The 55883-nt window shown below is 59.4% G+C and carries 56 protein-coding genes and 1 pseudogene (1 of these 57 running past the window's edge); 45 read left to right on the top strand and 12 right to left on the bottom strand.

Going from position 1 to position 55883, the window contains the following annotated elements; translation table 11 throughout:
- Window positions 1-28: 28 nt before the first annotated feature.
- From RND78_RS24215 to RND78_RS24230, 4 genes are all read left to right on the top strand, one after another.
- Complete coding sequence (locus RND78_RS24215; protein ID WP_312732592.1) at window positions 29-2272, top strand: SNF2-related protein; 2244 nt, start codon at window positions 29-31, stop codon at window positions 2270-2272.
- A gap of 296 nt (window positions 2273-2568) precedes the next feature.
- Complete coding sequence (locus RND78_RS24220; RefSeq protein WP_027601766.1) at window positions 2569-2802, top strand: Phd-YefM; 234 nt, start codon at window positions 2569-2571, stop codon at window positions 2800-2802.
- Window positions 2803-2812: 10 nt separating this feature from the next.
- Window positions 2813-3097, top strand: coding sequence for a type II toxin-antitoxin system RelE family toxin (locus RND78_RS24225; RefSeq protein ID WP_027601765.1), 285 nt, complete (start codon window positions 2813-2815; stop codon window positions 3095-3097).
- 256 nt (window positions 3098-3353) lie between these two features.
- Window positions 3354-4226, top strand: coding sequence for a hypothetical protein (locus tag RND78_RS24230; RefSeq protein WP_312732544.1), 873 nt, complete (start codon window positions 3354-3356; stop codon window positions 4224-4226).
- A 346-nt stretch (window positions 4227-4572) separates the two neighbouring features.
- Here RND78_RS24230 and RND78_RS24235 read toward each other — a convergent pair whose 3' ends face one another.
- The 6 genes from RND78_RS24235 to RND78_RS24260 form a co-directional block, all read right to left on the bottom strand.
- Complete coding sequence (locus RND78_RS24235; RefSeq protein WP_312732545.1) at window positions 4573-5370, bottom strand: hypothetical protein; 798 nt, start codon at window positions 5368-5370, stop codon at window positions 4573-4575.
- Window positions 5363-6652 carry an AAA family ATPase gene (locus tag RND78_RS24240; RefSeq protein ID WP_312732546.1) on the bottom strand — a complete coding sequence of 430 codons (1290 nt, stop codon included), beginning with the start codon at window positions 6650-6652 and terminating at the stop codon, window positions 5363-5365. The genes RND78_RS24235 and RND78_RS24240 overlap by 8 nt, the downstream gene beginning before the upstream one ends.
- A 595-nt stretch (window positions 6653-7247) precedes the next feature.
- The gene (locus RND78_RS24245) at window positions 7248-7541 is read right to left on the bottom strand and encodes a DCL family protein (protein WP_312732547.1); all 294 of its coding nucleotides are present in this window, start codon (window positions 7539-7541) and stop codon (window positions 7248-7250) included.
- Window positions 7542-7550: 9 nt separating this feature from the next.
- Window positions 7551-10169, bottom strand: a complete 2619-nt coding sequence (locus RND78_RS24250) for a DEAD/DEAH box helicase (protein WP_312732548.1) — start codon at window positions 10167-10169, stop codon at window positions 7551-7553.
- Window positions 10169-11116: a DUF1837 domain-containing protein gene (locus RND78_RS24255; RefSeq protein ID WP_312732549.1), complete on the bottom strand. Its 948-nt coding sequence runs from the start codon at window positions 11114-11116 to the stop codon at window positions 10169-10171. Before RND78_RS24255 ends, RND78_RS24250 begins: the two co-directional genes overlap by 1 nt.
- A 206-nt stretch (window positions 11117-11322) precedes the next feature.
- Window positions 11323-11616: a hypothetical protein gene (locus RND78_RS24260; RefSeq protein ID WP_312732550.1), complete on the bottom strand. Its 294-nt coding sequence runs from the start codon at window positions 11614-11616 to the stop codon at window positions 11323-11325.
- Window positions 11617-11903: 287 nt separating this feature from the next.
- Here RND78_RS24260 and RND78_RS24265 point away from each other — a divergent pair, with 287 nt between their 5' ends.
- From RND78_RS24265 to RND78_RS24290, 6 genes are all read left to right on the top strand, one after another.
- Window positions 11904-12545, top strand: a complete 642-nt coding sequence (locus RND78_RS24265; RefSeq protein WP_312732551.1) for a recombinase family protein — start codon at window positions 11904-11906, stop codon at window positions 12543-12545.
- Window positions 12546-12554: 9 nt separating this feature from the next.
- Window positions 12555-13319, top strand: coding sequence for a hypothetical protein (locus tag RND78_RS24270; RefSeq protein ID WP_312732552.1), 765 nt, complete (start codon window positions 12555-12557; stop codon window positions 13317-13319).
- Window positions 13320-13741: 422 nt separating this feature from the next.
- Complete coding sequence (locus tag RND78_RS24275; RefSeq protein ID WP_077172100.1) at window positions 13742-14185, top strand: hypothetical protein; 444 nt, start codon at window positions 13742-13744, stop codon at window positions 14183-14185.
- Window positions 14178-14810 (top strand): translesion DNA synthesis-associated protein ImuA, encoded by a 633-nt coding sequence (gene imuA, locus RND78_RS24280; protein WP_312732553.1) that lies wholly within the window; start codon window positions 14178-14180, stop codon window positions 14808-14810. Before RND78_RS24275 ends, imuA begins: the two co-directional genes overlap by 8 nt.
- A 12-nt stretch (window positions 14811-14822) precedes the next feature.
- A complete protein-coding gene (locus tag RND78_RS24285; RefSeq protein ID WP_312732554.1) occupies window positions 14823-16238 on the top strand; it encodes a DNA polymerase Y family protein in 1416 nt (471 codons plus the stop codon).
- Complete coding sequence (locus tag RND78_RS24290) at window positions 16235-19309, top strand: error-prone DNA polymerase (RefSeq protein ID WP_312732555.1); 3075 nt, start codon at window positions 16235-16237, stop codon at window positions 19307-19309. The genes RND78_RS24285 and RND78_RS24290 overlap by 4 nt, the downstream gene beginning before the upstream one ends.
- 29 nt (window positions 19310-19338) lie before the next feature.
- On the opposite strand, the gene gcvA is transcribed toward RND78_RS24290, so the two are convergent.
- Window positions 19339-20259 (bottom strand): transcriptional regulator GcvA, encoded by a 921-nt coding sequence (gcvA, locus tag RND78_RS24295; protein ID WP_312732556.1) that lies wholly within the window; start codon window positions 20257-20259, stop codon window positions 19339-19341.
- 174 nt (window positions 20260-20433) lie between these two features.
- Between gcvA and RND78_RS24300 the strand changes: the two genes are divergently transcribed.
- From RND78_RS24300 to RND78_RS24370, 15 genes are all read left to right on the top strand, one after another.
- A complete protein-coding gene (locus RND78_RS24300; RefSeq protein ID WP_312732557.1) occupies window positions 20434-21207 on the top strand; it encodes an SDR family oxidoreductase in 774 nt (257 codons plus the stop codon).
- 57 nt (window positions 21208-21264) lie between these two features.
- Complete coding sequence (locus RND78_RS24305; protein ID WP_312732593.1) at window positions 21265-21606, top strand: carboxymuconolactone decarboxylase family protein; 342 nt, start codon at window positions 21265-21267, stop codon at window positions 21604-21606.
- A 63-nt stretch (window positions 21607-21669) separates the two neighbouring features.
- Entirely contained in the window at window positions 21670-22344 is a 675-nt protein-coding gene (locus RND78_RS24310; RefSeq protein WP_312732558.1) for a cupin domain-containing protein, read from the top strand.
- Between the two features lie 5 nt (window positions 22345-22349).
- Window positions 22350-23444, top strand: coding sequence for an FAD-dependent oxidoreductase (locus RND78_RS24315; protein ID WP_312732594.1), 1095 nt, complete (start codon window positions 22350-22352; stop codon window positions 23442-23444).
- A 75-nt stretch (window positions 23445-23519) separates the two neighbouring features.
- Window positions 23520-24716, top strand: coding sequence for an MFS transporter (locus tag RND78_RS24320; RefSeq protein ID WP_312732559.1), 1197 nt, complete (start codon window positions 23520-23522; stop codon window positions 24714-24716).
- A gap of 520 nt (window positions 24717-25236) precedes the next feature.
- Entirely contained in the window at window positions 25237-25941 is a 705-nt protein-coding gene (locus RND78_RS24325; protein WP_312732560.1) for a methyl-accepting chemotaxis protein, read from the top strand.
- A 12-nt stretch (window positions 25942-25953) separates the two neighbouring features.
- Window positions 25954-26706 (top strand): TIGR03759 family integrating conjugative element protein, encoded by a 753-nt coding sequence (locus tag RND78_RS24330; protein ID WP_312732561.1) that lies wholly within the window; start codon window positions 25954-25956, stop codon window positions 26704-26706.
- Window positions 26691-27269, top strand: coding sequence for a transglycosylase SLT domain-containing protein (locus RND78_RS24335; protein ID WP_409457114.1), 579 nt, complete (start codon window positions 26691-26693; stop codon window positions 27267-27269). Before RND78_RS24330 ends, RND78_RS24335 begins: the two co-directional genes overlap by 16 nt.
- Window positions 27266-27760, top strand: a complete 495-nt coding sequence (locus tag RND78_RS24340; RefSeq protein ID WP_312732562.1) for an integrating conjugative element protein — start codon at window positions 27266-27268, stop codon at window positions 27758-27760. The genes RND78_RS24335 and RND78_RS24340 overlap by 4 nt, the downstream gene beginning before the upstream one ends.
- A 72-nt stretch (window positions 27761-27832) precedes the next feature.
- The gene (locus tag RND78_RS24345) at window positions 27833-28141 is read left to right on the top strand and encodes a hypothetical protein (RefSeq protein WP_312732563.1); all 309 of its coding nucleotides are present in this window, start codon (window positions 27833-27835) and stop codon (window positions 28139-28141) included.
- Window positions 28142-28143: 2 nt separating this feature from the next.
- Window positions 28144-30309 carry a type IV conjugative transfer system coupling protein TraD gene (gene traD, locus RND78_RS24350; protein ID WP_312732564.1) on the top strand — a complete coding sequence of 722 codons (2166 nt, stop codon included), beginning with the start codon at window positions 28144-28146 and terminating at the stop codon, window positions 30307-30309.
- Window positions 30306-30788 (top strand): hypothetical protein, encoded by a 483-nt coding sequence (locus tag RND78_RS24355; protein WP_312732565.1) that lies wholly within the window; start codon window positions 30306-30308, stop codon window positions 30786-30788. The genes traD and RND78_RS24355 overlap by 4 nt, the downstream gene beginning before the upstream one ends.
- Entirely contained in the window at window positions 30788-31534 is a 747-nt protein-coding gene (locus RND78_RS24360; protein ID WP_312732566.1) for a TIGR03747 family integrating conjugative element membrane protein, read from the top strand. The genes RND78_RS24355 and RND78_RS24360 overlap by 1 nt, the downstream gene beginning before the upstream one ends.
- 107 nt (window positions 31535-31641) lie before the next feature.
- A complete protein-coding gene (locus RND78_RS24365) occupies window positions 31642-33105 on the top strand; it encodes a UvrD-helicase domain-containing protein (protein ID WP_312732567.1) in 1464 nt (487 codons plus the stop codon).
- Between the two features lie 159 nt (window positions 33106-33264).
- Window positions 33265-33528 (top strand): hypothetical protein, encoded by a 264-nt coding sequence (locus RND78_RS24370; RefSeq protein WP_312732568.1) that lies wholly within the window; start codon window positions 33265-33267, stop codon window positions 33526-33528.
- 366 nt (window positions 33529-33894) lie between these two features.
- Here the strand turns inward: RND78_RS24370 and RND78_RS24375 are convergent, their stop codons facing one another.
- From RND78_RS24375 to RND78_RS24380, 3 genes are all read right to left on the bottom strand, one after another.
- Entirely contained in the window at window positions 33895-34146 is a 252-nt protein-coding gene (locus RND78_RS24375) for a hypothetical protein (protein ID WP_312732569.1), read from the bottom strand.
- Between the two features lie 459 nt (window positions 34147-34605).
- On the bottom strand, window positions 34606-34968 hold the full coding sequence (locus RND78_RS28475) for a response regulator (RefSeq protein ID WP_409457115.1): 363 nt from the start codon (window positions 34966-34968) through the stop codon (window positions 34606-34608).
- 131 nt (window positions 34969-35099) lie between these two features.
- Window positions 35100-35399 carry a hypothetical protein gene (locus RND78_RS24380; RefSeq protein ID WP_312732570.1) on the bottom strand — a complete coding sequence of 100 codons (300 nt, stop codon included), beginning with the start codon at window positions 35397-35399 and terminating at the stop codon, window positions 35100-35102.
- Between the two features lie 150 nt (window positions 35400-35549).
- On the opposite strand from RND78_RS24380, the gene RND78_RS24385 reads away from it, so the two are divergent.
- From RND78_RS24385 to RND78_RS24450, 14 genes are all read left to right on the top strand, one after another.
- Entirely contained in the window at window positions 35550-35870 is a 321-nt protein-coding gene (locus RND78_RS24385; RefSeq protein ID WP_312732571.1) for a hypothetical protein, read from the top strand.
- A 115-nt stretch (window positions 35871-35985) separates the two neighbouring features.
- Entirely contained in the window at window positions 35986-36339 is a 354-nt protein-coding gene (locus RND78_RS24390; RefSeq protein WP_409457116.1) for an RAQPRD family integrative conjugative element protein, read from the top strand.
- Complete coding sequence (locus RND78_RS24395) at window positions 36336-36575, top strand: TIGR03758 family integrating conjugative element protein (protein WP_312732572.1); 240 nt, start codon at window positions 36336-36338, stop codon at window positions 36573-36575. The genes RND78_RS24390 and RND78_RS24395 overlap by 4 nt, the downstream gene beginning before the upstream one ends.
- An 18-nt stretch (window positions 36576-36593) precedes the next feature.
- A complete protein-coding gene (locus RND78_RS24400) occupies window positions 36594-36959 on the top strand; it encodes a TIGR03745 family integrating conjugative element membrane protein (protein WP_312732573.1) in 366 nt (121 codons plus the stop codon).
- Between the two features lie 15 nt (window positions 36960-36974).
- Window positions 36975-37355, top strand: coding sequence for a TIGR03750 family conjugal transfer protein (locus RND78_RS24405; protein WP_312732574.1), 381 nt, complete (start codon window positions 36975-36977; stop codon window positions 37353-37355).
- Window positions 37352-38008 (top strand): PFL_4703 family integrating conjugative element protein, encoded by a 657-nt coding sequence (locus tag RND78_RS24410; RefSeq protein ID WP_312732575.1) that lies wholly within the window; start codon window positions 37352-37354, stop codon window positions 38006-38008. The genes RND78_RS24405 and RND78_RS24410 overlap by 4 nt, the downstream gene beginning before the upstream one ends.
- Window positions 38005-38910, top strand: coding sequence for a TIGR03749 family integrating conjugative element protein (locus RND78_RS24415; protein WP_312732576.1), 906 nt, complete (start codon window positions 38005-38007; stop codon window positions 38908-38910). The genes RND78_RS24410 and RND78_RS24415 overlap by 4 nt, the downstream gene beginning before the upstream one ends.
- On the top strand, window positions 38894-40408 hold the full coding sequence (locus tag RND78_RS24420) for a TIGR03752 family integrating conjugative element protein (protein WP_312732577.1): 1515 nt from the start codon (window positions 38894-38896) through the stop codon (window positions 40406-40408). Before RND78_RS24415 ends, RND78_RS24420 begins: the two co-directional genes overlap by 17 nt.
- Window positions 40386-40832 carry a TIGR03751 family conjugal transfer lipoprotein gene (locus RND78_RS24425; RefSeq protein ID WP_312732578.1) on the top strand — a complete coding sequence of 149 codons (447 nt, stop codon included), beginning with the start codon at window positions 40386-40388 and terminating at the stop codon, window positions 40830-40832. The genes RND78_RS24420 and RND78_RS24425 overlap by 23 nt, the downstream gene beginning before the upstream one ends.
- On the top strand, window positions 40832-43882 hold the full coding sequence (locus tag RND78_RS24430) for a conjugative transfer ATPase (protein WP_409457117.1): 3051 nt from the start codon (window positions 40832-40834) through the stop codon (window positions 43880-43882). Before RND78_RS24425 ends, RND78_RS24430 begins: the two co-directional genes overlap by 1 nt.
- The gene (locus RND78_RS24435) at window positions 43879-44190 is read left to right on the top strand and encodes a hypothetical protein (protein ID WP_312732580.1); all 312 of its coding nucleotides are present in this window, start codon (window positions 43879-43881) and stop codon (window positions 44188-44190) included. The genes RND78_RS24430 and RND78_RS24435 overlap by 4 nt, the downstream gene beginning before the upstream one ends.
- Before the next feature lie 32 nt (window positions 44191-44222).
- Window positions 44223-44876: a thioredoxin domain-containing protein gene (locus RND78_RS24440; protein WP_312732581.1), complete on the top strand. Its 654-nt coding sequence runs from the start codon at window positions 44223-44225 to the stop codon at window positions 44874-44876.
- Window positions 44857-45036 carry a hypothetical protein gene (locus RND78_RS24445; protein WP_312732582.1) on the top strand — a complete coding sequence of 60 codons (180 nt, stop codon included), beginning with the start codon at window positions 44857-44859 and terminating at the stop codon, window positions 45034-45036. The genes RND78_RS24440 and RND78_RS24445 overlap by 20 nt, the downstream gene beginning before the upstream one ends.
- Window positions 45037-45061: 25 nt before the next feature.
- Entirely contained in the window at window positions 45062-45415 is a 354-nt protein-coding gene (locus tag RND78_RS24450; protein WP_312732583.1) for a hypothetical protein, read from the top strand.
- Window positions 45416-45629: 214 nt separating this feature from the next.
- On the opposite strand, the gene RND78_RS24455 is transcribed toward RND78_RS24450, so the two are convergent.
- Both RND78_RS24455 and RND78_RS24460 read right to left on the bottom strand, forming a co-directional pair.
- Complete coding sequence (locus tag RND78_RS24455) at window positions 45630-49160, bottom strand: response regulator (RefSeq protein ID WP_409457118.1); 3531 nt, start codon at window positions 49158-49160, stop codon at window positions 45630-45632.
- Window positions 49161-49637: 477 nt separating this feature from the next.
- Window positions 49638-50012: a response regulator gene (locus RND78_RS24460; protein WP_312732584.1), complete on the bottom strand. Its 375-nt coding sequence runs from the start codon at window positions 50010-50012 to the stop codon at window positions 49638-49640.
- 415 nt (window positions 50013-50427) lie between these two features.
- Between RND78_RS24460 and RND78_RS24465 the strand changes: the two genes are divergently transcribed.
- The 6 genes and pseudogenes from RND78_RS24465 to RND78_RS24485 all read left to right on the top strand — a co-directional run.
- The gene (locus RND78_RS24465; protein ID WP_312732585.1) at window positions 50428-50796 is read left to right on the top strand and encodes a response regulator; all 369 of its coding nucleotides are present in this window, start codon (window positions 50428-50430) and stop codon (window positions 50794-50796) included.
- Between the two features lie 393 nt (window positions 50797-51189).
- Window positions 51190-51972: pseudogene (locus tag RND78_RS28480) on the top strand (MCP four helix bundle domain-containing protein); the annotation flags it as partial.
- 27 nt (window positions 51973-51999) lie between these two features.
- A complete protein-coding gene (locus RND78_RS28485; protein ID WP_409457119.1) occupies window positions 52000-52830 on the top strand; it encodes a methyl-accepting chemotaxis protein in 831 nt (276 codons plus the stop codon).
- 1382 nt (window positions 52831-54212) lie between these two features.
- Entirely contained in the window at window positions 54213-54554 is a 342-nt protein-coding gene (locus tag RND78_RS24475) for a TIGR03757 family integrating conjugative element protein (protein ID WP_312732587.1), read from the top strand.
- Window positions 54551-55498 (top strand): TIGR03756 family integrating conjugative element protein, encoded by a 948-nt coding sequence (locus RND78_RS24480; protein ID WP_312732588.1) that lies wholly within the window; start codon window positions 54551-54553, stop codon window positions 55496-55498. Before RND78_RS24475 ends, RND78_RS24480 begins: the two co-directional genes overlap by 4 nt.
- A gap of 17 nt (window positions 55499-55515) precedes the next feature.
- A protein-coding gene (locus RND78_RS24485; RefSeq protein ID WP_208692737.1) for an integrating conjugative element protein crosses the window boundary here: on the top strand, window positions 55516-55883 show its 5' end (the start). Its footprint extends 1006 nt past the window's final position; the window shows 368 of its 1374 coding nt (coding positions 1-368); it begins with the start codon at window positions 55516-55518; its stop codon lies off the right edge, out of view.

Genomic DNA, 55883 nt, shown 5'->3' on the forward strand with positions numbered 1-55883 from the left:
CCGTGCCCGCGTCTTCAAGGAGATTCACATGACCGACCTCAACGCTGGCCAACCGGCCCTGCTCACCACCGTCAGCCTGACCGACTTCATCGCCGAGTTCGGCGAGGGTCTGCTCGACTCCCTCAACCGTTCCAACCCACCGGTCTATGCCGGCGCCGCTCACCCCGGGCGCCAGGCCGTGATGGCGGGGCTCAAACGCACACCCTTCCCGGCGCAAGCCGATGTCGTCCAGGCGATCGCCGCGCTGCTGCTCGACCGCGGCGAACAGGCCGGCATCATCAACGCCGAGATGGGGACCGGGAAAACCATGATGGCCATTGCCGTGGCAGCTGTACTCCACGCCGTAGGCTATCGCCGCACCCTGGTCGTCTCGCCGCCCCATCTGGTCTACAAGTGGCGACGCGAGATCCTCGAAACCGTCCCGGGCGCGCGCGTCTGGGTGCTCAACGGGCCGGACACCCTGGTGAAGCTGCTCAAGCTCCGCCAGGCCCTGGGAGAGCCGTACGATGGTCGTCAGGAGTTCTTCATCCTGGGCCGCGTACGGATGCGGATGGGCTTCCACTGGCGGCTGGCGTGCGGTACGCGCCGCGCCGCCGGCGGAAGACGACTGGCCTGCTGTACGGACTGTGGTCGCGTGCTCGAGGACGAGGAAGGCAACTACCTCACCCTGGAGGACTTCCAGCGCGAGGAGCGGCGCCGGCAGTGCCCGAAGTGCAAGGCGCCCCTCTGGACGCTGATGCGCCCGGGCAAGACCGCGAGTGGTGACAGACGCAGCGTGATCCTCAAGTCGATGTGCCGCATACCCACCATCGGTCCCATCCGGGCCGAAAAGTTGGTGGCGGACTTCGGCGAAGAGTTTCTCGCCACGATGCTGGCTGACAACGTCCATGAGTTCATCAACCTGATGGACGCCAAGGGCAACTTCGTCTTCAGTGACCGCCAGGCCAAACGCATGGAACGGGCGATGGCCAACCTGGAATTCGGCTTCGGCGAGGGCGGCTACCAACCGACCGAGTTCATCAAGCGCTACTTACCGGAGGGCTACTTCGACCTGCTGGTGGTGGACGAGGGACACGAGTACAAAAACAGCGGTTCGGCCCAGGGCCAGGCTATGGGAGTGCTGGCAGCGAAGGCTCGCAAAACGCTTTTACTGACGGGCACGCTCATGGGCGGCTACGCCGACGACCTGTTCTACCTCCTGTTCCGGATCCTCTCCCGGCGCATGATCGAGGACGGCTACCGACCGAACGCGCGTGGCAGCATGGCCCCTGCGGCCATGTCGTTCATGCGCGACCACGGCGTGCTCAAGGACATCTACACCGAGCGCGACAGCCAATCGCACAAAACGGCCCGGGGCAAGAAGCTTTCGGTACGGACGGTGAAGGCCCCAGGCTTCGGCCCCAAAGGTATCCACCGCTTCGTGCTGCCCTTTACCGTGTTTCTCAAGCTCAAGGACATCGGCGGCAATGTGCTGCCGACGTACCAGGAGGAGTTCGTCGACATCCCGATGGAGGCGCACCAGGACGCGGCCTATCGGCAGCTGGCCAGCAAACTCACCGCGGAGCTCCGCCAGGCCCTGGCACGGCGAGACACCACGCTACTTGGGGTGGTGCTCAATGTGCTGCTGGCCTGGCCGGACTGCTGTTTCCGGCCGGAGGTGGTGAAACACCCTCGGACCCGGGACACCTTGGCCAGGGTCGACGCGATCTTCGACGAAGACCAGGCCAGCCCCAAGGAGGAGGCGCTGATCGAGCTGTGCCGTCAGGAGAAGGCGCTGGGCCGCAAGGTGCTGGCCTACACCGTCTACAGCGGCACCCGGGACACGACCAGTCGGCTCAAGCGCTTGCTCGAGCAGGCCGGTCTGAAGGTGGCGGTACTGCGTGCTTCGGTGGATACGGCCCGACGCGAGGATTGGATCCTCGACCAAGTCGACCGTGGCGTCGACGTGCTGGTCACCAACCCGGAGCTGGTGAAGACCGGTCTGGATCTGCTGGACTTCCCGACCATCGTCTTCCTACAGACGGGCTACAACGTCTACACCCTGCAGCAGGCAGCGCGCCGGTCGTGGCGGATCGGTCAGAAGCAGGCGGTACGGGTGCTGTTCTTCGGCTATGCCGGCAGCTCCCAGATCACCTGCCTGCAGCTGATGGCCAAGAAGATCGCGGTGGCTCAGAGCACGTCGGGAGACGTTCCAGAGTCTGGGCTCGATGCGTTGAACCAGGATGGTGATTCGGTCGAGATGGCGTTGGCTAGGCAACTGGTCAGTGGATGACAACAGCCCCTCTTCGGAGGGGTTCCTTCTCCCGATACCCTAGAGAAGCAGCTATCAGCGTCCTGCTAAACACGAAAGACCCACGAGCAATCCGCATATTTATTTACGCATAGTTTTGTGTATCATGAGCTTGCGCGTGCCATACCTATGACTAAGCTAACTACTTTGATCGCACCGACACGACAATCGAATTGACTCAGACGATCACACCTACCTACCGCTATCGAATGACTTTGAGGCCACAGCGCATGAGTGCACTCCTAGACCGGGCTGAACAGGCGGTGTCTGCTACAGCAATGGTTCGAGGCTTTAGCGCGAAATTGAAAGAGGTCACCAGTGGTGAGGTCACTCACCTAGTGATTTTCAAGGACAACGAGCCGGCTGCAGTGTTGGTAGGCGTAGAGGCCTACCAAGCTCTGCAGGACGAACTCGAAGACCTGCGTGCTGAGCGCCTCGCCATTGAACGCCTTTCCACCTTGGACAAACAAAACACAGTGAGCCTTGAGGACATGGAGGCTCGCTTCGAATAGGCGAAGGTTGATGAAATGGAGCGTTCGGTTTCACCCTGATGTCGAGCATGATCTCGTCCAGCTAGGCAAAGCTGAGGCGAAAAGGGTACTCAAAGTGATCCGGGAACGGATCGCTGAAGGCGAACCTGAAAAAATTGGCAAGCCTCTCCGCGGCGCCCTCGCAGGGCATCGCAGGATCAGGACGGGCGATGTACGCATCATTTACAAGATCGAAGGCACGGAAATCATACTGATCCTATGCGTAGGGGCCAGACGTGATGACGAGGTTTACGAGGCTGCCAATAGAAGAGCCTGACGAGATCCCCCGCTTCGGCGGGGTTTCTTTTGTCTATAGCTCTCCGATCACACGCCGCTTGTAACACAAGCCAGCCGCCAGCTGGCAGAATCTTTGAAAAGCACGGTTATCAATAAGGAGCAACGTCTCGAACGGCAGCTCCCGAGCCCGAGCTGTCCTCATCCACTAGCCTGACTCAGATAATTTCTAGAAAGCCTGCTGTAGGGTTAAATAAGCATTTAAGTACTTGCCCAAACTCATCTTTATCGAGAGAAATATGAAAATTGATGCCCATCATTTCCACCGGCAAAACATGGGGAGACTGCTGTATGTTGGCGAGTATTTAGAGCGAGAAGGATATAATCTGAACGGTACTAGATTTCAACGCTATTTGAGCATAGTAAATAGGTTTATGGAAAACCCGGAGCTGACTGATGACGAGGCCTGGGCTCTAGTTGAACTCAGCGAAATGTATGTCATTGTGAGAATTTCAGAGCGGCATGAATGCATTGGTCGTGCAGAAATATCTATTTGTTTGAAAGGTGCTCATTCATTAGAAAATGAGCGATTGGCAGGTGCCGGAAATAAAGCCAGAAATTATTGCTTTCAACTCTATATCGCTTCGAATCTCCTAGCTTTCGGTATGAAAGCCGAAATTCCGACCCATGCTGCTGAGGCAGACATTAGGTTTATCTACGACAGAAGTAGCATACCCGTGGAGTGCAAAAGACTATTCGTAAACGGAAAAGTTGAGAATATAGTAAAAACTGCCTGTAGCCAGGTGTCGAAACGGGTAATGGAGGAGCAGTTCGGAATTGTAGCGATATCTCTAAGCAGAGAGTTTTGGGCAGTCGAGAAGAGCGCCGTAATGGAATCGGTCAATGACGCGAGATTCTCTGTTGGAAAACTTTATAATCAATGGCGCGAGACTTTTAGTCGTCTTTTGAAAAGATATCCCAAGGTAGCGTTAATTTATATAAACTTCCAAGTTCCGACTGTTGGCCCTGACAATCTTTACACTACCTATGAGCGAAAGTTCTTCAAGGTTCGCGACAATTATAAAGAATTGCCTGAGGCTGGTGTCGCTCAACATTTTATTAATGGAATGATGACTTTAGGCCTGATGGAAGAGCTTAAAATTAACGATTGAGAGAGCAAAGTGCTACCCAATTTAATGCTTGTAAAGTATTTCCTGAGAACTGTCAGCTAACAGCCGCTTGGGTTAATTGTCGTCATTGGCTGATTCGATCTTAGTATTTCCAAAATTGGCAGCAGCTTAGGAATCCGACACTAGAAGCGGCCGCACATTTGTAGCTCATGGACTGATCGCATACTGCTCACAGTCATCGACCCCGTAGCGTCTTCCGCCAAAGGGTCTTACGCTCACAAGCTTTTCGAACGCTCTGTATAGCCAACGCGGCGCGAGAAGTTCATCAAAAAACGGAGAGTTAGCATAGAGTGTAATTTACCCCCACGATCAATTTACGTCGAATGAACTACACTTCATATAGCTCAGGAGAAGTTTGGAAAAAATTCTGGTGAGCGATTCCAAGACGCGCTGTACTCTTTATTTCGTGCCACACACTTGGATGGTGCTTTTCACCAATTTCAGCCTGCTTATTTAAAAGCTCTTCCCGACTACAGCCTTCTGCTTTGATTTTCGCATAGACACTCAGGGCATCTAGATAACCTGCATACGCATTCCTTCGTGCTCGACTCAAATAATCCCTAGAATTCAATCCCAGTATATTAATAGTGTACTCGGCACGCTTAAAGTCGCGACTATCACGGCGTGCCAGCGGAACAAAAAGCCCTGTTTGCAAATCTAGAGAAATATATTCTGTAGGATCTTCTGATATTGGATCAATAAAGAGCGGGCTTCCCACCGGTGGTGGCGATATTGGGTCATTTTTTCCACGGATCACATCAATTTGGTTCTCGCCTGCATCGAAAACCGCAAACTGATCATTTTTATGAGAACCATTGCATGAGCCGCAAGAAAACAAATAATTTTGCCACACAAATGTTTTTTCAGGATAGAATTTTTTTGGCCATACATGCTCAACCTCATCTGCTACAGAGTCTTCGCAATAGTGACAGCGTCTCGCGCCCGGGCAAATAGCTTCCAAAGCGGAACGAACTCCAGCAAATGAATTTCGATTTTTCCCCTCCCAAAAATCTTTAGCAGCAGCCACCTGTTCGGCATAAGTTAGAAGATCGTCAATAGCCTTTTGTTTTCTTTCTAAATATGTACGTGTAGTGCCGAAAACACTGATCTGCGGAAGTTTAAGCATTGCGCTCTACCTCGACAGTCTCAGTCATCGATCCGAATATCGATTGAAGCTCTTCACGCCGTGCTTGCTCTGAACACTCAAGCTCCCGACGCCGAGATTGGACATTCAATGTGGCCAGCTCGTAAAACATTTCTTTCGCTATTTCTGAGCGTTCAATTCCCTGCCCAAAAGCCCCCGAACTCAACGCTTCTAGGATATCCCCAAACAGTAAGCGATCAAGCGCAACCCCAGTGACTCTTCCTTCTTTCTCATTTCCTCCCGGTGAAGGCAGGCGAGTAATTGAACCATTGACAGCGCCTTGGCAAACTAGCGGGCTGTGAGTAGTAACGATAAACTGAATAGCCGGGAAATGATCGGTCATCCAAGGCCCAATAGTACGTTGCCACCGAGGATGCAGATGGACGTCAACTTCATCAATAATTACCACGCCTGGCACTATGATCTTGGTGCCATCACTATTAAATATCTTTCTATTCCCAGAGCAGATGCTAAGTAAGCGAACTAACTCTAGCGTCATACTTAAGATAGACCGAAAACCATCACTAAGGTCAGTAATTTCAATGGTATGCCCGTTAGAATCTTTGAAATTAATGCCTTTCGGAGTTACCTCTTCAAGTTTTGAACCATTTGGAAGAAAGCCATCTTGATTGATAAATTTCTTTATGCTTTCAAGTAAGGCTCCTGACACTGAATTGCTACCCCCCCGGCTTTCGTCATCCAACTTGTTATAGTGGAGATCTCTTAACCAGCCCAATGTTTCGCTTAGTGCGACATCCTCTCCAAACAGAGAAAGATGACTTGCAAGCTTTGGCGAGGAGTAGAACAATTTCTCATGCTCTTTGTTACCGCCCGAGAAACGCCTGTAGGGACCGAAAGATGATGTAAACCAACCTGTACCTCCCCAAACGTGCCTATTAGGGGATGGGGCTTTTTCAATGGAAGTTATTCCTTGATCGTTTATCTTAATAGCGGCGCGTAGCTTACCTACGGTAGTATTTCCCTTTCCTGCCCACTGGTCATACGCATAATCTTGCGTAAGGGCGATGTTAATCTTTGCTTCTTTTTCCCCATGCTGAACCCAATCCACCCATGGCAGCCTCAAACCCATCGCATTCTTTGGCCCCATCAGAGCAATGGCGCAGGCCCTCAAAAATGTCGACTTTCCTGATCCATTATCACCTAATAAAACATGCCAACCGGCAGGGTTTTCATTGTCCGCTAATTCCCATGTGAAATTTTCGAGGGATTTAAGATTTTTTATTTCTACTTTGGTTAGATGCATGCTGGTCCCTAGATTAAAACCCTGACATTTCTAGTTGGCAACTATAGTGCAGTGCAGATCCTTTGTTTGACCTGTTCCCTATATTTCCTATAAGAGAAGCCGCTATTAGCCCCGCTATCTTTGGATGCACCAGCCGTTTTCATCAGATAAGAGGGGTTCACCGCCGGGTATTAAACATAGGTAATAAATGTATCGCAGCGAACTCTTTCATTACCATATCCAATGGCTTTTGGTTGCAACGCAGCATGGATATCAAGGTCATATAACACCTTGTTTGGACCCATTTCGACGCCTGCTGCGTCTATTTTCTGAAATCTCCGGCGAAGAGGATTGAACCGAAAATCACGACAAAATTCTAGCCAATAGCGACTTCTGGCCAAAAGCAGTCTCCCATGTTTTCCATTTATCTGCTCCAGCCGTGTGCTTTTACCTATGGCTCACCGACTACACACCGCTTGTCGCACTAAACGGCTGCTAGCTGGCGAAATCCTCCAGAGAAGTGGTTCCTGGCCGGAGAGCAGCGTCTCGACAACTACAGCTATCGGCCAGAAGCAGTCATCCACTGCGAGCTAGCAATACTTCGTTTTTCGTAGAGCTAACCGCGTATAGAAGCAGTGATGGAAAATTTCTCTGTCGTTCCATCGGAGCGGTTAACCCAGAAGCACTTGGTGCCGAAGTCGGCGCTTCGAACGCTAAAGCCAATAATGCCACAACCAATTTTCTTGGCAGAATCTGGGTGGTTCTCTAGCGCTGCTCGCAAAAAAACTGCGTCGTCAGCGTTAACTCGATCGCCTAAGTCATAGCGTCCGAGCATCGCTTTGAGAAATGCAATGGCGTCCCCTCTCCTTTCAAAGTGCAAAGATCCGAGAGTAATAGGCTTTGCTGGCATAGGTAACCTCTAATTCGTAGGGTTATGTGACTTAGCTACTTCATCGGGTAGTGCAAGACGCTCGCGCACCTCGCGAATGATAATGGCAGGAATATCCATTGCGTGGAGTTGGCTTGCGCGCTCGTAAACCCACGCTATGCATTCCTCCTTGCTTAAATCGTCGCGGGCAATTTTCTCGTATAAAGCAACAGCGCTCATACGGGAGAGACCAAGCTCCATGAGCGAAAGTAGCGTCGCCGACGAAACGCCAAACTCAAGTTGCATTCCGATATCTAAGCCATCATCGATTAGGTCGCTACGGCCAATCTCGCGAAGGTGCAAATGCAGCACATCCATATAGGCGGAGAGGTATTTTGGTGCCCTAAACCGAGCAATTTGCTCCACCAACTCCATCGTGCTGCGGATGAGCTCAGGCAGCTTAAAAGATCTGCCGACCTTTTGGTGCCAATCAATGCTGTCACGGATAATCCTGGCCAGCGAGTATCCTTTTAGCCATTTGACGACGATCAACGCATACAGCTTGATACGAGTGCCTGGGGTGAAAGCAAAAAACAAGTGCTCGTTGACTCTCTCCATAATCGTTATGAACCGATCATAGCTATCGTTGCTCGCGACTTCAGCAGGGAGCAGGTTTTCTACATCACCCGTGTAGGCACGAAAAGCTTCGAGAAGGTGCTGTAGGCCAATCGCACTTACACCTGGATGTCGGGTGGCAAGGTCGACGCTAATTTCGATTTGCTCTGCCAGCCCCCCTAGCGCTTGGTCGAGTTTCGCAATCGATTCAGCGTTATGGCGTTTCGCGAGGCTAGCCGCGGATATGGAGCCGAGCCGCATAAAAGTGGTGAGCAAATAGGCTCCGACCTGCTCGAACTTATCCTTGTCCTCAATACTGGAGAGATCCGATAGCCCGCGCTTAGAGAGATAGTCAGCCATGCCGTCCCCAAGATCGAGAACTGCGTCACTTTCGCGCTTGATGGGATAGCGTGCGCGGCCAGGAATTCCGGCCGGCCAAGCATGCTTATCTTCCGGATCGATGCAGATGATGTTTCCTTGGAATTCATTACCCCATCTTCCTGCACGACCAGCTAAGTTCCAGAAGTCGTGGGGCTCCATCGGGTGGCCTTTCCCTTTACGAGGTCCGCGCACCACAATTGTCCGACAGGACAGATTCACGCCCTCTATCAAAGTGGAAGTGCATACCAGGAAACGTATCTTACCTAACCGAAATAACCGCTCTATCTCCAAACGAAGCAGTGACGGCATGTTGCCATAGTGGAACGCCACCCCGAGTTCCACAAGAGGGGCTAGCCGGAAGTCCTGATGCACGCCTTTTCGCGCGAGCTCAGCGAGCTGTGAAAGCTCCAGATCAATGAATTGAGGTTTAGGCAAAAGCTGACTGATCAAGTCAGCGACTTCTTCCGCTTCTCCAGCTCCGTTTGCGTAGACAAGGGTTCCACCTCTTTCTCCGGCAGCTGCTGCGATGAATGCGAGGCGCTTCTTAAGCCCGGCTGGCGTACTCGCGAGCTGAAGAATCCCTATCGGAAGTTCTGAGCCTTGTTGTCGCAGAGTAAGCGCCCAAAGCTTCGATTTTCGGGGCACTTGGATAGCGACTATTAGATTCTGAAGGACCGTAGAAGAATCGCTATCGACAGCGATCGTCCGCACCCCATCGGGGGCGTCAGAGAGCAACTCTTCCGGATTTTGGGTTGCAGGGCTGATGAAAACGGCTTTCAGCTTTGGGTTGGCGCGAGTGGCACGCTCTATTGCGTCCTGCAAAATCACGCCTCGCTGGTTGTCACCGATCTTGTGCGCCTCGTCCACGATCAGTATATCTACCAAAAGCACATCGCTGAGCAAATTGGCGAGAAGGTGCAACCGCTCTTGCGTAAAGACGAAAATCACTCGTGCGCCGCCCGCTCGCGCAGCTTTATATTTATCGGTGAGGGGAAGGGACGAAACCTCGACTAATTCGACTTTGCCGAGTAGTTCCTTAAGATTGGTCTCAATTTCGGAGACAAGCGCGCGGGTCGGGGCGAGATAAACAACCACCCGGCTCTCACCCGCTATCATTTGGTCAATCAGCCACTGAAGGACAAGAAACGTCTTACCTGAAGCAGTCGGTGCTGATGCCGAGAGCCAGTTATCTCCAGTTGCATCAGTCCAGAAACGATGCTGAAAATCGTTTACTTGAAGCCAAATTCCGCTCGATTGTACCAGGATGGAACGATCTATCTCACGACGCTGAGTCTCAAGACGCAACCCAATACCAAGCCGCGCATTGAGATCAGCCTCCACCATCTCTCGATCGGTGGCTAACGTAATCGCCCGAAAGTTGGAAAGCTTGCCCATCAGAACGGCACCGGCGTCCTTGAATGCCTGATCATCTGTCAAAGAAATTGCGGCGGTTGCTACTCGAAGCGCGGCTTCTTGATCGGCCCTTTTATCGGATCGCGCGAGAATACTGCCGGCGAGCAACAATCTGGGCCAGTCAATGGATTTTGGGGACTGTACTGAGCTATCTGGTGACAGATTGTCGATTTCACTACCTACTGTGAGTCGAGTGATCGTATCAAGATCGCACCGGACGCCCTCTTGGAGAAGCCACGACTGTAGATCGGCAAGGCTCATTACTCCTTGACCCCCATTGCCTTTAGGAATGCAGCGCGGAAACCTTCGGCTGACGGTAGAGGAACACAAAATAACTCGATTTCTATCTGTTCGAGTTTCTCCAATTTCAGCCGTTCGCCAATACGATCCTTCCAACCGTTAAGTGCAGTACGGGACGCCTCGACGATCTCTTCAGCAACTGCCTTCGCCTCGTCTTTCGGATAGAGCGGTGAATCGAATCCTATAAGAGCCAAGCCGCAATATTGAACCCGCTTCGACATGATCGATGACTTGTCAAAATACTTTTTGAGTGCATCAGTTAGTGCCGGATTGCTAAGGTCGGCCTTATCGCTAAGGAGCATCAGATCACGCTCCCGCCCTGCATCCTCATGTTCGGGCTCGATCAAAAAGGGGGAGAGAGAATTGAGACAATCGCGAATCGCAGCGCTCGCATCCGCGTAAACTTTTGATTCACCCCAGTAAAGCTTTAAAGTGCCCTCCGCTGTCACCCCCGCGTACACCCCATCCGCGCCGTGATAGTGCATACGCGTGTCCGTCTTGAGATCCATCTTGCAAAGAATCTGCGGCAGCTTGAGAAAGCGCTCTGCCAGTAGGAACAGCAGCATCTCTCCGCCCTCACCGGTGTTAGCCAAATCGGTAAACGAACGCTTGGCACGCTCGACTAGCTCAGCGACTGCCTCGGTGCTGTTGAATCTGTTGTCTCGCGCTTTTGCGTCGGCGAGCTTCGAGCGTGGGATCGCATAATCAACGACGGCATTCCTCATGAACTCAGCCAGTCGGTGAGTTTGAACACGGCCATTTCCATCCACCGATAGGCAGTGGCAGTGAATCTTGACTAAATGCCCATCAATGGGCACGTCACGCTCAACGAGCGTCAGGTGAACCTCAAGTGCTTCTGGGTTGCCCGTCAGAGCAGATTCAAGATCGGCAGGGGTGATGATCGACAAACGGCCTCCATTCCATCGTCCGCCCATATGCCATCCAGACGGCATAACGAGATTACAATTTAACTGGCTTTACTACTGTAGTGAATAGGGCGAGCCCTTATTGGGGCTCGCAAACGACCAATTTTGGCCGACTGCCGCCCTACACGAAGGTCTGCAATGGGTCGGAAAGCAGTCTCCCATGCTTTTCCTGCGTCATGCAGCTGCCCCTAGGTAGTAGCGCGGATCTCGTCCACCCTGAAATACCGGCCATCTACCTTCAGCGCGGTGATTACTTGGCATATTGCATAGGCGTTGCCATAGGTCACATTGGCGCCTGGCGCATCCACATTAAATGTCAGCTGCCCTTTCGCACCGTATCGGTAATCGTTGACTTGTACTAGGTGAGCTAAATCATCCGATGACTCACCTTGCTCCTGCGCGATGGCTGCAACGGCGGCCCGAATCGTCGCAGGCTGCTCATCGGGTACTTCCCTGGTCTCGTTGTGCTCCCGCTTACCCATGTTGAACGCGCTCCTACCGGATGCGGTTCCAAGACGCGGAAACTCTACAACCACTAAAGTCACAATCTCTATCGGACCACCCATACGACCTGCTCTAGGTTGTTACGCCGATCTTTGGCGCGGTTTGAGCGTAGACCATATTCAACCCTCGGGCATGTGTCCGATTAGGGTGTACCTCACGCGATACACCTTCCGGTATCGCTCCAGGCGTAGCGAAAAGTAGTCCAGCAGACCCAAACGACTACAGGTATATTCCGATACGCCAAACGACTACACCGGAGCCCGCCATGTTCGTTCGCGCCTACCTTCGCGCCTCTACCGACGATCAAGACGCTACCCGCGCCCGGGAGGCCCTGCGCACCTTCGCCGCCGAGCACGGGACGCGGATCGCCGCGACCTACGTCGAGAACGCTTCGGGCACTCTGCTGGACCGCCGCGAACTGCTGCGCCTGCTGGCCGATGCCGAGCCAGGGGACGTGCTACTGGTGGAAGCCGTGGACCGGTTGTCCCGTCTCGACCGCGCGACCTGGGACCAATTGCGCGAGCGGATCGCCCAGGCCGGCCTGCAGGTGGTGTCGCTCGATCTGCCACTGACCCATTCGCTGCTTCGCCCGGCCGCAGCAGGCGGCGATAGCGCCCAAGAGTGGATGACGCGCGCGGTATCCCAGATGTTCCTGGAATTCATGGCGGCATTTGCCAGAAAAGACTACGAAACGCGACGTGCCCGGGCGGCCCAAGGCATCGCCAAGGCGAAGGCAGCGGAAGCCTACAAAGGGCGGCCGAGGGATGAGCAACTGCACGCGCGGATCCGTGAATGCCTAGCTAGGGGGATGTCGGTGCGGGGAACGGCTAAGCTATTACAGTGCTCATCAAGCACGGTGAATAGATGCAAGTTATCCGAAAGAAACACAATAGATTGCAACGTCTAAGGAAAGAAAATGAAACTATTTGGTTTTGGACAGCCGGACCTTGCTAAATTTTGCCCGCCAGAATTCAATATAAAGAATGGCTGCAACACAATAAAACTAGGCACTCTCTATGATTACCGCACTATAGAAAACGAAAGGCTCAGGGATGCCGGTGAAGGGACTTTTACCTACGGCATAAAATTCCCTAAGCTAACAAGGGTTTCGCCTGAATGGATTGGCGCCTTTGAGGTGGATAGCGATGGATCAGCGCATATTGAAGAAATGTCGATTTCTAACGGAGACATTTTTATCAAAGGCGTCACGTTGTCAGGATCAAGTCACAATTGCTGGGTCTTTTGCGTATCTAAAAGCTCCGAATCTGCCGGTAACGTGAGTCAAGCTCACGAAGACAAGTGGCTGATTCCTAACGAAAAAATAGACAGCCTACGCGATTATTTGGCAGGGTTGCTTTGGTCATCAGTAACACTCAAAGATGTTCCTGCGTATATCATTGAAAACCATAGCATACAAGAAATCGGTCAGCACCTAGGACTATATGCGCAAGTCAGAGAGATTGATTATGCAGAAAGATTACTTAACATAGAAAGTGAAGCCGACCTGCCAATAGACCAAATCCCCAATTTTAGAGACTCAATCCCATTCATCAAGCCAAAAATATTCGAGCACGAGCAAGAGCTAAGATTCATATTTTGGCTGACATTCAAGCAGCAGAAAATCTCAATCGAGAATAACACTAAAATTCTCAAGCTCAGGGCTATCGACAACATCGTTTGAAGCGTTAGTAGCCATTAAACATAATGGCTACATATGCGTATCAAGTCTATTGATCAGGGGAACCTGCGCGTGTGATTTTGATGTATGGATAAGGCAGCGTGCCATTTGGCAAAGATTTCGGACCCTAACCCGTACGAAATTTGAGACACCCAGTGCGTACGGCTTGCGGTCTACCCTAAATGCACACTCTTTTTGGTCGACCGGAAGCCGTATCAGAAGGCGCCGCTTCGCTTCTACCGTTCGTCGGTGTCAAGCTTGCTGGGAACCCTTTCGCTGATTACTGTCTATCCATACAGTATCCTGAAAGGAGGTCTATCTCATGTTCACTTCGCGCCGCATTCCTCGTCTCTGCCACGGTTGTCCCGGTCGTTCTGTCGAGTACCAGAAGGTCATGGCTTCAGGGATTGAGCAGGTGGGCCGCTATGGACATGCTTGGTGATGAACAGGACAGCTTCGAACAGCAGCAGTCCCTCTTCCGTCCTACGGAGCTGACGTACTGCCGCAATCTCGTTGATCTGCTGACTGAAGAACTGGACCAGGTACGTCAGTGCTTGGGGCAAGCCCAGCGCGCCAATCGTATTTTGGTCGCTGAGCGGGATGTACTTACGGCGGAGGTACAGCGCCACCGACTGCGCTACGTCCAATTCGTCCAAGAGGAAAACCAGCGCCACGTACCCCGGGGTGACCGGCTCATTCCGGACGACCGCGACGATCCCCTCTCACGTGCCCAGCGTCATATCCTGCGGCTGGAGTCGATGAACTCCGTCCTGCATGCAGATCTGTTCAAACTGCGTGCGCAGCTGCAGGTCATGCTCACCGAGCGCGGCAGCTCGCCGTCGGCGCCGACGGGGGTGCAGCATGGATAACGCGGCCACTAATGTCGTTGCGCTCGACTCTCTGCTCGACAGTCGCCGTGTGTGGCGCGGGCAAAGTCCGCACGTCGACGACGCCAGCACTCAGCCAACCGGACATTCGGCGCTCGATGCCCAACTGCCGCTCGGCGGGTGGCCTGATGCAGCGCTCACCGAAATCTTGAGCGCCCGACCGGGCCTGGGTGAGCTGACCCTCGTGTGGCCAACGCTGGCGCGCCTCACTGTCGCCGGCGAACGCGTCGTGCTGATCGCCCCTCCCTACCTGCTCTACCCGCATGCGTGGCTGCAGGCCGGCGTTGATCTTGGCCGGCTGAGCGTCATCCAGGTGCAGGGCAAAGACGTGCTTTGGGCCGCAGAGCAGTGCCTGCGCTCCGGTAGCTGTGGCGCGGTGCTCTGCTGGCCCAGCCGTGCGGACGATCGCGCGCTGCGCCGGCTGCAGGTGGCTGCAGAGACCGGGCAAACCCTCGCCTTTGCGTTTCGCCACCAGCGGGAAGCCGTTAATGCCTCACCTGCAGCCCTGCGCCTGGTGCTCGAGGGCTCGCCTCAGCAGTTACGAGTGCTCAAGTGCCGCGGCGGCAATCCCCCTGCCGCCGCGCTTGCGCATCGGGTCTGGCATTGAGGGACGACTGCCATGAAATGGGCTTGCATCTTTTTCCCACAGTTCGCGCTGGACGGTGTGCTGCGCAACTGTCCTGATCCGGACGAACCCCTGGTACTGCTCCACGGGCCGATACAACGCCGGATCATCAAGGCGGCGAACCCGGCGGCGTTGGCGCTTGGGCTCCGGCCGGACATGACCTACACCGCGGCTCAAGCGATCTGCCCGCAGTTTGCGACGGTGGAGTACGACGAGGGGGCGCTACGGCGCCAGCACGAGCTACTGGCGGCCTGGGCCTATGGGTTCAGCTCGCAGGTCAGCCTGCATTTCGCCGACGCCCTGGTGCTCGAGGTGCAGTCGAGCCTGCCGCTCTTCGGGCCCTGGCCTCGATTCGAGGCACGTCTGCGCCAGGAGCTCACGGCACTGGGCTTCGGCCACCGGATTACCCTGGCGCCCAATCCGGTCGCCGCCCGGGTATTGGCCAACGCCGGCGACAGCTTGGCGGTTCGCGACGATGCGGGCCTGGCCAGCGCGATGCGCACGCTACCGGTGGCGCTCTTGGGCTTCGAGCCGGAAATCGTCCAGGCCTTAGGCCGCATGGGGCTTCGGCAACTCAACCAGGTACTGGCGCTGCCCCGGGCGCAGCTCGCCCGGCGCTTCCCCCTGAGTCTGCTCAATCACCTCGATCAGATGCTGGGCAGCAAGGTCCTGCCCCTGGAGTTTTTCCTGCCCCCGACCACCTTCAGGCTGCGGATCGAACTCAACTTCGGAGTTGAGTCGACCCAGGCCCTGCTGTTCCCGCTGCGCCGGCTGACCTCGGACCTGGCCACCTACCTCGCCGGCCGGGACATGGGCGCCCAACGCTTCACCCTGCGTCTCGAACACCGTGAGGCGCCGACAACCGAGATCGTGGTAGGTCTGCTTGCACCCGAGCGGGACCCTGCGCTGCTGTTCGAATTTGCCCGGGGCCGCCTGGAGCCCACCCAGGTGGTGGAGCCTGTACTCGCCATCGGCTTGGTCGCTGACGAGCTGCCATCATTCGTCCCTCAGCACCGCGGCCTCTTCGATGACCGTCCGCAACAGACGGTGAGCTGGGAGCAGCTGCGCGAGCGGCTGCGCTCCCGCCTGGGCGACGATGCGGTCTATGCGGTGGGCGCCCAGGGAGATCACCGGCCGGAGCGGGCCTGGCGGCGAGATACGCCTTCGCTGGCACTCCAAGCATTGGGACCGAATCGGCGGCCTGGCTGGCTGCTGCCGGCGCCGGAGCCGCTGGATGTCGATCAGTCACGGGTCCTGAGCGGGCCGGAGCGTATCGAGAGCGGTTGGTGGGACGGCGAAGATGCCCGTCGGGACTATTACGTGCTCGAGCTCGCAGATGGGCGTACGGCCTGGGCCTTCCAGTCGCCGGCGGAAGGGTCAGGCTGGTGGGTGCAAGGATGGTTCGCGTGACACCCGGCTATGCGGAGCTGCACTGCCTGTCGAACTTCAGCTTCCAGCGCGGTGCGTCCAGCGTCGATCAACTGTTCGAGCGGGCGAAGGCTATGGGCTATGCGGCGTTGGCCATTACCGACGAGTGCACCCTCGCCGGCATCGTGCGCGCTTGGCAAGCATCGGAGAAGCACGATGTCCGGCTGATCGTCGGCGCAGAGTTTCAGGTCGCCCAGGGCCCCAAGCTGGTGCTGCTGGTGCAAGACCTGCAGGGCTACCAGCAGCTGTGCCGACTGATCACGCTCGCGCGCCGGCGCGCGGACAAGGGCAGCTATCGACTGCTGCGCGAGGATCTCGACCAGGTCGCCGGCCTCCTCGCGCTCTGGGTACCTGATCGGGGAGCGGAGGCTGAGTCTGCGCGCTGGCTCCTGGACGTGTTCCCCGGCCGCCTATGGATCGCTACTGGGCTGCATTTCGATCAGGACGACCAGGTGCGGCTGCAGCAGCTGCAGGGTTTGGGTGCGGCATTGGGCGTAGGGCTGGTAGCCGCCGGCGACGTGCACATGCACTGCCGCGGGCGCCGGGCCCTGCAGGACACCATCACCGCGATCCGCCATCACGTACCGGTGGCCGAAGCCGGCCAGCTGCTCTTTCCAAACGGGGAGCGTCATCTGCGCACCCGTGAGGCCTTGGCGAGGTGCTATCCGTCCGAGCTGCTGAAGGAGACCCTCCGCATTGCCGAGCGCTGCACCTTCAGCCTGGCCGAGTTGCGCTACCAGTATCCCAGCGAGGTGGTGCCGGAGGGTCACACCGCCACCAGCTGGCTGCGTGTACTCACCGAAGAGGGCTGCGCCTGGCGCTGGTCCGAAGGCCTGTCGGATCGATTGCGTGCGCAGATCGAGAAAGAGCTGCAGTTGATCGCCGACAAGGCATACGAGAGTTACTTCCTGACCGTGCACGACATTGTCCGCTTCGCACGGCAGCAGGGGATCCTCTGCCAGGGGCGCGGCTCGGCCGCGAATTCTGCCGTCTGTTTCGCACTAGGTATCACCGAGCTGGATCCGACCCGGATAAACCTCCTGTTCGAGCGCTTCATCAGCCACGAGCGCGATGAGCCGCCGGACATCGACGTCGACTTTGAGCATGACCGCCGGGAAGAGGTCATCCAGTACATCTTCCGCCGTTACGGTCGCCAGCGCGCCGCACTCACCGCGGTGGTGTCCACCTACCACGCTGCTGGCGCCGTCCGGGACGTGGCCAAAGCTCTAGGCCTACCCCCAGACCAGATCACGGCGCTGGCGGACTGCTGCGGCCGTTGGGCCGACAACCTCCCGCCGCCGGAGCGCCTGCGCGAATCCGGCTTCGATCCTGATGGCCCCCTGCTCCACCGGATCCTAGTGCTCACCGGCGAGCTGATTGGCTTTCCCCGGCACCTCTCCCAGCACCCGGGCGGTTTCGTCATCGCCGACCAGACGCTGGATACCCTGGTGCCAGTGGAGAATGCCGCCATGGAGGGTAGGACGGTCATCCAGTGGGACAAAGATGACCTCGATGCCATGGGCCTGCTCAAGGTCGACATCCTCGCCCTGGGGATGCTCAGTGCCCTGCGCCGGTGCTTCGACCTGGTCAAGGGCTACCGGGGCGAGGAGCTGACGCTGGCTACCGTCCCCCAGGAGGACAAGCCGACCTACGCCATGATCAGCCGCGCCGATACGCTCGGGGTGTTCCAGATCGAGTCGCGCGCCCAGATGGCCATGTTGCCGCGGCTGAAGCCGCAGACCTTTTACGACTTGGTGATCGAGGTGGCCATCGTCCGGCCAGGCCCGATCCAGGGGGGCATGGTCCATCCGTACCTGCGGCGAAGAGCCGGCCAGGAGGAGATCAGCTACCCACCGGAGCTGGAGCGCGTCTTCGGCCGAACGCTGGGTGTCCCATTGTTCCAGGAGCAGGTGATGGAGCTCGCCATCCTCGCCGCCGACTACAGCCCGGGCGAAGCCGATCAGCTGCGCCGCAGCATGGCGGCCTGGAAGCGACACGGGGGCCTTGAGCCCCACCGGGAGCGGCTGACCTCGCGCATGCTCGCCAACGGCTACACGGCCGAGTACGCCGCGGACATCTTCCGCCAGATCGAGGGGTTCGGCAGCTACGGCTTTCCCGAGTCCCATGCGGCCAGCTTCGCCCTGCTGACCTACGCCAGCTGCTGGCTTAAATGCCATGAGCCGGCCGCCTTTGCTGCTGCGCTGATCAACTCCTACCCTATGGGCTTCTACAGCCCTGACCATATCCTGCAAGACGCTCGGCGCCATCGGCTACAGACCCTGCCGGTGGACGTAACCTGCAGCAACTGGGATTGCAGCCTCAAGGCTGTAGCAGATAGCACGCAGCCTGCGATCCGGATGGGCCTGCGGATGGTGCGCGGCCTGGCCGAGAAAGCCGGGCGCGCGGTTGAGCAGGCCCGCCGGCAGCGACCATTCCGCGACGTCACCGATCTGTGCCTGCGCGCAGGCCTCGATGCCAAGGCCCGGGAGTGCCTGGCGGATGCCGGGGCGTTGAAGGGGCTGGCTGGGCACAGGTTCCAGGCGCGCTGGGCCATGGCCGCGATCGAGCCGCAGTTACCCCTCTTCGCTGAGGGCGCGGTCGTTGAGGAGGAGATCCAGGAGCTGGTCGCCCCGACCGTAGGTGAAGACCTCTACTCGGACTATGCGTCCCTGGGTACCACCCTGGGGCCGCACCCACTTACCTTGCTGCGGCCGGAGCTGTCGGCCCGGCGGCTGATGAGCTCGCTGGAGCTGAAGGAGCGGCGCCACGGTCAGCCGGCTCGGGTCGCTGGCCTAGTCGTCGGCCGGCAGCGGCCTGGTACCGCCAGCGGTGTGACGTTCGTGACGCTGGAGGACGAGCATGGGATGGTGAACGTAGTGGTGTGGCGAACCCTGGCGGAGCGCCAGCGGCGGGAGCTAGTAGCGTCACAGCTGCTGCGAGTAGATGGCACCATCGAGACACGAGACGGCGTACTGCATATTGTCGCGGGTAGATTGCAAGACATCAGCGAGCTGTTGCAGGGGCTCGATACCCGAAGCCGGGACTTTCATTGAAAAATGCCCAGCAAATTCAAACGTAGAGCTCACCCCGCAGAGCGGGAAGCGCACCCGAACATCCAGTCCCGAAAGGCCTTTACCTTGGGGCGATCGCTACCGTCAGGACGATAGACGATGTAGTAGGCCAATGGCGATGCGAAGGTCACTGTCGGAAATAGTCGTATCAGACGACCGGCAGCCAGGTCATCCTGCGCCATGACACCACGAGCGAGTGCGATCCCTTGTCCATCAATGGCGGCCTGCAGTACCGCCGCCGAATTGTTGATCTTCAGTCCGCGCTCCACGGTCAGCTTCTTTCCCGTGACGCTCTCAAACCAGGTCTCCCAGGTCGTGAAGCCGCTTTGGCTATCCATCGACAAGTCGTGAATCAAGGTGTGACTCGCCAGGTCAAGCGGACGCTGCAGATCGGCCTGCACTGCCGCTAGCGCCGGTGCGCACACTGGATACACCACTTCATCCAGCCACTTTTCGGCAATCACCCCAGGCCAACTACCGCCGCCATACCGCACGCCGATGTCGATCCGCTGCGCTTGGAAGTCAACCGCCCTGAGCTGGGTGTCGAGTCGAAGGTCGATATCAGGCCAGGCGCTATGGAAGCTTTCGATACGCGGAAGTAGCCATTTGGCGGCAAAGGCAGGGCTGACCGTTACGGTCAGGACGCCCCCATAGGTGTTTTCCTTCAGTCGTTCGAGCCCCAGCGATAGCCGCTCTAAACCTGCCCGAATATCAGGCAGTGCCGCCTCAGCTGCCTCTGTCGCGATCAATCTCACCTTTCCCGAATTGCTGCGATGAAACAGCGCGGTACCTAGCCATTGTTCCAGCGTTCTGACCAACTGGCCGACTGCGGCCGGCGTGACATTAAGCTCGTTGGCAGCAGCAGAAAAGCTTTGATGGCGAGCACTCGCTTCAAAGGCGCGTAGCGCATTGAGATGAACGATAGATTTCATATCACTAAAGAATTTGTTTAACGGAGGAAAACTTTATCTCGTTTGTCGCGCAATCCATAGCACCCAGATACTTCACCTCGTTACATCGCGGCGCAGGCGCTCAGCTCATCACTACGAATGAACCTTAGAGCTGACGTGCCACTGCATCAATCTCTCCCACGTTTCGAGGTGCTTATGAGCAAGCAATTCCAGGGTAAGAAGCTGCTGGTTATCGGTGGTACAAGTGGTATGGGTCTGCAAACAGCCCGCCTGGTGCTGGAGCAAGGCGGTAGCGTTGTAATCGTGGGGAGCCGCCCGGAAAAAACCGAGCAGGCGCGGCAGGAGCTGGCACCTTTGGGCACCGTCAGTGCCCTCGTTGCCAATCTGACCACCGCTCAGGGCCTGACCGATCTGTTGCGTGAGATTGATCAGCACCACGCCGATGTGGATCTGCTGGTCAACGCTGCCGGGGTCTTTTTCCCCAAACCCTTCCTGGAGCACCAGGACGCTGACTATGACCAGTACATGCAGCTGAACAAAGCGACCTTCTTCATCACCCAGAAAGTCGCTGCCAACCTGGTGGCTAAGGGTCGGCCCGGCGCCATCGTCAACATCGGTTCGATGTGGGCCAAGCAGGCGATCGCCGCCACGCCCTCTTCTGCCTACTCCATGGCCAAGGCCGGTCTGCATTCACTGACCCAGCATCTGGCCATGGAACTCGCTGCCAGGCACATCCGTGTGAACGCCGTTTCGCCTGCTGTGGTTCAGACGCCGATCTACGAAGGCTTCATTCCCAAGGCTGAAGTCCATTCCGCGCTCCAGGGCTTCAACAGCTTCCACCCGATTGGCCGCGTAGGCACGCCGGAAGACGTTGCCGAGGCGGTGGTCTTCCTGCTGTCCGAGAAGGCGAGCTGGGTCACCGGCGCGGTGTGGGATGTGGACGGTGGCGTTATGGCAGGCCGCAACTAAGGCTGAATGGCGCCTGCCTGGACAGGCGCCCTCTGAGATCAGGAGATAGCTACCATGATGCAAGACTGGAACGCCTACCGTGACGCCCTTTTGGCCCGCGTCGGTGACTACGCCAAACAGAGCCCTGACATTGTCCGGGGTCTGACCATGATGGACGGCGCTGCGGCCAAGACTGGGCATCTGGACGCCAAGACGCACGAGCTGATCGCTCTTGCCGTCGCTGTCACCACGCGCTGCGATGGCTGCATCAGCGTCCATACCCAAAAGGCTGCTGAGCACGGCGCGACGCGCGGCGAGATCGCCGAAGCGCTGGGGGTGGCTATCGCCCTCAATGCTGGAGCAGCGCTGGTCTATTCCACACGCGTCCTCGAAGCGCACGCGCAACTGCCCACTGCCTGAGCATCGGGCTTGGCGATTCTCAACGGAGTGCGCCAAGCCTGATTCGTTTTCTTGGAGGCCCCCATGCTGATCAACGCCGACTTCAACCAGCGCGCCATCGTCCGAGCTGACAGATACGAATGGGTGCCTTCACCACAACCTGGCGTGGAACGGGTGATGCTCGATCGAATCGGCGCAGAGAAGGCGCGGGCCACCAGCATTGTTCGCTACGCCCCGGGATCCAGCTTCCCTGCTCACCGGCACCCAGGAGGTGAGGAAATCCTGGTGCTAAAAGGCGAGTTTGTGGAAGACGGCATACCCTACCCCGCGGGCTGGTACCTACGAAGCCCGCCCAGATCCAGCCATGTCCCCTCAAGCCCAACTGGTGCCACCCTCTTCGTCAAACTCTGGCAGATGAGCCCTGAGGAAACTCAGGCAATACGCGTAGATACCAATGACCCGAAGCACTGGCGGGAAAGTGGGATGCGTGAAATATGCACATTGCTCGACAGAGCCGGTGAGCTGGTATGCCTGCAAAAAATCAGACCGCACTCCCCCTTGTTTGAGCATCCCCTCCGGAATGCAGAGATCCTCGTTCTGGCAGGCGCCCTGATCGAAGACGGGCTTCATTACAAAGCTGGGAGCTGGCTGCGATTTCCGGGCAGTGACCAAGCCGCTGTGATTACCGGAGACGAAGGTGCGAAAATTTACATGCGTAGCGGCAGGCTGATAGGTCTACCGTCGGAGGCCGTTTCTTGAACACAGTGCGTATCGCCATCATCGGAGGTGGCCTTAGCGGCCTGTATGCAGCGTTGCTTCTCGAACGACAAGGCATTACCGATTACGTTCTTCTGGAAGCCCGGGATCGCCTGGGAGGCCGTGTTTCGTCCGCTATCACGGTCGACGCGCAAGGCTTGATGGGTGGCGCCTTTGACATGGGCCCCTCCTGGTTCTGGCCTGACTATCAGCCGAACCTCGACCAACTTGTGACTGAACTTGGGCTTACCCGATTCGAGCAACATGAGCAGGGAGAGATCCTGCTTGAACGCAGAGGCGATGCACCTGCCCAGCGCGTCTCAGGCTATGGCTCCGCGCCCGTGTCCATGCGGCTGGAAGGCGGCATGGCTGCCTTAATCGACGCCATCCGGATGCAGTTGAATCCAAGCCGACTGATGAGAGGCCAGCTGCTGCGCAAACTGACCCTTGCGGGTGGCCATGTGATCCTAGAAACCCGAGATCCTGATGGTCGTATCGCTTCCTGGTCAGCAGACCAAGTACTGCTGGCGATGCCGCCCCGCCTTTTCATCGGAACGATTGAATGCTCGCCGCCGCTGCCGTCTGACTTGGTCAGGCAATGGCAACAGACGCCAACCTGGATGGCGCCACATGCGAAGTTTGTCGCCGTCTATCCCACCCCGTTCTGGCGGCAAGACGGATTATCAGGTCTAGCCCGTAGTGCAATAGGCCCCATGGCCGAGATCCACGATGCAAGCACTCCTTCCGGCCCTGCTGCCTTGTTCGGATTCCTGGGGGTGGACGCCACCGCTCGCCAGCAGGTAGATGCGCGCCACCTGGAGATGCTGTGCCAACGCCAGCTCGTGCGCCTGTTCGGGCCCCAAGCTGCCGAGCCGACAATGACCTATTTCAAGGACTGGGCTCAGGATCCGCTGACCGCTACGGCCTCCGACTGGCACGCCAGTCCTCATCACACCGAGGCGCCATGGCAGCGCGCAGTCGGTACGCCTTGGACTGATCACCTGATCGGCATTGGAAGCGAGTGGTCAACGAACTATCCAGGCTATCTGGCAGGTGCTTTGGAAGCCGCAAATCTGGGTATCCAGCATCTGCGTCGTCGATAGCCAGACAGCGTACCTGGCCGACCTTCCCGCACTTCACTCGTTGAATTCACCTATCGAACCTAAAGGACGTTTCCCATGAGCGAGGACGCCATTGTCCTGTCTGAGCACGCGCAGCGAGGCAACATCTGGCGCTTGATGGTGGCGCAGGCGCTAGCCGGTGCCAATGCCGTGGTCATCTATGCCACCGGCGCAATCGTAGGCAACTCCCTGGCCCCTGCATCCTGGCTAGCAACCTTGCCGATCTCGATCTTTGTCGTAGGGATGGCGGCCTGTATCCTGCCGGTAGGCCGATATGCACAACATCACGGGCGCAGGGCTGCTTTCCTGTTGGGCACCGGCGCCGGTGTTCTCGCCGGACTATTGGCCATGCTGGCGATCATGCTCAGCTCGTTCTGGCTGTTCTGCCTGGCTACCTTCTTTGGGGGAGGCTACGCCGCAGTAGTACTGTCTTTCCGCTTCGCGGCTACAGACGGGGTTGCACCAGAGAAACGTCCTCAAGCGCTATCGCTAGTCATGGCCGGTGGCGTCGCGGCTGGCGTCGTGGGCCCCCAGCTGGTGACTTGGACGATGAATCTCTGGCCCGCGCATATCTTTGCGGCCACCTTCTTTTTTCAGAGCATCGCTGCTCTGCTTTCCGCTTTTATCTTGTTGGGCGTGCGCCTACCAGCGCTCGAACAAAAGGCTGCGGGCGCAGGAAGGTCAATCGCCGAAATCGTCCGGCAGCCCTCCTTCATCGCGGCTGTGACCTGCGGCGCCGTTTCCTACCTGCTGATGAATTTCCTGATGACCGCGGCACCCCTAGCCATGCACCTGCTTGGTCATTCGCAACAGCAGTCGAACTCAGGGCTGCAGTGGCACGTGATCGCCATGTACGCCCCGAGTTTCTTCACCGGACGCCTGATCTCTCGCTTCGGCGCATCTCGAATAGCCTTCCTTGGACTGCTGCTAACCGGTATCTCAGCTTTGGTAGGCACGGCAGGCTCGGACATCCCGCACTTCTACCTGCTGCTCGTACTACTGGGACTAGGGTGGAATTTTGGCTTTCTCGGCGCTTCTGCTCTGGTGCTCGACTGTCATCGCCCAGAGGAGAAGACGCAGGTGCAGTCGCTGAATGACTTCATCGTATTTGGCGTGATGACGATTGGCTCATTTTCATCAGGTGGACTGCTAAGCGCTTATGGCTGGCAGGTCGTGCTATGGGTGGCTTTCGTGCCGTTACTGATAGCATTGCTTGCACTGAAAGCAGCCACCGGCATTCACAAAATCGTTTGAATGCAAATACTTAATCGGTAGCCCCACTCGGCATGCATCGCGCAAATCTAGTCTGATTCAGAAAGAATCAAGCTCACACCCCATCGAAACCTGCGACTCCTGTCCGGAATGGCTTCCACTCACTTTCGGGAGTCCCAAGAAGGCAGATCGCCACGCTCACCTGCTGTCCAGCCTGTGGATCAGCCGGCTTTATCGCCACGTGCCGATAGACCGTGAAATCGGGCCTATACATCGTCGAGCTCTGGCTCCGATGGTACTCCCAGATACCGTACCCATTCGAGGTAGTCAGTTGGCGCTCGAGATTGATCACCCCACCTTTTTCCAGCCGAATCACTAGCACCCCGGTGGCCCTCTCAGCCAAAGCGAGCATCATACCCAGTCTGTTTTCAGCCGCTGGCCATAGGGCGACCTATGGCCTCTTCAACCCCGAAACCTAACCTCCTGAGACCTGGATAAGGTTTCCTGCTGACCCCCTTCAACGCTTCTGCGACCGTGCACGGCATCCTGTGCGAGGTCCCCTATGAAGCGCCCTTCCCTATCTCAATCGCTCGTCGCAACCGGCTTTGCGGCCTTGTCTGGTGCGTGCCTGTATCTCTACGTTGAGCTGTCCCATGTCAATCGCGACCTGAACGCTACGGCTGACCAGAACACGGTCCACGCCATTACCCAGCGTATGGACAAGATGCAGGACCAGATGGATGGCTTCGCCGGTGGCAAGCCGGTCCAGGATGCGGACTTCCGGGCGAGTCAGCAGGCACTGTCACAGCGTATTGATACCGCCCAGGCGATGCTGGTAGAGATCCAGCGCGCCAATCAAACCGCGCTCCAGGGGATGGCCCAGTCCGGCGACCTGGTCGTCCTCGAGGCCAAGCTCGAAGGCCTGCAAAACGATCTGGGGGACCTGCGCAAAAAAGCAGTGGAGCCCGCCAAGGCGCCGCCTCCACTGATCGTGCCTAAGCAGCGCAGCGCGCCGGCGACCGCGCGTAAGTCCGAGCCGGCCAAGCCGATCGAGACGCCTCCTCCCTTCACGGTAGTCGGCATCGAGTACCGCGGAGGTGAGCGCTTCCTCTCCGTCGCTCCGCCCGGCAGCACCCAGCTCAGCGAGCTCTACCTGGTGCGCCCGGGCGACAACGTCGGCGGCACCCGCTGGCGGCTGGCCAATCTCGACGACCGCCAGGCGCAGTTCAGCGTCGACGGCGCGACCCGCACCCTTTCCGTCAAGTAGTAGAGGCAACTCATGCGCCCCCAGTCCCCTCTCTTCCCGGCGAGCCTTGCGATCGCCCTCATCCTGCTCTCGCCATCCGCGCCGGCACTCACCGCAGACCTTGTCGCCCCCCAAGTATTCTCCGGCGAAACAGGTAGCGCTGAGCGTCAAAGCGCGGTCCAGCGTAACGACAGCGCCATCGCCCAGGAATGGGGCCTGAGCAGTCAGGAATTCCAGCGCTACCGGACCCTGATGCAAGGCAGCCGTGGCGTCTACTCACCTGGCCTGGATCCGCTCACCGCGCTGGGCATCGAAGCCCAATCCGATGCCGAGCGACGCCGCTATGCCGAGCTGCAGGTTCGCGCCGAGGCGCAGCGGGTGCAGAAGGAGCTGGCCTATGACCAGGCCTACCGCGAAGCCTGGAATCGCCTCTACCCGAACCTGCAGCCGGTGCAGGCCGGTGGCCAGGCAGCGCCTCAGGCCAGCCCGGCCGTCCGCGGCAATGGGCGGCTTGCCGTGTTCGTGACCGATAGCTGCGCCGCCTGCACCGAGCGGGTTCAGGCGCTGCAGAGCGCAGGCCAGGCCTTCGACCTCTACCTGATCGGCAGTCAGAACGACGATGCCCGGATCCGCCGCTGGGCCGTGCTCGCTGGCGTCGATCCAGCCAAGGTGCGCGGACGGCAGATCACGCTCAACCACGACGCCGGCCGCTGGGTCCAGCTGGGCCTCGGCGGCGAGCTGCCGGCCGTTGTCCGCGAGGTGAATGGGCAATGGCTACGGCAATGATCAAGGCGTTCGGCACCGGCGTGATCCTGCAGGCACTTGCGATCGGCGTCCAGGGGTCCGAAACACCGCCGCCCGCCTATCAGCTGGCTGCCCATCAGGCGGGCATCCCATCCGAGGTGCTGTACTCGTTGGCTCTGCAGGAGAGTGGTACCCGACTGCACGGCAGGGGCGCGCAGCTGGTTCCCTGGCCCTGGACGCTCAATGTCGCCGGCGCCGGCTATCGCTTCGCCACCCGCGCCGATGCCTGCACCGCTCTGTTGGTCGCGTTGAGCACCGCCGGCGCCAAGCGCGTCGACGTCGGCATCGCCCAGGTCAACATGGGCTGGAACGGCCACCGCTTCGGCAGCGGCGTCTCGCCCTGCGAGGCGCTCAATCCTTACAAGAACCTAGAAGTCGCAGCCCGGATGCTGGCTGAGCTGCGCGCCCAGGGCGGCGACTGGATCAACGTCGCCGGCCGCTACCACCGCCCCGCCGGCGGCGCCCCTGCCGCCAAGTACCGCGAGCTCTTCGCCAAACACCTGAGCCGGGTCACCGGCCTGAATCTACTGGCCTCGAATCCATGAAGCAGATCCTCACGCTCCTCACCCTGCTCTTACCGCTGGCCGCCCAGGCGACCAGCCTCACCGTAGTCGAAGACCGTGGCGGCGTCTCCGCCCTGCCCTACTACCAGGGCCTGAATCCGGAGCCTGTGCCTACGCAGCGCCAGGCACCGGTGCCGCAGCCCAGCATGGCGCAGGGTTTCCCGGTGCGATCGCAGCGGCTGACACCGGGTACGGTCCAGGGTCGCGCACTCAATGCGCCCGGCCTGCAGCCCTTCTTCCTGGTCGGCGACGACGAGTTGTCTCGCCGGTGGCTGGCCAGCCGGGGAAAGACCCTACAGCGCCTCGGCGCCGTTGGCCTGGCCGTCAACGTCACCAGTGCCGAACGCCTGGCGGTGATCCGCAGCTGGACCGGCGGCCTGGCCGTCAGCCCTGTCGTCGGCGATGACCTAGCCGCTCGCCTGGGCCTTGCCCATTACCCGGTGCTCATCACCCCCACTGCCCTTGAGCAATAGGACGTCCCAATGCCCAGATCTCAGGTTCCACACCGAGCCGCTGCAAGTGCCCTGAAGCAGGATGCGCCTGAGGTGAGCCAACTTCAGAACGAAGACTTCGGTCATCACGTCACCTTTGGCCCAACACGGTCAGGTGCTTCGTTCTATCTGACGATGGTCATTCGTCTACCTGACAATGAAAAAGCACGTGCTGCCCTGGCAGGTGACGTCGAAGTTCTGGTCGATCTCCATGGCGGCGAGATCACCGGACGCTCAATGGATGATGAGATAACCCTCTGCGAGCGTTTCGAAGCAGCGCTACCGCGTGACGAAGCAGAAGTGATCCGCAGGGAACATGCCGCTGAACTGCCCTTGCCAGGCGCTGACGGGCAGGAGCGCTAGCTATGGCCCGCAATCATGCACTGGACACGCTGTTGCGCCCTGCCGTTGAGCTCTACACGGTCCAAGTGTGCCTGGCCATGGCCTTTCTGTGCGTCTTCGCGCCTTGGGCCGTCGCCCTGACACCGCTGTTCGGCCTGGTCACAGCCGTCGCCTTTCTTGCCTTCGGCACCTACCGCTTCCGCCAGGCGCTGCGCGTGCTGCGCTACCGGCGCAACATCCGGCGCCTGTCGTTCTACAGCATGACCAGCAAGGAGATCCCGGTCAGCAATGAACGGCTATTCGTGGGCAAGGGCTTTCGCTGGGAGCAGAAGCACACCCAGCGCCTGGTCGACACCTACCTGCCCCAGTACGCGCCCTATGTCGAGCCGTCAGAGTGGACCAACAAGGCCCGGCGCCTCGAGGCGCGCCTGGAGTTCGCGCCCTTCCCGCTCACCCTGCTGGCCAAGGCTACCGCCTGGGATAATGCTGCAAACCCGTTCCGGCCGCTGCCCCCAGTGGGCGGCCTTCCTCGCCTGCATGGCATTGAGCCCGAGGAGCACGACGTTACCCTGCCGCTGGGCGAGCGAGTGGGTCACTCCATCGTCCTGGGCACCACTCGGGTCGGCAAGACGCGCCTGGCCGAGCTCTTCATCACCCAGGACATCCGCCGCAAGCGGCGCGGCCAGCACGAGGTGGTGATCGTCTTCGATCCCAAGGGCGATGCCGACCTGCTCAAGCGCATGTACGTCGAGTGCGAACGCGCTGGGCGGGCCAACGAGTTCTACGTCTTCCACCTGGGCTGGCCGGACCAGTCCGCGCGCTACAACGCAGTGGGCCGCTTTGGCCGGATCTCGGAGGTAGCCACACGCGTCGCCGGCCAGCTATCCAGCGAGGGCAACTCGGCGGCGTTCAAGGAATTCGCCTGGCGATTCGTCAACATCATCGCCCGGGCCCTGGTCGCCCTCGGCCGCCGGCCGGACTACCTGCAGATTCAGCAGCACGTGATCAACATCGAAGGGCTGTTCCTGGAGTACGCCCAGAAATACTTCGACGAGCACGATCCCAAGGCCTGGGAGAAGATCATCTTCATCGAGAGCAAGCTCAACGACAAGAACGTCCCCTTCAACATGAAGGGCCGGCCGCTGAGGGTCATCGCCATCGATCAGTACCTGAACCAGACGCGCGTGTTGGATCCGGTCATGGATGGCCTACGCAGCGCGGTGCGCTACGACAAGACCTACTTCGACAAGATCGTCGCCTCGCTGCTGCCGCTGTTGGAGAAACTCACCACCGGCCGCATGGCCGAGCTGATCGCCCCGGACTACCACGACGTCAACGACCCGCGGCCGATCTTCGACTGGATGCAGGTGGTGCGCAAACGCGCCGTAGTCTACGTGGGCCTAGACGCCCTTTCCGACACCGAGGTCGCCGCGGCGGTTGGCAACTCCATGTTCTCGGACCTGGTCTCGGTTGCCGGTCACATCTACAAGTACGGCATCGATGATGGCTTGCCCGGGGAGGCCAGCGGCAAGGTGGCCATCAACCTGCACGCCGACGAGTTCAACGAGCTGATCGGCGATGAGTTCATTCCCATGATCAACAAGGGCGGCGGTGCCGGCCTGCAGGTCACGGCCTACACCCAGACCCTGTCCGACATCGAGGCCAAGATCGGCAACCGCGCCAAGGCCGGGCAGATCATCGGCAACTTCAACAACCTCTTCATGCTACGGGTGCGGGAGACGGCTACAGCCGAGCTGCTGACCAATCAGCTGCCCAAGGTACAGGTCTTCACCGCCACGCCGGCAAGCAGCGCGAGCGACGCCGTCAACGGCAAGACCGCCTTCACCTCCAACACCCATGACCAGCTCAGCGCTACCAGCGTGCCCATGCTGGAGCCTGCTCATGTGGTCGGGCTACCCAAGGGCCAGTGCTACGCGCTGATCGAGGGCGGCAACCTGTGGAAGGTGCGGATGCCGTTGCCGGCGGTGGATCCGGATGAAGCGATGCCCAAGGACCTGCAGGAGCTCGCGGAGAAGATGCGCAAGGCCTACCAGGTGGGTCAGGCCACCAGCAGTGAGTGGTGGGAAGCTCCTGGCCAGCGCCGGGTCGCAGACGACCTACCCATGGACCTGCAGGACGACTTCCGGCAGATGGCCCAAGGCGCCGTTGACGAAGGAGACGCGGCATGACCAGCGACCTCGATCATGCCCGCCTTGTCGCCCTGGGCGCCGCCTGGCTGCGCCGGCAGGGCTTTCCCCTCGTCGCCACCGAGCTGCGTTGCTTTGGCTCACGCGAGCAGCCGGATGTGCTGGGCTTTCGCAGCAACTGCTCGACGTTGATCGAAGTGAAGACCAGCCGCGCTGACTTCCTGGCCGATCGCAACAAGCCCGAGCATGCCGTCGGCGGCCTTGGGCTCTACCGCTTCTACCTCTGTCCCGAGGGGCTGCTGCAGGAGGCGGATCTCCCATCGGGGTGGGGCCTGCTGGTAGCCACCGGCCGCCAGGTGACCGAGGTAGTGCGGCCGCGCGGCAACCTGTGGCCGCCGGCAGGGCGAGCCGGCGGCACCGAGTGGGAAGCCTTCCAGCATCAGCCGGATCTCGCCGCCGAGCGCCAGGCGCTCTTTTCCATCGCCCGCCGCGCCAGCGCCGGCACCAGAGGACGCCGATAATGGCCGACGTCGCCCAGCGCGCCCAGCAGCAACAGGTCAAGGAGCAGACCTTCATCGGGTCGGTGCTCAGCTTCCCCTTCCATTTCATCGGCGTGATGTTCCTGTCCCTGGGCGGCGCCATCCTGGTGGACTGGCTCTGCCTCTACTTCCTCTGGCCAGAGGCCGGCTGGCACCACGCCAAGGGCATGCTCGATCACGAGCTGGCCTGGCTGTCCCAGGGCTTCCTGACCAGTGTGGTCGTCCAGGAACCCGGACGCACGGCCACCTGGCTGGTCGGACTGCTCTATGACTGGCTGTTCGTGAAGACCAGGCTGATCCAGTGGCTGACCGGCATGCAGCAGCTGGCCGCCGCCGGCCCGAGGGGCGAGCTGGATCTGCGCTACATGGCCGCGCAGGGCATCACTACGGTGCAGACCTACGGCTTGTCTGCGCTCTTCACCGTGTTGGTATTCTGCGTGCGCCTGGTGATCTTGGTGCTCGCTGTGCCGCTCTTCGCCATGGCCGCCCTGGTCGGCTTCATCGACGGCCTGGTGCGGCGGGACATCCGCAAGTTCAGCGCGGGCCGCGAGTCGAGCTACTTCTACCACAAGGCCCGCAGCACCATGCTGCCGCTGGCCCTGCTGCCCTGGTCGCTGTACCTCGCCTTGCCGTTCAGCGTGAGCCCGCTCCTAGTGCTGCTGCCCTGTGCCGCCCTGCTGGCCCTGTCAGTGAACCTCACGACCGCCTCGTTCAAGAAGTACCTGTAGTCGCCGGCATGCTCCGCGGCCGCAACTTAGCCAAAAGGAGCAGCCTCACACCTATGAATATGCAGGGGTGGTATTGCTACCCTGTCCCAGCCGATCTGGAGCTACCCATGCAGTGGACCCCCGAGCAAGCCCCCGCCATCGCGTCAAACGCACGCAAGCTACTGATCCAGGCTTTCGCCGGCACCGGCAAGACCACCACCCTGGTGGGCTATGCCAGCGCCCATGCGGACGTGCAGATGCTCTACCTCTGCTACAACAAGTCGGTGGAGATGGCGGCGAAGAATCGCTTTCCGCGCAACGTCACCTGCAAGACCGGCCACGGCCTGGCCTACGCGGTCTATGGGACCCAGTACCAGCACAAGCAGGCCGGCAACCTGCGCATCACCGAGGTCGCCCGAGTGCTGAACACCCAGGACTGGGAGCTGGCCAGGGACGTCGTCAATACGCTCAACACCTTCATGGCCAGCGCCGACATGGCCCTGGACCGTCGTCACTTCGCCCGCTACGACGGCCGCGGTCTGACGCCGCTGCAGGAGCGGCGCATCACCCAGGTGGTGGGGATGGCCATCAGCGTCTGGAAGCGCATGATCGACCTGCAGGATGCCGGCGTGCAGATCACCCACGACGGCTATCTCAAGCTGTACCAGATGAGCCGGCCGGACCTCTCCAACCGCTTCGGCGCCATCCTGCTCGATGAGGGCCAGGACGTGAATCCAGTGATCGCCGACCTGGTGCAGCGGCAGCGCATCATCCAGGTGATGGTCGGCGATCGCCACCAGCAGCTCTACCGCTTTCGTGGTGCCCAAGATGCCCTCAGCGCGGCCTGGATGGCCGACGCCGAGAAGCACTACCTGACCCAGTCATTTCGATTCGGTCCTGCCGTAGCCCATGTGGCCAACGTCGTCCTGTCGTTCAAGGGCGAGACGGTGAAGCTGCAGGGCCTCGGCCAGCGCACCCTGGTGAAGCGCTCGCTGCCTGAGGACCTCGCCCACCGGACCTGGCTGCATCGCACGGTCAGCGGCGTGATCGAGAACGCCCTACGCCTAGAGAAACAGGGTGGCCACCGCATGTTCTGGATCGGCGGGATCGACAGCTACTCGCTGCGCGAGCTCGAAGACCTGTTCCAGTTCAGCCGAGGTCGCACTGACCTGGTGCAGCAGAAAAAGCTCCTACGCGACTATCGTGACTACGAGCAGTACCAGGAAATTGCCAAGGCCACTCAGGATCCGGAGATGCAGCGCTCGGTGCGGATCATCGAGGCCTACTTCGACCTGCCCAAGCGCATAGAGCAGCTGCGGCGCTGCGCGGTGGCCAGCGAACTGGACGCCACGGTCACCTTGACGACCGCGCACAAAGCCAAGGGCCTGGAGTGGGACTTCGTGGGGCTGTACGACGATTTCAGTGCGGATCCGCTGGCACCCGAGATCGATCGGGCCAGCCGCGACGATGAGCTGAACCTGCTGTACGTCTCAGTGACCCGGGCCATGCAGATCCTGGCAGTGAACTCGCTGGTGATCGACATCATGCAGCGCTACAAGGAGCTGAATGGAAGCCTAGCGTGGTTCCGATAAGTAGGTGCTGACCTGAGAAGTAGCGAAGTCAGATAGCTGCCTACGCTGTGTGGTCCGACGTAAGGACTAGGCATGGACATTATTCGTAGCAGCGTTGGGCTACGCTTCAACTTCCCCATCTCCACTCGCCGATGTCTTCGGCGACAAGGAAATTGATCTATGAGCACCATCACCCAGTTGGAGCAAACGCTGATCGACATCGCCACCAACTGTCTGGCCGATGTGCTGGGCTACAGTGCCAAACGTCAACAGCGAAGCGTCACCGCCGAAGATGCCGAGGCTTTTGAAGAAAACCACATAGCGCTGTCGACCTTAGTGCAACTTGCTCATCTGAAGCAGAGTGGGTTGACCGAAGATGCACGCACTGCGCTGCTGGATATCGAGGAAAGCGAAACGGCACTGCTTCGAACGCTGGTCAACTGATCCGCTCCATCCCTCACGCCAACTCGCATCTTGAGTGCCTGAGCAATTTCGCCCATTGCCATGACGTCGAGGGCCTGGGTCTCTGTTGTCTCACACCGAGCTACCTCCCCTGCTGGCGTTGCGATATCAATAGCCATGGCCTCGTTATTGTCGAGGGTGAGTGTCACCTCGACACGGAAGCTCTCTGGAAAGAAGCCGGAAATGTAGTGCAAGAAGCGAGAATGGTACTTCGGCAGCATGACTGATCCCTACCTCCCCTCGAATAGGGGGTGGTGCATAGGATGCCAGACAGGTCGTCGCTTCGATCAAGCGCAATCGGGCGTCAGACGTAATTCAGGGAGCACCGAAAGGGGATCAGGCACGCTGCTAGTTGTCAGGGAAAATCTCGCGTTCGCTGATTGGCGGATGACAGCCAATGGCTCTCAGCTCGTTGACGGCGTCGCGGATCACCTCATACAGCAGGGGCGTATTGTCGATGAGACACCGATTCAGTGTGCGCGTAACCTTTGCAGGCCTTGCCGGATCAATCATGGTGATTACCAGATTGTTCCCCTGAAATTCCAATTCATGCTTCAAGGGCGGATCTAGAGCAGATAGCTGGTTGCGCAGGGCGTCCATGGACTTGCCTCTATGAATGATCGCAGTTCGAGCACTCGCGGCTTCCAGCGGTTCCCAGCCTAAAGCTTATAGGGCACTGGTGACCATTCAGTAGACGTGTTTTCACGAATTTCCAACCCCGTGCGACACTGTATGGATATACCGTACATGACCCTATCAGGAAGGAGCGAAACGCGGTGGCTCACTCCAAGAAATATCAAGCGCAACTGCTGGCAAAAGTCTCTCGTGAGGCAGAAAGACAGTACCTGCAGTCAAACGATCACAAGCCTGCATGGCCATGGAGCAGCCTGAACGATTTGGACCAGCAAGCGTGGTCGTGGAAGGCTTGCGCAGCGTTAGACATCTCTCCAGAACAATGGCGCTCAGCCGTCAACATCTGCCGAACCCCTGGCCAATCCGTGAAACTGCTACTGGGCGAGATGCGCATTCTCCACCCATGATCTCCGACCCAGAGAAACGCTAGCTAGTGCTGGCTCGAACGTTTCGACAAACCTTACTCAGGGCGTCAAACGACCAGGGCTTGGCCAAAAAACTCGTCTGGCTATGTGGATGCTCAGCCGAATGAACGTGACCTGAGGATATGACGACTGGTATCGCAGGCCAGAGTGCTGAGAACGCATCAGCCAGCTCAAGGCCATCCATCCTTCCAGGCATTTTGACGTCTGTGAACAGAAGGTCCGGTGGCGATTGCTGGGCCTTCAAGTGTCGCCAAGCCTCATCGGCAGTCCCGAAAGCAGTTACGACAAATCCTTCTTCGGCAAATAGCTCGGTGAGCATTTCGACCAAGAGCCCCTCGTCTTCAGCTATCACCACCCGGTTCATGTCGACAGATCTCTTAGATGACGTATTGCACGTTCGCAATCATAGGCTATTGAGACATTGAAGCTGGGAGCCAAGCGGCAATCCTTGGTATTGAGCGACACGCTCGTCTGCTGGTGCAAGAAGTCTCGCATTCAGTTGTCGTACTGGCTCTGCCTCATTTGAACAGCTACCGAGTGCGCAATGCGCCGTCGCGGCTTTTGCTTGTGCTTGAGATACTCTGAACGACATTGATCAAACAGATCGGCCGCCACCGTGAGGAGCTGCCTTCCCTGCGGTGCAGTGATCCGGCCGAAGTCGAGCATGGCCAGTATGTAGCCTTCGAGCTGCCCGTACAGCTTGGCCAAATGACCCAAGCCCATGATGGCCATCGCATGGGTCAGGTCTCGCCAGCGTTGTTTGGCTTCTTCGGGGAGAAATGCAATGTCAGTCATACGACCTCCCGTGATTTTTCTGATGACAGCATAGCCAGACGAATCGTTCGAGGCTTTCGTCGTAACCTCATGAGACCCAGATACGGTTTGGCCTGGTGGGGCTACTGTCGACCACAGGACGATGGCCACCCCATCGAACTGGAGCCGTCCATGTCCCCTGCCCGCTTCGAATACCACACCGAATTCTCCCCCCTCACCTACCGCGTCCAAGAGCGCGGCTGGCTGATGTTCAAGCACGAGCAGCAGACCGGCACCCCTGACATCGCTGCTTTCCTGGCCGATCCAGAACGGCAGGCTCGCCTGCAGGCCCTGGGCGCGGACGGCTGGGAATTGGTCAGCGTGCAGCCAGTGCTGGAAGGCCGCGCCCAGATTGGTCAGCAGACCGCCCAAGGCAACCAGGGGTGGGGCGTGGGCTACGCGGTGGCCACCGGCTTTCTGCTGTTTTTCAAGCGCCTCATCACCTCTGCGTAAAGTCAGTAACCAAGCGGGTTTGCAACCTATTTGGGTGCAGTAATGGTTTCCCGCTGACCTCCTTGGTGGCCCTCGGCATCCTGTGCGGCATCAACCCGCTGCCCAGGGCCCAGCTGTGAAACCGTCCTCTACCCCTCGCAAGCCTCTCGCCGGCACTGGTCTCGCCAGTGGCCTAGTCGTCGCCATCGGCCTCCTGGCGCACCCTGCTCACGCCGCCGGCACCGCCAGCGAGCAAGCCAACGTCGACGTGATGATTCGCCAGCTCAACGCCGTCGAGGCGGTCGCCCGCCGCAGCGCTGAGCTGCCCAGCGATGGCAGTTCCCGCTATCACCTGGATTACAACCGTCTCGCCGCAGACATCGCCCGGATCCGCCAGGGCCTGCAGGACTACCTAGCCCCAAGCCGTGCCCAGCCCCGCGATGCGGCCGAGCTCTCCGGCCAGTACCAGCGCGAAGGCGCCCAGCCATGAGCATGACCGCCGCGCAGACCGCTGCCTTTCAGGCGGCCAGCGGCCTTACGCCGGTGGCCAGCAACACCTTCTGGCTATCGGTGGCCATGGCCATCACCACGATCTGGTTCGCCTGGCTTTCCATCAGCCTCTACAAGGGCTGGGCTAACCAGAACCTCAAAGCTGCCGCCGCCAAGGGCGCCCTCATTCGTGGGCTGCTCCTCTACTGCGTGCTGTCCTGGCTCATTTTGCATTAACCCCTCGAGGAGAAATCCATGCTGTCCCTCAAACGTCTGTTCGCCCTCGGCGTTCGCTCCAAAACTCAGCTTGCCTTGGCCAGCGCTGTGCTAGTGCCAGCAATTAGCCAAGCCGCCCTCCCTCAAGCGCAAGCGCCCTCGCGAGGCGAAGGGTCTACCTGGCTGGAGACACTAAAAAACTACGGATTCGACCTCATCTCGCTGTTCGCGCTGGCCTTGTGCGCCCTCTGCCTGATCGTCGTTGCGGCTCACGGCATTACCGTCTACCACGAGATCCACCTGGGCAAGAAAACCTGGAAGGACCTGGGTGTGACGGTGACCATCGGCGTCGTCCTCATCGGCCTGGTGATCTTCATCGTCACCAAAGCCACCGGCATCATGTAAGGCAGGACGGCGCCGATGGACATCACCGAAGACCTGCATGAGGACGGCACCCTTCGCTTCCTGCCGAATCGCCTCAACACCCAACCCGTCGTCGTCGGCGGCCTGACCACGGACGAGATGTTCGCCACGGTCGGCATCTGTGCGGCATTTGGATTCGCAGTCGGCATCCCGTTTGCGTTTGTCGTCACACCGGCCATGCCGATCTTCGCCGCCCTGGCGTGTGGCGCCCTGGGCCTGGTATCCGCAGGACGGATCCTGCGCCGTTGGAAGCGCGGCCGCCCGGAAACCTGGCTCTGGCGCCAAGTCGAGTGGCGCCTTGCGCATTGGGGGTTGGCAGGTCGCCGCCTGGTCATCCGCAGTGGTGCCTGGACCTGCAAGCGGATGGTGGGGCTATGAGCCGCGCGTGGAAGCTGTCCGATTCGCAGCGCGCCCATATCACCACCCTGCGCCTTGCCCTGGGCCTGGTCAGTGGCATCGCGATCTGGAATGGCTACGGCTGGTACAGCGCGCCCAAGGATCTGACCGTGCACGTGCCGCCGGACCTGCGCTCCGGGAGCACGCGCCCTTGGTGGGAGATTCCTCCGGAGTCGGTCTATTCCTACGCCTTCTACATCTTCCAGCAGATGAACAGCTGGCCAGCTGATGGCGAGAAGAACTACAGCGACAACATCGCCCGCTTGACCCCTTTCATCACCCCTTCGTGCAAGGCCTATCTGGAGGGGGACGAAGCACTCAAACGCAACAGCGGCGAGCTGCGCAAACGCGTGCGCAACGTCGCGGAGATCCCCGGATCAGGCTACGGCGACGACCCCACCCGCCGCGTCCAGGTGCTCGGCAATAGCGAGTGGACGGTCATGCTGGATGTCGTTGCCAACGAGTACCTGGGTGGCGAGAAGGTCAAGACGGCGCTCACCCGCTACCCGCTCCATGTCGTCAGGTCCGACGTCGATCCCGAGAAGAACCCCTGGGGCATGAAGTGGGACTGCTACAGCGGTCAGCCGCAGCGGATCGAGGCCGGCGTCGAAGTCAAACTCCGAGGTACACCATGAGATCCCGCCACTCCCTCGCCCTGGTGCTGGGCAGCCTGCTGCTCAGCAGCCTTGCCCAGGCCATCGAGATCCGCAAATGGGAACGCGTCCCCATGGTCATCCCGCTCGTGGTGGGCCAGGAGCGGATCCTATTCGTTGATGCCAACGTGCGTGTCGGCGTCCCTCCCGCCATCGCTGACAAACTCAGGGTGCAGAGCACCGGCGGCGCGATCTATCTCCGGGCCAAAGACCCGATCGAGCCCAGCCGGCTGCAGCTGCAGAATGCAGCGACCGGCGAGATCATGCTGGTCGACATCGCCGCAACGCTGGCGCAGGAAGGCCAGGTTGCGCTTGAGCCCATCAAGATCGTTCCGGGCGACACCACGCCTACTCGCTACGGTCAGCCCGTGGCGACTGCCCCTAAATCGTCAGCGAAGGCTAGCCGCCAAGCTGATGAGGAAGAGGACGAGCCAGCGCCACCCAAGCGTGAAACACCGATCCCCGTCGTGCTCACCCGCTACGCCGCCCAGATGCTCTATGCGCCGCTGCGCACCGTGGAGCCGGTCGACGGCGTCGCCCAGGTCAGGATCGACAAGCGCCTGGACCTGTCGACGCTACTGCCAGCGCTGCCGGTTGAGGCCAGTCAGCTGGGCGCCTGGCGCCTGGACGATCACTGGGTGACCGCCGTGAAGCTGCGCAACCAGACCGGCCAGCGTCTCGCCTTGGATCCGCGCGAGCTCATGGGCGACTTCGCGACCGCGACCTTCCAGCACCCCTACCTCGGCGCCCGGGGCGATGCCAGCGACACCACCGTGCTCTACCTGGTCACCCGGGATCACGGCCTTGGTCAGTCACTGCTGCCCAGCCTGGGCGCTGCAGATCCTCGCGTCACCGCGGAGGCCCGCTATGCAGCTCAGAAGTAATCCACTCCTCAAGTATGCGCTGCTGGGGGTTCTGGTCCTGGTGGTCTATGTCGGCGTAACCCTAGTCGGCAAGGGCAAGCCGCAAACACCCGAACAGCCACAGTCCGCCCAGCTCACGCCTGAGCAGGCCAAGGCGCTGGGGATCGAGGGCGACACGCCCAACGACACCTTGCGCACTATCGTCGTCGAGAGCCGGCAGCTCAAAGAGCAGATGAGCAAGGCTCTGAGGGACAACGAGGAGGCCAAGCGGGAGAACGACGCTCTCAAGGCTCAGCTGAACAATATCAACGCCACGGTCGATAGTCGCGTCCAGGCGGGCATCAACCAGAGCCTGGAGAACCAGCAGAAGCAGACACAGGGTCTGTTCGATGGTCTGCAGAAGCAGCTCAACACCCTGTCGCAGATGGGCAACCAGACGGGCAGTGGCACTGGCTCCAGCGCCGACATGCCTATCGGACTTGGCATCGCTCCTGGGGAAGGCAATCAGTTCAAGAAAGGTGGCTCGGATCTCGTCTGGATCGAGCCGCAGGATGGCACCGCCGTCGACGCCAATGGCAAGCCTCTTGCTGCCGGCAGCAGCCAGGCCGCCAGCGGGTTCGCCTTCCCGACCGCCTTCGGCGCCGCCGGCCAGAAGACCCTGGATGCTGCCTCAGGTAGTGCGCAGCGCGTAGCCGATGGCATGGGCGGGGATGAGCAGTCCCGCAAGAATGTCCGCAAGGTCTACACCCTGCCGCAGAACTCGACGCTGATGGGTTCGGTGTCCATGACCGCCCTGGTGGGCCGCGTGCCGGTGGACGGCACGGTCAACGACCCCTACCCCTTCAAGGTCCTGATCGGCCCCGACAACCTGACCGCCAACGGCATCGACCTGCCCGACGTCGCCGGCGCAGTGGTAAGCGGAACCGCCTCGGGCGATTGGACGCTGTCCTGCGTGCGCGGCCAGATCCGCAGTATGACCTTCGTTTTCACCGACGGCACCGTGCGTACCCTGCCGGCGCCGCAGGAAAACGCTGGTCAGCAGAACAACGGCCAGAACAATCAGAACGCCTCAACCAACGGCCAGCCTGCTGCTGTCCAGAGTGGCATGGGCTGGATCAGCGACCCCTACGGCATCCCCTGCATCGCTGGCGAGCGCCGCAGCAACGCCTCTCAGTACATCGGCTCTCAGGCCCTCATCACCGCCGCCGGCGCCGGCGCCGCCTCACTCATAAAGAACGACGGCACCAGCTCCAGCTACGTCCAGACCCCGAACGGCACCATCGGCACGACCGGCATGTCCGGCAACGAGGCCATGGGCAAGATCCTGAACCAGGGCGTCAGCGACATCTCCACCTGGGTGAACAAGCTCTACGGCCAGGCCTTCGCCGCCGTGTACGTGCAGCCCGGGGCGAAGGTGGCCATCCACCTCGACCAGGAGCTGGCCATCGACTACGAACTCAAGGGCCGCAAGGTCGACTATCGGACAGGAGCTCGCCATGCCTCGGCTGCCCTCGATTAATCGCACACGACTTCAGATAGCGGCTGTACTGGCCATGGCCCTGCTGGCCAGCGGCTGCGCGGTCGACAAGGAGAAGATGCTCCCCCATGGCGACCAGACCATGATGGACGTCTGGAATGCCGGTACCACTGGTTCGGCTGGCAGCAGCCAGGGGCGCCAACTCGTCGATGCCCGGGCAGAGCTGCGCCGTCCGGTGGACACGAGCCAGGCTCGGCCGCTGGCTGACAACGCCGGCTATTCGCGCACCGCGCAGAACGAGATCTACAGCCAGTTCAAGCGCCTGCCCAATCCGGACCTGGTCATGTACGTCTTCCCGCACCTAGCCGGCTCCGACCCGGCCCCCATCCCCGGCTATACCACCGTTTTCCCGCTCTACCAGCGTGTGCAGTACGCCATGCCCGGTGAGCGGGTGGAGAACTACTGATGGGCATTTTCGAACGCCTGCGTGGCCGCAAGGCAGCTAACACTGTTGCAGCCGAATCTAGAGTGGAATCGGATCGGATGGATGATCTGGGTTCAGAGCTGCATGTGCCAGAACCTGAGTCGGTCCTTCCGATGCCCGCTACAGAGGGTCCTCACCCTGAATCCATCCGTGCCACCCGCGCCCTCGAGGTCGACGAGGAAGCCGCCTACCAGCGCTACCTGGATCGTCTGAAAGCGCACGGTATCCCGGAGCCAGGTGCCTGGATGACCGGCAAGGAAAAACCGGCGACCGTGGCAGATGTGGCCAGGCTCTACGACGTCAACCCTAGCTTCACCAACCTGCTGCCTTGGGTCGAATACCTGCCCGAGCACCAGGCCATGCTGCTGGAAGACGGCAAGTCGCTGGCCGCCTTTTTCGACCTGGTGCCGATCGGCACCGAGGGCCGCGAAGCCAATTGGCTTCGCCAGGCCCGCGACGCCCTGGAGAACGCCCTGCAGGACGCCTTCGATGAGCTGGAGCAGAGTCCCTGGGTCGTCCAGTTCTATGCCTTCGACGAGATCCAGTTCGACGGCTATCTCACCGGGCTTGCCAACTACATCCAGCCGCGCGCCCGCGGCTCCGAATTTACCCAGCTCTATCAGAGCCTGATGAAGCACCACCTGCATGCCATCGCCAAGCCTGGCGGTCTGTTCAACGACACGGCCGTATCCCACCTGCCCTGGCGTGGTCAGCATCGGCGCGTCCGGATGGTCGTTTCCCGACGCAGCATCGGCGACGGCCTGGTCAGAGGGCAGGCGCCTGCCGCGTACCTCGCGAATATGTGCAGTCGGCTGACCGGCGCGTTACGAAACGCCGGCGTGACGGCTCACCGCATGGATGAGCGTGCCATTCGCCACTGGCTTTTGCAGTGGTTCAATCCGTGCCCGGATCACCTGGGCACCTCGACCAAGGACCAGCAGCGGTTCTTCGAGGTGGTCAACAGCGCCTTCGACCAGGACGAGCTTCTGGCCGAAGGCACCATTCCCTTCCTGGCCAGCGGGACCGATTTCTCCCAGTGCCTGATGTACCGCGAGCCTCGCTCGGATGCGCAGAAGGGCATGTGGTTCTTCGATGGCCAACCCCATCGTGTGGTGATGCTGGATCGGCTGCGTACTGCCCCGAGGACCGGCCACATGACCGGCGAGCGCACCTTTGGCGACGCCCTGCATGCCCTCTTCGATGAGATGCCCGAGGACACCGTGCTGGCCATCACGCTGGTAGCCACGCCCCAGGACACGCTCGAAGCCCATCTCAACAACCTGCACAAGAAAGCCGTCGGCGACAACCAGGCTTCCGCTCTCACCCGTGAGGCCATCAAGGACGCCCGTCAGCTGATCGGCCGCAAGCACAAGCTCTACCAGGGCAGCGTGGCCTTCTATGTCCGGGGTAAAGATGAGCAGGAGCTGGAGCAGCGCTGCAACCACCTGACCAACACCTTGACCAGTGCAGGTATCGAGCCTGTGCGGCCTGAGGATGAGGTGGCTGCACTCAATAGCTACCTGCGCTGGCTGCCCGGCAACTTCGATCCCAACCAGCCGCGGGCGCTGCAGTGGTACACCCAGCTCATGCTGGTTCAGCATGTCGCCAACCTGGCACCCATCTGGGGCCGCTCGACCGGAACGGGACATCCGGGCATCACTCAATTCAACCGCGGTGGCAGTCCGCTGACCTTCGATCCGCTCAGCAAGCTCGATCGCCAGATGAATGCGCACGGCTTCGTCTTCGGTCCTACCGGTGCCGGCAAATCGGCGACGCTCAACAACCTGTTGATCCAGTGGCTGGCCGTCTACCGGCCGCGCATCTTCGTGGCCGAAGCCGGTAACAGCTTCGGGCTGCTGGCGGACTTTGCCCAGCGCCTCGGCTTGACTGTCCACAAGGTCCGCCTGGTTCCCGGCGCTGGCGTTAGCCTGGCGCCCTTCGCCGACGCCATACGCCTGGCCGAGGATCCGGCTCACGTCGCCGTGCTCGACGCCGAGGACCTCGACGCCTCAGACGAAGCCAGCAGCCCGAAGCCCGACTTGGAGGACGATCAACGCGACGTGCTCGGCGAGATGGAGATCGTGGCTCGCCTGATGATCACCGGCGGCGAAGAGAAGGAAGACGCACGCATGACACGCGCCGACCGTGCGGCCATCCGGCACGCCATCATCAATGCCGCCAAGGCCTGCTCCAAGGCAGAGAGGACAGTGCTCACCCAGGACGTGCGCGATGCCCTGAGCGAGGCCGCGCACGACGAGAATATCCCTGAGAAAAGACGCGAGCGCCTGCAGGAGATGGCCGAAGCTATGGAGATGTTCTGCATGGGCGCCGATGGCGAGATGTTCAACCGCCCCGGCACACCTTGGCCGGAGGCTGACCTGACCGTGGTGGACTTTGCCACCTATGCACGCGAGGGCTACCAGGCGCAGCTCGGCATCGCCTACATCTCGCTGCTGAACTCGATCAACAACATCGCTGAGCGCGACCAGTACAAGGGCCGGCCGCTGATCAAGCTGACCGACGAAGGCCACATCATCACCAAGCACCCGCTGCTGCTGCCCTATGCGATGAAGATCACCAAGATGTGGCGGAAGCTCGGCGCCTGGTTCTGGCTGGCGACCCAGAACATTGATGACATCCCGATTTCCGGCGCGCCGATGCTCAACATGATCGAGTGGTGGATCTGCCTGAACATACCGCCGGATGAAGTCGAGAAGATCTCCAAATTCCGCAATCTGAGTACCGCGCAGAAGGAGCTGATGCTGTCGGCGCGCAAGCAGAGCGGCGCCTACACCGAAGGCGTGGTGCTCTCCAAGTCGATGGAGACGCTCTTCCGCGCGGTACCGCCCAGTCTTTATCTGGCCCTGGCTATGACGGAGCCTGAGGAGAAGGCGGAGCGCGCCCAGCTGATGGAAGAGCTCGGCACCGACGAGCTGGGCGCCGCGCTGGCCGTCGTCGCCCGTTTGGACCGGTTGCGAGGGATCGAACCCTACCCCTTCAAGCTGCCACCGGCTCGAGGAGCCCGGCGATGAGAGTGATGGACCAATTCACCCAGGACCTCATCGACAGCCTGACCGGCTTGCTTCGGCAGCCGCACCTGCCCGAGACGCTCACCGCCCTGCAGATCTGCGCACCGGTCTTGATCAGCAACCTGCAGGCAGTGAAATTACGCGCGGTGGATCTCCGGGAGATCGAGGCCCAGCTCGACACGGCGCTCAAGGACTGGCTGGCCAAGCATCCGCAGCCGGATGACGCACAACAGGCGCTGCTGGAAGTGCTGCATCGCGACGTGCTGGGCCGGCAACTCGATCAGCCTTCTGCCCATGAGGCTTCGGCATGATTAGGGGAGCTATCTCTCGGCAACCAGCGGCAATGGCTCTCATACTGCTGGCCGTGTTGCTCTACGTCCTATGGCACCTCTTTGGATGGCTCGCAGCAGTAGAGCCACGAGTTACTCCTGAGCCACCGACCTTCATCTATGGGGCTGCCAAAGCCCGCTTCACGCTGATCGAGTACGGCGACCTGGAATGCCCTTACTGCAAGGAAGCCTACCCGCAGGTCAAGCAGCTGATTGATCGGCACGAAGCGCTTAACTGGCAGTGGCATCACCTGCCGCTGCCCATGCACGGCGACGCAGCGCAGCAGGAAGCACGCCTGGTCACCTGCGCCGGTTGGCTGGGCGGCAATCCGGTGTTCTGGCAGGCGGTCGAAGCCGTCTACCAGAACAGCCGCGGCAATGGCGCCGGTCTGGCATTGCCGATCAATCAACTCGGCCTACAATCGGCGGTATCGCTGCAGCACCTGCAGACGTGTATCCAGGACAACACGACCGTGCGCCGGGTAGTCGCTGAGCAGACCGCAACCGCAGCGCAGAAGCGGATCGATGCCACCCCGACCTACGAGCTCCGAGACAATCGGTCTGGCCGTACGATACGGCTCCCATCCCTGCTGGACGATGCCGGCATGCTATCGGCAATGGACTGGCTGGCGAGTCAGGGAGGTGCGGATGCGCAGCAGCGTCAATGACATCCCGCCGTGGCTGGCCAGCCTGCCAAGCCAAACCCTACGGCGGCTCAACAGCCGCCTGACCTACCTGCTGCGCATGGTCGACGCCGAGATGCAGCGTCGTGACACCCAGCATCACCGCTTACCCCTGCAAGGCACCTCCGATGAGCAATCCCGCTGATACGTCCCTTCCCCTGGCGACTGGCATGGCTCCGAAGCCCAGGATCGTGTTCGAAGCCGGCGGTACCCTCCCCCCGATCAAGCTGGCACAGATTGGCCATGGATCCGGTCACCAATGGCTTTTCCGGGTAGGTGCCTACGAGCATCAGGAAGCGTACGACAGTGAACGCGCGGCGGTAGAGTCAGCAGAGCGACTGCTCTTCACCCTCTTTCGTGACATCGCGGATGAACAGGTACTGGCTGCAATTCGCCGTGGGGATACCGTCCTCGCGATACGATATGCCGAACGCCGGGGCTACTGGCAGGAGCGCCAAGAGGAAAAGAAGCTGCATCAGCTCGCCGTAAGTAGTGCCTTGGCAGCATTGAGACACCTCGCCTAAAGAAGATGTCGGTTTACGACCCAAAGCAGCCGTTGGCTTATTGGCAGCTAGCGGTCAAAAATGGCCTTCACCTCCGGCTTCGGATAGCAAAGAGGTGTATGCGCTACTTAACTCAGCAACAGACCTCTGTCACGTTGCTCATCCTCAACGACCACCTTGGATGCAAACGCCTTCTCTGGCGCCTCCAGATCCGTAGTGGCCGCATCCCATAGCATCAGCCTTGGTCCTGATTTTCCAATATGTCTCTGATACGCGCGCCCAATACCTCAATTGCGAATGGCTTCTGTAATAGATGCATATCTTGGCCTAAGAAGCGCTGCACATTTGTAGCGTCCTCTGCATAACCCGTAATCAGAAGTACACCGATACCGGGCCGCTGACGACGAATCTCTTCGACCAGCTCTCTCCCACCCATGCCGGGTAGGCCCACGTCAGATATCACCAGATCAAGTTGAGGCTCGCGCTGCACAACCTCCAAAGCGCTCTGTGCATCTTCAGCCTCAATAGCGATGTATCCCAGGTCCTGCAGGACTTCCATCACAAGCAGACGAACACCAGGCTCATCCTCAACCACCAGCACGCGCTCGCCATGCCCAGGCAACGTTTTATTGCTGACTTTGGCGGTGTCGGTTGCCTCTCCCTGATAGCGAGGTAGCAGCAGCGAGACCTTCGTTCCCTTGCCTAGCTCACTGTGTATGTCGATGTAGCCGCCGCTTTGCTTCACAAAGCCATACACCATCGACAGGCCCAGCCCCGTTCCTTTGCCTTGCGGCTTGGTGGTGAAGAAAGGCTCGAAGACCTTCACTAACACCTCAGGTGAAATGCCAGTACCGGTATCAACGACGGACAATTCCACGAACTCACCGAGCAAACGTTCACCCGCCAGCGATAGCTGCGGGTTGCGTACGTTGGCTGTACAGACCTGAAGGCTGCCGCCCTGAGGCATGGCATCCCGCGCATTGATACAGAGGTTGAGCAGGGCATTTTCCAGCTGATTGACATCGCTGCAGGTCGGCCAAGCCTCGGTACTTAGGTTCAAACGCAATGGGGTATTTTCATTCACAGTGCGCTGAATCAGGTACTCCATACCTGTCACCAGCCGATTCATATCGATGGGCTGCATATCCAGCGCCTGGCGCCGGCCGAAACTCAGCAGTCGATGCGTCAGGGCTGCCGCGCGTTGGGCAGAGGCAACGGCTATACCAATGTAGCGCTCTGCGCGCGGTTGGTGACCTTCCAGGCGCCGCTGCAGCAATTCCAACGAGCCCATGATTCCCGTGAGCAGATTGTTGAAGTCATGAGCGATGCCGCCAGTCAACTGACCGATGGCTTCCATTTTTTGGCTCTGTCGCAGAGCTTCCTTTGCCTGCTCAAGCTCGACACTGCGCTCTCGCTCCGCGGTGACATCCCGGGCTACGCAGTACAACAAACCACCTTCCGGCACCGCAGTCCAGGACAAGGTGCGATAGGTGCCGCTACGAGTACGAAACCTGTTCTCGAAATTGAAGGTGGGAGCACCAGCCGCCAATGTTGCGACTTCACTGCGCGTACGCTCTTGATCGTCGGGGTGTTCCAGCCACTCGGACGTCTTGCCGACGATTTCATCGACTCTCCAGCCCAACAGCCGCGTCCAGGCTGGGTTGATACTGACCCAGACACCCTGACTATCAGCGATACCGATCAGATCGTGACTGTAAGCCCACATCTGATCCCGCTCGCGTGTCCGCTCGCGGACGCGAATTTCCAGCACCTCATTGGCCTGGCGCAGCGCATTGGCGGTCTCCCGACGCAACCGGGCGAGGCGCATGGCACCTTCTACACGAGCAATGAGTTCGCGCGCACTGAAGGGCTTGACCAGATAATCATCGGCACCAGCGGCAATGCCCTCGATAGACGCTTCCTCTCCCGCTCGAGCGGACAGCAGGATGATGGGCACTTCGCTGGTACGCTCATCGGTTCGTAACGCCCTGATCACGCCGAAACCGTCTAGCACCGGCATCATCACATCAGAGAGAATAAGATCAGGCAGAGACTCTTGGGCGGCATCGACGGCCGCACGACCGTCTGCAACGGCTAGCACTTGATAGCCCGCTTCACGCAGCAGCCGCTCGACATAGGCGCGCATGTCGCTGTTGTCATCGGCCAAAATGATCCGCTCGCCCTGTCCTACACCGTTACCTTGGCTATCACCAAGACTTGGCAATGTCAGATCAGTGCCCTCGGAGTCCGGTAGCCAACGAAGCGCTTCGGCTACAAAGGTATCGGCACGGGTCGCGGTCGAGACTTGCGCACGCGCAGGAACACGGCTTCCATCTGGCAAGTGACCATAGCCGAAAGGCATCAAGACTTCGAAGGTAGTTCCTACGCCAATCTGGCTTGATACCCGAACCTCACCGCCATGTAACTCGGTCAGATCTTTAACCAGGGCCAGCCCGATACCCGTTCCTTCGTGAGTCCGCCCGATCTGGCCTTCGATACGGTGGAAGCGATCAAAGACTTTGCCGAGTTCGCTATAGGGAATACCTACACCGCTGTCGATCACGCTCAGTACGGCCAGATCTCCCTTACGTTCCAAGCGAACCCTTACGCCACCTTCCAGCGTGTACTTAAAGGCGTTGGAGATCAGATTTAGGACGACTTTCTCCCAGAGCTCCTGATCGATCCAGACCGGCTCGCCCAGGCTTTCGCAATCAATACGGAAATCGAGCCCGGCGCGGCTCATGGCGGAGCGGAAACTGCTGGCCAACTCTGCTGTATAAACCGCCAGATCCACCGGTGCGAAGCTTGCTCGCATGCGTCCAGCTTCTATGCGCGAAAAGTCAAGTAGCGAGTTGACCAAACGCAGTAGACGCTGCCCATTACGCTGAATAAGCTCGAGCTCATGCCGTCCTACCGCCGGGCTACCCCTTGCTTCATCCGGCCGTGCCAACATGTCTTCCAAAGGCCCCAGCATCAGGGTCAAGGGTGTGCGAAACTCGTGGCTGGCATTGGAAAAGAATGCGGTTTTCGCGCGGTCCAGCTCCGCCAGTTGCTCAGCACGTCTACGCTCTTCTTCATAGCGTTTAGCATTGCTGATCGCCGTACTCAAATGACCCGCCGCGCGGACAAGCAGGCTTTCGTAATCGGCATCAAATCGGCGTCGCGGACTCAGGCCGGAAACGAGGTAGCCATAGGGCTCTTCGCCAAGCGGGCCCAGGATCGGTATAACGAGAGCTTCTTCTACTGGTTCTGGCCACGGCAGACCTGCCAGCCGCCCATCGTGTTTACCGTTGAGGTCCCCGTCCAGGCAGGGTGCGGTACGAGCATCCGCAAAAGGCCAAGGCGTCTCCGTTTCATTGGCAGAGACGTGAAGCGGCGCCAATTTGTCATCTTCTGCAAGACCGGCTACCGCCACTCGCCTGAGATCGCCGGTGGCGGCATCGCGAAGATAGGCCAGGCAGAATGGAGATTCCTCAGGCAAACCGTGCAGTGCCTGCACGGCCGCAATGCAAGCCTCGCTAGCGTCCCGCGTGCCTGAAGTCACCTCAGACACATGACGAAGCAGGCGCTCGCGTCGCTCCGCTAATACCCGATAGGTGGTCTCGGTGACGGCCGTGAATATGCCCTCTACCTCTCCACTCTCACCGCGCACAGGACTATAGCTGTAGTAGAAATAGCACTCTTCTACATAGCCAAACCGATTGAGTGGAAGCAGCTGATCCTCGGACCAGGTCGCCTCACCGGTTTCCATCACATGGTCGAACATGGGGCCGATGATGTCCCAGATCTCGGCCCAGACCTCTGCACCGGGTCGCCCTAGTGCCCAGGGGTGCTTGCGACCTGGGACGGGACTCCACGCATCGTTGTAGATCAGCGCCCTTGTCTCACCCCAGTAAAGGACGATCGGAAAACGTGAGCCTAGGCATATGCTTACCGCCGAGCGGAGCGCCGTCGACCACGTCTCGATGGGTCCAAAAGGCGTTTGCGACCAGTCTTTTTTACGCATAAGCGCAGCCATTTCGCCTGGTACGTTTAGAAAAGCCAGGCGAGAAGGAGAGGTAGGCAAGGGAAGGACCTGCGGGAGTGAGGGAAGTCGGGGATTAGATGCTTATCACGATAAAGAGATAGATTTTAGTCTGGGGCTACGGCTTTGTCTGACCAATCGGACAGGCTGTGGCAGATAGGTGACCGCTATCACGTAGCGTCTGATCAGCAAGTCGATGCGAGCAGAACTGTAGCGAAGCTACAGTAGAGGTAGCCGCTCTTTAACAGCCATTTCCATTTGCTGGAACGTCCAGGGCTTCGCGATGAATGAAGCGTTTGTCGGCATTGGCTGATTCTGTAGGGGGGAATACCCGGACGTGACAAGGACCGGCAAGCCTGGCCACCGATTTGCAACTGCAACCGCGAGGTCATGGCCATTGAGTCGACCAGGCATCATGACGTCAGTAACGACCAATCCCAGCTCGCTGGCATGCCCTTCCAGATAGCTCAGACCTGCATCAGCACGATCAACCGCGACAACGTTGGCCCCAAGATCGCGCAGCAGCTCGGTCAAGAGCTCTAACAGCAGTGGCTCGTCCTCTACAACGAGAACGGCAACCTGAGGGCTTGTCATGGAAAACACCAGAAATGATGGAGGCAGCCAGTAGAGTGCTAGCAGCCGATAACGTTTTCATCCAGGTGACGGGGGGAGCCGGTCACCTCAACCAATGCGACCAGCGGTCCGGCGGTCCGGCGGCTGATTCTAAGCTCGTTGTGGCTGGCTGAGAAGATGGCTACAACAGCCGACTACTGCAGGCCCATTCTCGCCGCTTCGCTTAATCACCTTCGGCGAAAAAATCCGGAAATAAGCAGAAACATCCAGCATCCAGAATCACTGCGGAGTATTGTGCGCGTCGTTCAGTGCAGCAAGCGGGTTGCGGCTATCCTCCGATAGAATCCATTAGGGAGATAGGAGCGAAGGCATGCTGCCCCCTCTAGAGGCCGTCCTATTGGCATCGGCTCAATTCCTCTAAAGTCGCGGCGGTCATATGCTTAATCTGTCGAGCTTCCGGATCGTTGTCGTTGAAGATAACGATACCCTTAGCAGTATTCTTGAAGACTTCTTTGCCGATCGGGGAGCAAAGGCTGTCTATTTCGATAATGCGGACGACGCGTTGGTGGCTATTCTTCAAGAAGGCAAGCCCGACCTGCTTATCACCGATCAACTCTTGCCGGGACAGCTCAAAGGAACCGACTTGGTCCAGCTACTGCTTGGTCGATGGCCTGATCTGCCAACCGTCCTGACCACTGGATACGGCTACGAAATTGGGCGAGACCTACCGGCACAGGTGGTGTATCTGCAAAAGCCGTGGTTGCTCGACGCGCTTGAAAAGGCGATCGCTGACGCCTTTCGCTGACCTGTCTCGGATGCTTTCCAGATGTCAACCCCCCCACATGAATCTTCCCTTCTCTTTCGACCCTGAGGCAGCTTATGACTTGGTCCCCTTGGGGGGCGACCTTGGGCTGACAGGTCGAATCATCGCTGGAAGTCTGTTCATAGCCCGGCATGGCACGTTGGATAAGGCGAGGGCATGGGGTGAGATCAGGGAGCAAACGCTCTATCTGACCGGTACCCCTATCGTGATTGGCCAACTGCTGGGTGCATCCTGACGCTTACCCGAACGCAGGCCACCTTCAAGCTGGTCCAGATCACTGATGCCGCCGAGCGGCCATCAAGTCCTGCCTAATCATGCCGTTACAGCGGCAATAGGGTTCAAACCCGTTTCGTAGCCACTCAAGCAGGACATCCCATGGTCTGGTTCAACAACCTTGCGCTAGCGAAAAAACTCGCCATCGCTTTCGGCCTCTGCACCCTGATTACTCTTGGCATTGGTGCCGTGGGCATGAAGGGGATCGTGACACTCAATTCCCTGCTGGACACGGTGCTCAACAATAACCTTCGATCCATCACCCAGCTCAACGACGCCAAGAGCAACGTCATCGCTCACAACCGGGACCTTTTCCGCTTGATGTCGATGACCTACAGCGGCGCCTCCCAGGATGAACGCGACCGCGTAACGACGTCCCTGCGTAATAATCAGAGCGAGGTGGAAAAGCCATTCTCCGCGTATCGCGCAACGCCACTGGAAGGCGATGAAAAAACGGCAGGTGATGCGTTCGAGCAGGATTGGAAGAGTTATTTGACGGGCGTGGACGCAGCCATAGGCCTGCTTAGAGCGAATGATATTGCTGGCGCGTCTCGCGTGATCGACGAACAGGCCCAGCCCAGCTATCGCAAGACCATGGCGTCTTTCAAAATCATGGTCGAATCCAATCAGCGCCAAGGCCGCGCAGCAGGCGCTGATGCGATCAGCACCTATCAAGGGGCGTTTTGGCTGCTGGGTGGCGGCTTGGCAATTGCCGTACTCTGTGCGGTAGCCCTGGGCATCGTTATCACACGTCTCATCGTCGCTCCGATCCGCGAGGCCGTAGCAAGCGCCGAGCGCGTTGCTCAGGGTGACCTGACTCACCCTGTTCTCAGCAGTCGCTCTGACGAGGCTGGCCAACTGCTACAGGCCTTGGGCTCCATGCAAAGCAGCCTGAAGAGTACTGTCCAGCAGATGGATAGCGCGGCAACACAACTGGCCGCGGCAGCTGAAGAGCTTCATGCAGTTACCGAAGAGACGGCAAATGGTCAGCTTCGTCAGCATAGCGAAGTGCAGCAGGCCGCTACTGCCGTCAACGAGATGACCGCAGCCGTTGAAGAGGTAGCACGTAATGCCGCTACCACCTCTGGCGCATCGCAGCAAACGAGTCGCGAAACGCAGAATGGACGTCACCAGGTACAACAGGCGGCGCACTCCATGACCGAAATGGCTGGCGAGATCAGCGACTCGACTCAAAAGGTGCAAACGCTTGAAGTTCAGATCCGTGAAATCGGCCAGGTGTTGGATGTCATTCGCGGTATCGCAGAACAGACGAACCTGCTGGCGCTCAACGCGGCGATAGAAGCCGCACGGGCCGGCGAGCAAGGGCGGGGTTTCGCTGTGGTAGCTGATGAAGTCCGGGCGCTGGCACATCGGACGCAAGGATCAACCGGTGAGATCGAGCGCATGATGAACACCGTCAGAACCAGCGCAGAAGATGCGGTCAATGCAATGCATAAAAGCAAAGCCTTGGCAGACGACACTCAACAGCGTGCGCACCAAGCGGGTGAAGCCCTAGATCGGATCGCCGTCGGTGTAGCCGAAATCGAAGAGCGCAATTTGGTCATCGCGAGCGCGGCCGAGGAGCAAGCCCAGGTCGCAAGAGAAGTGGATCGCAATCTGGTGAACATCCAGGATCTGGCCACTCAGACCGCGACTGGCGCCCAGCAGACAGCTGCATCCAGCCAAGAGCTTTCGCGTCTCGCCATTTCTTTCCAAGGTTTAGTGGCGCAGTTCCGTTACTGACAGATCCATTGAGCTATCGTAAATAGACCAGCTGTATTTCACCATTGAGCGCTCTGGATTGAGCGCTTTTTTATAAACTTGGGCTTTGGATTGGCTCGGTCGACAGAAAGGGTTTATGCAATCCAATGCCTTTCGAGCGCAGTAAAAAATTAAATAGCAGCCACGTTATCACAATAGTGGTTCCTGTCTTTGCAAATATTATTATCGGTGCTTCACTCGTTACAGGGTTAATGGGCTTCTGGTAATGGCTGCACTTGCTCGGCGTTCAAGTACCAAATTTGCGGTATAGCTGCCAGGAAAGCATTGATTGATTCAGATAAGTCATGGCGGCTAGTCGTTTTCTGTGGATGCGCACGGGACCTAGTAACACGACCTGTTTCCATCGTATGGGCAAGGGTTTCCTGTAAAATTGTGCGCTAGAGGTCAAATGCAACGAATTTCATCTTTGCATCACACGTTTTTAACTAACGTGGTCTAAGCTTGCTGCTTGGGCTCGTCCGGCCCCCAAGGTGTTGAGCCAAGGCCTGTATCGGAATATGGGCCTTTTCTTTGGCTACGCCACCCTCATTCACAATCCCCTTGCCAAGAGCGCTGTATCGGCTTCTAGCGGGAGATGTGATCCTTTGCGTCTTAATTCATTGACAGCATGCAAGATGATCATATTGGTCTGACCAAGATCGTTCATCACTGACCATTCAATAACTCGATAAACCATGGCAGGAACGGAAGGGTCAACCAAGCAGACGAGCCAGCCGTCTGCGCGCCACTCCAGAAAAGATTTTACTGGAGGATCCAGTGCTTCTAGCCGAGCCCTGAGACTATCCATAGCGAAACTCGTGACAGGTGTGCCCATTAGCAGGCTAGACGACAATGCGTAGTACGCAATCAGATGACGCGCGAATTCTTGAGTCCGGTTTGCTATCCCTTTTTATCCTGCAAAGCGGTGAGGCACGTATCAGCGGCTAAGGCATCAAGATCATCGCAGATCCAAATATCTGATCGACACAGGGAAGCACGGGTCCCGCAGCCAGCGGACGTGCTCGACTAAGGCTGGTCGAAAAAGACGGTTTCGGCGATCAGTTGCTGGCTTAAACGGCAGCTATGGGTCGGTAGCCGACTGAGGCAATCGCTGGCGAGAAGGCGCATTTGCTTTGGAAACCCACAGCAGACTCCATACGTCCGGATGTGAGTATTTCAACCTCCAGCGACCTGGATATGGTTTCCCGCTGACCCAGCCTTCCTGATCGCGTTTCCTGTACCAGCCACTTCTCTGCCTGGTACTGCTCATGTCCGTCTTCTCTCCTACCGCCCCAGCAACCATGACAGCACGCCTACTGGGCTTTGTCTTGGCCGCCTGCTGCGCCCCATTCGCAACAGCGGATGTGCTAGCCATCTCCGACGCCGCTCACCCCCTCACCAATAGCGTCGGCGCCCGAGTGGTGCTTTTGGATGCCCCGGAGCGCCTCGAGCAGCAGCTCTCCGAAGGCCTGCCGGCGGATCCGCGACAGGCCGCCGCCATCATGCAGCAACGGATGCGTTCAGCATCAGCGCAGCAGCTGGGGCGGGACCTAGCCAAGGCGCACCAGGACGTGGCCGATGCCTGGAGCCTCGGCGTGGCTAAGCTGCCGGCCGTAGTTGTGGATCGTCAGTATGTGGTCTATGGCCAGCCCGACGTGGCGGCCGCCGTGGCCAGCATAGAGCACTACCGGAGCAGTGGACGATGAGTCGATCTGTGCAACGTCTACGGCGCCTTACGCTGGCCATCCCGCTGGCCACCAGCCTGCAGGCCACCGCGGCGGTCACCACCGCAACCATCGTGTCGTCCTCGCTCTCGCCCGACTGCCTCGAATACAAGGTGGTCGGCATCTGCTACTGGCTGTTCTGCACCCCATACGGCTGCAAGGTGAAGACCTCGGCCAAGGTACGGCACTTCGTGCCCGATGCCGTGGTGTCCAGCTACGCCAACACCGGCGAGAACCCGTGGACCGAGATGGCGTCCTTCAGCCCAGTCAGCAGTGTTGCCGCCGGCGGCAATGACCCGGGCGACAGCCCGACCCAGGCCAACACCACGATCAGCGCCCGCTTCAAGAACACCGATGTCATCGGCCACCCGGGCGGCTATGCGTTTAGCCAGTTCGCCAGCGGCTCGGGCTACGTCTGCAAGGGTGCCGGTACCGCCTACATGCCGTATCTGCTGAGCAACTACGACTACATGGCTTGGCGGTACGGCATCCCCGAGGCCGTCTATCCGGAAGCCCTCATCCCGGGCAAGCGCGAAGTAGGCGGCACCTTGTCCGGCGACCTATGGGGCAACGTCTATCCGCGCAGCGGTTTCCTGCATCAGCCCGATGACTACAAGGCCGCGGCGGTCATGGCCCAGCGCGCCGGCGACGTGGTCACGCGCTCTGGCCAGATCCACGTCTACCAGTCGCTGCTGGCCCAGGCCGAGGACGGCTACTGGCCTGCAGGCGAGCTGCTTGAGGGCGACGCCACCACCGGCAAGTGGCAGGAGCTCACACCCACATTGAGCCAGAGCTGCGCAGCCTTCCCCAACCCGGGCCCACACGTCCAGGACGCCGTGGGCGCCTATGCCTGGGCGCTGTGGCGCCCCTACAGCTGCTGCAAGCGTGAAGGCCAGGTCTTCCTGGGCAGCACCGACTTTCAATGATCAGGGAGCCGTCGATCATGAGTACCACTCGCCTCACCCTGCTGGCCAGCACCTGCCTGGCCGGCCTTCTCCTCGGCGGCGCTGTTCAGGCGGCCGAGCCCTACCGTGTGCAGTCCCAGGGCAGCGTCATCGGTGACGACGTGCTCTACAGCATCGGCGGCGGCAATGCCGTGTCGATGGGCAGCGTCGGCAACATGGATAGCATCCAGATTGGCGGTGGCTGGAACACCAATCTGATCTGCGGAAACATGAGCCTCACCAACACCCTGCAGAACCAGCTCAACGGGGCCACCCAGGGCTTCCAGACCATCATGAGTTCGGTGCTGCAGAACGCTACGGGCGCCGTTGCTTCCCTTCCCGGCCTGATACTGCAGCGCGCCAACCC

The organism is Pseudomonas oryzihabitans (assembly GCF_032027545.1).
GTDB classification, from domain to species: Bacteria; Pseudomonadota; Gammaproteobacteria; order Pseudomonadales; family Pseudomonadaceae; genus Chryseomonas; species Chryseomonas oryzihabitans_F.

What these genes read in the sequence shown, in the direction of transcription:
- RND78_RS24325 (WP_312732560.1), top strand. Translation starts at nt 25,237, where the DNA reads ATGAAGCGCCCTTCCCTATCTCAATCGCTCGTCGCAACCGGCTTTGCG.
- RND78_RS24360 (WP_312732566.1), top strand. Translation starts at nt 30,788, where the DNA reads ATGGCCGACGTCGCCCAGCGCGCCCAGCAGCAACAGGTCAAGGAGCAG.
- RND78_RS24365 (WP_312732567.1), top strand. Translation starts at nt 31,642, where the DNA reads ATGCAGTGGACCCCCGAGCAAGCCCCCGCCATCGCGTCAAACGCACGC.
- RND78_RS24380 (WP_312732570.1), bottom strand. Translation starts at nt 35,399, where the DNA reads ATGACTGACATTGCATTTCTCCCCGAAGAAGCCAAACAACGCTGGCGA.
- RND78_RS24395 (WP_312732572.1), top strand. Translation starts at nt 36,336, where the DNA reads ATGAGCATGACCGCCGCGCAGACCGCTGCCTTTCAGGCGGCCAGCGGC.
- RND78_RS24285 (WP_312732554.1), top strand. Translation starts at nt 14,823, where the DNA reads ATGAAATGGGCTTGCATCTTTTTCCCACAGTTCGCGCTGGACGGTGTG.
- RND78_RS24260 (WP_312732550.1), bottom strand. Translation starts at nt 11,616, where the DNA reads ATGGGTAAGCGGGAGCACAACGAGACCAGGGAAGTACCCGATGAGCAG.
- RND78_RS28475 (WP_409457115.1), bottom strand. Translation starts at nt 34,968, where the DNA reads ATGAACCGGGTGGTGATAGCTGAAGACGAGGGGCTCTTGGTCGAAATG.
- RND78_RS24440 (WP_312732581.1), top strand. Translation starts at nt 44,223, where the DNA reads ATGGCTCTCATACTGCTGGCCGTGTTGCTCTACGTCCTATGGCACCTC.
- RND78_RS24455 (WP_409457118.1), bottom strand. Translation starts at nt 49,160, where the DNA reads ATGTTCGACCATGTGATGGAAACCGGTGAGGCGACCTGGTCCGAGGAT.
- RND78_RS24385 (WP_312732571.1), top strand. Translation starts at nt 35,550, where the DNA reads ATGTCCCCTGCCCGCTTCGAATACCACACCGAATTCTCCCCCCTCACC.
- RND78_RS24450 (WP_312732583.1), top strand. Translation starts at nt 45,062, where the DNA reads ATGGCTCCGAAGCCCAGGATCGTGTTCGAAGCCGGCGGTACCCTCCCC.
- RND78_RS24305 (WP_312732593.1), top strand. Translation starts at nt 21,265, where the DNA reads ATGCAAGACTGGAACGCCTACCGTGACGCCCTTTTGGCCCGCGTCGGT.
- RND78_RS24215 (WP_312732592.1), top strand. Translation starts at nt 29, where the DNA reads ATGACCGACCTCAACGCTGGCCAACCGGCCCTGCTCACCACCGTCAGC.
- RND78_RS28485 (WP_409457119.1), top strand. Translation starts at nt 52,000, where the DNA reads ATGGATAGCGCGGCAACACAACTGGCCGCGGCAGCTGAAGAGCTTCAT.
- RND78_RS24460 (WP_312732584.1), bottom strand. Translation starts at nt 50,012, where the DNA reads ATGACAAGCCCTCAGGTTGCCGTTCTCGTTGTAGAGGACGAGCCACTG.
- RND78_RS24370 (WP_312732568.1), top strand. Translation starts at nt 33,265, where the DNA reads ATGAGCACCATCACCCAGTTGGAGCAAACGCTGATCGACATCGCCACC.
- RND78_RS24400 (WP_312732573.1), top strand. Translation starts at nt 36,594, where the DNA reads ATGCTGTCCCTCAAACGTCTGTTCGCCCTCGGCGTTCGCTCCAAAACT.
- RND78_RS24225 (WP_027601765.1), top strand. Translation starts at nt 2,813, where the DNA reads ATGAAATGGAGCGTTCGGTTTCACCCTGATGTCGAGCATGATCTCGTC.
- RND78_RS24335 (WP_409457114.1), top strand. Translation starts at nt 26,691, where the DNA reads ATGGCTACGGCAATGATCAAGGCGTTCGGCACCGGCGTGATCCTGCAG.
- RND78_RS24220 (WP_027601766.1), top strand. Translation starts at nt 2,569, where the DNA reads ATGGTTCGAGGCTTTAGCGCGAAATTGAAAGAGGTCACCAGTGGTGAG.
- RND78_RS24480 (WP_312732588.1), top strand. Translation starts at nt 54,551, where the DNA reads ATGAGTCGATCTGTGCAACGTCTACGGCGCCTTACGCTGGCCATCCCG.
- RND78_RS24355 (WP_312732565.1), top strand. Translation starts at nt 30,306, where the DNA reads ATGACCAGCGACCTCGATCATGCCCGCCTTGTCGCCCTGGGCGCCGCC.
- RND78_RS24270 (WP_312732552.1), top strand. Translation starts at nt 12,555, where the DNA reads ATGAAACTATTTGGTTTTGGACAGCCGGACCTTGCTAAATTTTGCCCG.
- RND78_RS24415 (WP_312732576.1), top strand. Translation starts at nt 38,005, where the DNA reads ATGAGATCCCGCCACTCCCTCGCCCTGGTGCTGGGCAGCCTGCTGCTC.
- RND78_RS24465 (WP_312732585.1), top strand. Translation starts at nt 50,428, where the DNA reads ATGCTTAATCTGTCGAGCTTCCGGATCGTTGTCGTTGAAGATAACGAT.
- RND78_RS24425 (WP_312732578.1), top strand. Translation starts at nt 40,386, where the DNA reads ATGCCTCGGCTGCCCTCGATTAATCGCACACGACTTCAGATAGCGGCT.
- RND78_RS24275 (WP_077172100.1), top strand. Translation starts at nt 13,742, where the DNA reads ATGGACATGCTTGGTGATGAACAGGACAGCTTCGAACAGCAGCAGTCC.
- RND78_RS24330 (WP_312732561.1), top strand. Translation starts at nt 25,954, where the DNA reads ATGCGCCCCCAGTCCCCTCTCTTCCCGGCGAGCCTTGCGATCGCCCTC.
- RND78_RS24435 (WP_312732580.1), top strand. Translation starts at nt 43,879, where the DNA reads ATGAGAGTGATGGACCAATTCACCCAGGACCTCATCGACAGCCTGACC.
- RND78_RS24405 (WP_312732574.1), top strand. Translation starts at nt 36,975, where the DNA reads ATGGACATCACCGAAGACCTGCATGAGGACGGCACCCTTCGCTTCCTG.
- RND78_RS24230 (WP_312732544.1), top strand. Translation starts at nt 3,354, where the DNA reads ATGAAAATTGATGCCCATCATTTCCACCGGCAAAACATGGGGAGACTG.
- imuA (WP_312732553.1), top strand. Translation starts at nt 14,178, where the DNA reads ATGGATAACGCGGCCACTAATGTCGTTGCGCTCGACTCTCTGCTCGAC.
- gcvA (WP_312732556.1), bottom strand. Translation starts at nt 20,259, where the DNA reads ATGAAATCTATCGTTCATCTCAATGCGCTACGCGCCTTTGAAGCGAGT.
- RND78_RS24265 (WP_312732551.1), top strand. Translation starts at nt 11,904, where the DNA reads ATGTTCGTTCGCGCCTACCTTCGCGCCTCTACCGACGATCAAGACGCT.
- RND78_RS24375 (WP_312732569.1), bottom strand. Translation starts at nt 34,146, where the DNA reads ATGGACGCCCTGCGCAACCAGCTATCTGCTCTAGATCCGCCCTTGAAG.
- RND78_RS24430 (WP_409457117.1), top strand. Translation starts at nt 40,832, where the DNA reads ATGGGCATTTTCGAACGCCTGCGTGGCCGCAAGGCAGCTAACACTGTT.
- traD (WP_312732564.1), top strand. Translation starts at nt 28,144, where the DNA reads ATGGCCCGCAATCATGCACTGGACACGCTGTTGCGCCCTGCCGTTGAG.
- RND78_RS24410 (WP_312732575.1), top strand. Translation starts at nt 37,352, where the DNA reads ATGAGCCGCGCGTGGAAGCTGTCCGATTCGCAGCGCGCCCATATCACC.
- RND78_RS24310 (WP_312732558.1), top strand. Translation starts at nt 21,670, where the DNA reads ATGCTGATCAACGCCGACTTCAACCAGCGCGCCATCGTCCGAGCTGAC.
- RND78_RS24420 (WP_312732577.1), top strand. Translation starts at nt 38,894, where the DNA reads ATGCAGCTCAGAAGTAATCCACTCCTCAAGTATGCGCTGCTGGGGGTT.
- RND78_RS24340 (WP_312732562.1), top strand. Translation starts at nt 27,266, where the DNA reads ATGAAGCAGATCCTCACGCTCCTCACCCTGCTCTTACCGCTGGCCGCC.
- RND78_RS24250 (WP_312732548.1), bottom strand. Translation starts at nt 10,169, where the DNA reads ATGAGCCTTGCCGATCTACAGTCGTGGCTTCTCCAAGAGGGCGTCCGG.
- RND78_RS24240 (WP_312732546.1), bottom strand. Translation starts at nt 6,652, where the DNA reads ATGCATCTAACCAAAGTAGAAATAAAAAATCTTAAATCCCTCGAAAAT.
- RND78_RS24445 (WP_312732582.1), top strand. Translation starts at nt 44,857, where the DNA reads ATGCGCAGCAGCGTCAATGACATCCCGCCGTGGCTGGCCAGCCTGCCA.
- RND78_RS24245 (WP_312732547.1), bottom strand. Translation starts at nt 7,541, where the DNA reads ATGCCAGCAAAGCCTATTACTCTCGGATCTTTGCACTTTGAAAGGAGA.
- RND78_RS24320 (WP_312732559.1), top strand. Translation starts at nt 23,520, where the DNA reads ATGAGCGAGGACGCCATTGTCCTGTCTGAGCACGCGCAGCGAGGCAAC.
- RND78_RS24235 (WP_312732545.1), bottom strand. Translation starts at nt 5,370, where the DNA reads ATGCTTAAACTTCCGCAGATCAGTGTTTTCGGCACTACACGTACATAT.
- RND78_RS24300 (WP_312732557.1), top strand. Translation starts at nt 20,434, where the DNA reads ATGAGCAAGCAATTCCAGGGTAAGAAGCTGCTGGTTATCGGTGGTACA.